At 62.4% G+C, this 54,819-nt stretch carries 58 protein-coding genes and 3 pseudogenes (2 of these 61 only partly in view); 23 read left to right on the top strand and 38 right to left on the bottom strand.

Translation table 11 applies throughout. From position 1 onward, the window contains the following. Both ACVMDN_RS24260 and ACVMDN_RS24265 read right to left on the bottom strand, forming a co-directional pair. On the bottom strand, positions 1-431 hold the 5' portion of the coding sequence (locus tag ACVMDN_RS24260) for an ABC transporter permease (protein ID WP_018272804.1). Its footprint begins 385 nt before the window's first position; 431 of the gene's 816 nt are visible here — the first part of the coding sequence; its start codon is at positions 429-431; its stop codon lies off the left edge, out of view. Between the two features lie 38 nt (positions 432-469). Continuing rightward, a complete protein-coding gene (locus ACVMDN_RS24265; protein ID WP_069275426.1) occupies positions 470-1,477 on the bottom strand; it encodes an ABC transporter substrate-binding protein in 1,008 nt (335 codons plus the stop codon). A gap of 192 nt (positions 1,478-1,669) precedes the next feature. On the opposite strand from ACVMDN_RS24265, the gene ACVMDN_RS24270 reads away from it, so the two are divergent. Next, positions 1,670-2,821 carry a zinc-dependent alcohol dehydrogenase gene (locus ACVMDN_RS24270; protein ID WP_456814760.1) on the top strand — a complete coding sequence of 384 codons (1,152 nt, stop codon included), beginning with the start codon at positions 1,670-1,672 and terminating at the stop codon, positions 2,819-2,821. A 36-nt stretch (positions 2,822-2,857) separates the two neighbouring features. Here the strand turns inward: ACVMDN_RS24270 and ACVMDN_RS24275 are convergent, their stop codons facing one another. The 8 genes from ACVMDN_RS24275 to ACVMDN_RS24310 form a co-directional block, all read right to left on the bottom strand. Further along, positions 2,858-3,562, bottom strand: a complete 705-nt coding sequence (locus ACVMDN_RS24275; RefSeq protein ID WP_253589739.1) for an ABC transporter ATP-binding protein — start codon at positions 3,560-3,562, stop codon at positions 2,858-2,860. A gap of 3 nt (positions 3,563-3,565) precedes the next feature. Continuing rightward, positions 3,566-4,336, bottom strand: a complete 771-nt coding sequence (locus ACVMDN_RS24280) for an ABC transporter ATP-binding protein (RefSeq protein ID WP_092082954.1) — start codon at positions 4,334-4,336, stop codon at positions 3,566-3,568. Continuing rightward, positions 4,333-5,319, bottom strand: a complete 987-nt coding sequence (locus ACVMDN_RS24285; protein ID WP_076834050.1) for a branched-chain amino acid ABC transporter permease — start codon at positions 5,317-5,319, stop codon at positions 4,333-4,335. Before ACVMDN_RS24285 ends, ACVMDN_RS24280 begins: the two co-directional genes overlap by 4 nt. Before the next feature lie 9 nt (positions 5,320-5,328). Beyond that, positions 5,329-6,213 carry a branched-chain amino acid ABC transporter permease gene (locus tag ACVMDN_RS24290; RefSeq protein WP_456814761.1) on the bottom strand — a complete coding sequence of 295 codons (885 nt, stop codon included), beginning with the start codon at positions 6,211-6,213 and terminating at the stop codon, positions 5,329-5,331. A gap of 52 nt (positions 6,214-6,265) precedes the next feature. Further along, on the bottom strand, positions 6,266-7,519 hold the full coding sequence (locus tag ACVMDN_RS24295; protein ID WP_456814762.1) for an ABC transporter substrate-binding protein: 1,254 nt from the start codon (positions 7,517-7,519) through the stop codon (positions 6,266-6,268). A gap of 67 nt (positions 7,520-7,586) precedes the next feature. After that, positions 7,587-9,977 (bottom strand): xanthine dehydrogenase family protein molybdopterin-binding subunit, encoded by a 2,391-nt coding sequence (locus tag ACVMDN_RS24300; RefSeq protein WP_456814763.1) that lies wholly within the window; start codon positions 9,975-9,977, stop codon positions 7,587-7,589. Further along, positions 9,974-10,459 (bottom strand): (2Fe-2S)-binding protein, encoded by a 486-nt coding sequence (locus ACVMDN_RS24305; protein ID WP_076834058.1) that lies wholly within the window; start codon positions 10,457-10,459, stop codon positions 9,974-9,976. Before ACVMDN_RS24305 ends, ACVMDN_RS24300 begins: the two co-directional genes overlap by 4 nt. Continuing rightward, the gene (locus ACVMDN_RS24310; RefSeq protein WP_141342848.1) at positions 10,456-11,337 is read right to left on the bottom strand and encodes an FAD binding domain-containing protein; all 882 of its coding nucleotides are present in this window, start codon (positions 11,335-11,337) and stop codon (positions 10,456-10,458) included. Before ACVMDN_RS24310 ends, ACVMDN_RS24305 begins: the two co-directional genes overlap by 4 nt. 169 nt (positions 11,338-11,506) lie before the next feature. Here ACVMDN_RS24310 and ACVMDN_RS24315 point away from each other — a divergent pair, with 169 nt between their 5' ends. Next, positions 11,507-12,604 carry an LLM class flavin-dependent oxidoreductase gene (locus ACVMDN_RS24315; protein WP_456814764.1) on the top strand — a complete coding sequence of 366 codons (1,098 nt, stop codon included), beginning with the start codon at positions 11,507-11,509 and terminating at the stop codon, positions 12,602-12,604. Positions 12,605-12,616: 12 nt separating this feature from the next. Next, positions 12,617-13,492, top strand: coding sequence for a polysaccharide deacetylase family protein (locus tag ACVMDN_RS24320; RefSeq protein ID WP_456814765.1), 876 nt, complete (start codon positions 12,617-12,619; stop codon positions 13,490-13,492). Positions 13,493-13,498: 6 nt separating this feature from the next. Here the strand turns inward: ACVMDN_RS24320 and ACVMDN_RS24325 are convergent, their stop codons facing one another. The 4 genes and pseudogenes from ACVMDN_RS24325 to ACVMDN_RS24340 all read right to left on the bottom strand — a co-directional run. Further along, on the bottom strand, positions 13,499-14,185 hold the full coding sequence (locus tag ACVMDN_RS24325; RefSeq protein WP_253589734.1) for a TetR/AcrR family transcriptional regulator: 687 nt from the start codon (positions 14,183-14,185) through the stop codon (positions 13,499-13,501). Further along, positions 14,182-14,736: a flavin reductase family protein gene (locus ACVMDN_RS24330; RefSeq protein ID WP_076834073.1), complete on the bottom strand. Its 555-nt coding sequence runs from the start codon at positions 14,734-14,736 to the stop codon at positions 14,182-14,184. The genes ACVMDN_RS24325 and ACVMDN_RS24330 overlap by 4 nt, the downstream gene beginning before the upstream one ends. Positions 14,737-14,746: 10 nt before the next feature. After that, positions 14,747-15,922, bottom strand: coding sequence for an acyl-CoA dehydrogenase family protein (locus ACVMDN_RS24335; protein ID WP_168856105.1), 1,176 nt, complete (start codon positions 15,920-15,922; stop codon positions 14,747-14,749). Between the two features lie 407 nt (positions 15,923-16,329). After that, positions 16,330-16,425: pseudogene (locus ACVMDN_RS24340) on the bottom strand (GNAT family N-acetyltransferase); the annotation flags it as partial. A gap of 649 nt (positions 16,426-17,074) precedes the next feature. On the opposite strand from ACVMDN_RS24340, the gene ACVMDN_RS24345 reads away from it, so the two are divergent. Further along, complete coding sequence (locus tag ACVMDN_RS24345) at positions 17,075-17,467, top strand: hypothetical protein (RefSeq protein ID WP_456814766.1); 393 nt, start codon at positions 17,075-17,077, stop codon at positions 17,465-17,467. A gap of 103 nt (positions 17,468-17,570) precedes the next feature. Here the strand turns inward: ACVMDN_RS24345 and ACVMDN_RS24350 are convergent, their stop codons facing one another. Beyond that, positions 17,571-17,873 (bottom strand): hypothetical protein, encoded by a 303-nt coding sequence (locus ACVMDN_RS24350; RefSeq protein ID WP_075968249.1) that lies wholly within the window; start codon positions 17,871-17,873, stop codon positions 17,571-17,573. A gap of 213 nt (positions 17,874-18,086) precedes the next feature. Here ACVMDN_RS24350 and ACVMDN_RS24355 point away from each other — a divergent pair, with 213 nt between their 5' ends. Next, the gene (locus tag ACVMDN_RS24355) at positions 18,087-18,347 is read left to right on the top strand and encodes a hypothetical protein (RefSeq protein WP_050383887.1); all 261 of its coding nucleotides are present in this window, start codon (positions 18,087-18,089) and stop codon (positions 18,345-18,347) included. 29 nt (positions 18,348-18,376) lie between these two features. Here the strand turns inward: ACVMDN_RS24355 and ACVMDN_RS24360 are convergent, their stop codons facing one another. Beyond that, the gene (locus ACVMDN_RS24360; RefSeq protein ID WP_016847366.1) at positions 18,377-18,730 is read right to left on the bottom strand and encodes a phasin; all 354 of its coding nucleotides are present in this window, start codon (positions 18,728-18,730) and stop codon (positions 18,377-18,379) included. 217 nt (positions 18,731-18,947) lie between these two features. Between ACVMDN_RS24360 and ACVMDN_RS24365 the strand changes: the two genes are divergently transcribed. Continuing rightward, on the top strand, positions 18,948-19,133 hold the full coding sequence (locus ACVMDN_RS24365; RefSeq protein WP_018272817.1) for a hypothetical protein: 186 nt from the start codon (positions 18,948-18,950) through the stop codon (positions 19,131-19,133). A gap of 13 nt (positions 19,134-19,146) precedes the next feature. Here ACVMDN_RS24365 and ACVMDN_RS24370 read toward each other — a convergent pair whose 3' ends face one another. The 3 genes and pseudogenes from ACVMDN_RS24370 to ACVMDN_RS24380 all read right to left on the bottom strand — a co-directional run bounded on the left by ACVMDN_RS24370 (position 19,147) and on the right by ACVMDN_RS24380 (position 21,812). Then, entirely contained in the window at positions 19,147-19,350 is a 204-nt protein-coding gene (locus ACVMDN_RS24370) for a hypothetical protein (RefSeq protein WP_253589731.1), read from the bottom strand. Positions 19,351-19,493: 143 nt separating this feature from the next. Beyond that, positions 19,494-20,628: pseudogene (locus ACVMDN_RS24375) on the bottom strand (alpha-hydroxy acid oxidase). 164 nt (positions 20,629-20,792) lie between these two features. Further along, positions 20,793-21,812 carry a GlxA family transcriptional regulator gene (locus ACVMDN_RS24380; protein ID WP_456814767.1) on the bottom strand — a complete coding sequence of 340 codons (1,020 nt, stop codon included), beginning with the start codon at positions 21,810-21,812 and terminating at the stop codon, positions 20,793-20,795. A 42-nt stretch (positions 21,813-21,854) separates the two neighbouring features. Between ACVMDN_RS24380 and ACVMDN_RS24385 the strand changes: the two genes are divergently transcribed. Genes ACVMDN_RS24385 through ACVMDN_RS24400 form a run of 4 tightly spaced genes read left to right on the top strand, consistent with a single transcriptional unit; the run spans position 21,855 to position 24,979 of the window. Then, the gene (locus ACVMDN_RS24385) at positions 21,855-22,589 is read left to right on the top strand and encodes a hypothetical protein (RefSeq protein ID WP_253639326.1); all 735 of its coding nucleotides are present in this window, start codon (positions 21,855-21,857) and stop codon (positions 22,587-22,589) included. Further along, entirely contained in the window at positions 22,589-23,881 is a 1,293-nt protein-coding gene (locus ACVMDN_RS24390; protein ID WP_168856029.1) for an MFS transporter, read from the top strand. The genes ACVMDN_RS24385 and ACVMDN_RS24390 overlap by 1 nt, the downstream gene beginning before the upstream one ends. A 40-nt stretch (positions 23,882-23,921) precedes the next feature. After that, positions 23,922-24,662, top strand: a complete 741-nt coding sequence (locus ACVMDN_RS24395; RefSeq protein WP_233475399.1) for a YqcI/YcgG family protein — start codon at positions 23,922-23,924, stop codon at positions 24,660-24,662. Next, on the top strand, positions 24,659-24,979 hold the full coding sequence (locus ACVMDN_RS24400; protein WP_456814768.1) for a cupin domain-containing protein: 321 nt from the start codon (positions 24,659-24,661) through the stop codon (positions 24,977-24,979). Before ACVMDN_RS24395 ends, ACVMDN_RS24400 begins: the two co-directional genes overlap by 4 nt. 26 nt (positions 24,980-25,005) lie before the next feature. On the opposite strand, the gene ACVMDN_RS24405 is transcribed toward ACVMDN_RS24400, so the two are convergent. After that, a complete protein-coding gene (locus tag ACVMDN_RS24405; protein WP_016847357.1) occupies positions 25,006-25,188 on the bottom strand; it encodes a hypothetical protein in 183 nt (60 codons plus the stop codon). 52 nt (positions 25,189-25,240) lie between these two features. Here ACVMDN_RS24405 and ACVMDN_RS24410 point away from each other — a divergent pair, with 52 nt between their 5' ends. Next, complete coding sequence (locus ACVMDN_RS24410) at positions 25,241-25,399, top strand: hypothetical protein (RefSeq protein ID WP_225645895.1); 159 nt, start codon at positions 25,241-25,243, stop codon at positions 25,397-25,399. A 247-nt stretch (positions 25,400-25,646) separates the two neighbouring features. Here the strand turns inward: ACVMDN_RS24410 and ACVMDN_RS24415 are convergent, their stop codons facing one another. The 4 genes and pseudogenes from ACVMDN_RS24415 to ACVMDN_RS24430 form a co-directional block, all read right to left on the bottom strand. After that, positions 25,647-26,909, bottom strand: a complete 1,263-nt coding sequence (locus ACVMDN_RS24415) for a CaiB/BaiF CoA transferase family protein (protein ID WP_076834095.1) — start codon at positions 26,907-26,909, stop codon at positions 25,647-25,649. 293 nt (positions 26,910-27,202) lie between these two features. Further along, the gene (locus tag ACVMDN_RS24420) at positions 27,203-27,625 is read right to left on the bottom strand and encodes a GFA family protein (protein WP_026193083.1); all 423 of its coding nucleotides are present in this window, start codon (positions 27,623-27,625) and stop codon (positions 27,203-27,205) included. 353 nt (positions 27,626-27,978) lie between these two features. Further along, a pseudogene (locus ACVMDN_RS24425) lies at positions 27,979-28,541 on the bottom strand (hypothetical protein). Positions 28,542-28,921: 380 nt separating this feature from the next. Next, positions 28,922-29,158: a GcrA family cell cycle regulator gene (locus tag ACVMDN_RS24430; RefSeq protein WP_456816366.1), complete on the bottom strand. Its 237-nt coding sequence runs from the start codon at positions 29,156-29,158 to the stop codon at positions 28,922-28,924. Positions 29,159-29,287: 129 nt separating this feature from the next. On the opposite strand from ACVMDN_RS24430, the gene ACVMDN_RS24435 reads away from it, so the two are divergent. From ACVMDN_RS24435 to ACVMDN_RS24445, 3 genes are all read left to right on the top strand, one after another. Continuing rightward, positions 29,288-29,926, top strand: coding sequence for a LexA family transcriptional regulator (locus ACVMDN_RS24435; RefSeq protein WP_016847350.1), 639 nt, complete (start codon positions 29,288-29,290; stop codon positions 29,924-29,926). 162 nt (positions 29,927-30,088) lie between these two features. Further along, entirely contained in the window at positions 30,089-30,364 is a 276-nt protein-coding gene (locus ACVMDN_RS24440; protein ID WP_076834102.1) for a hypothetical protein, read from the top strand. Positions 30,365-30,528: 164 nt separating this feature from the next. Beyond that, a complete protein-coding gene (locus ACVMDN_RS24445) occupies positions 30,529-31,680 on the top strand; it encodes an OpgC domain-containing protein (RefSeq protein ID WP_456814770.1) in 1,152 nt (383 codons plus the stop codon). A gap of 85 nt (positions 31,681-31,765) precedes the next feature. On the opposite strand, the gene ACVMDN_RS24450 is transcribed toward ACVMDN_RS24445, so the two are convergent. From ACVMDN_RS24450 to ACVMDN_RS24495, 10 genes are all read right to left on the bottom strand, one after another. Then, entirely contained in the window at positions 31,766-32,620 is an 855-nt protein-coding gene (locus tag ACVMDN_RS24450) for an HpcH/HpaI aldolase/citrate lyase family protein (protein ID WP_141339799.1), read from the bottom strand. Positions 32,621-32,623: 3 nt separating this feature from the next. Further along, positions 32,624-33,079, bottom strand: a complete 456-nt coding sequence (locus ACVMDN_RS24455; protein ID WP_016847346.1) for a MaoC family dehydratase — start codon at positions 33,077-33,079, stop codon at positions 32,624-32,626. Continuing rightward, entirely contained in the window at positions 33,079-33,855 is a 777-nt protein-coding gene (locus ACVMDN_RS24460) for an enoyl-CoA hydratase/isomerase family protein (protein WP_018272841.1), read from the bottom strand. The genes ACVMDN_RS24455 and ACVMDN_RS24460 overlap by 1 nt, the downstream gene beginning before the upstream one ends. A gap of 16 nt (positions 33,856-33,871) precedes the next feature. After that, the gene (locus tag ACVMDN_RS24465; protein ID WP_159109495.1) at positions 33,872-35,071 is read right to left on the bottom strand and encodes a CaiB/BaiF CoA transferase family protein; all 1,200 of its coding nucleotides are present in this window, start codon (positions 35,069-35,071) and stop codon (positions 33,872-33,874) included. A 110-nt stretch (positions 35,072-35,181) separates the two neighbouring features. Beyond that, the gene (locus ACVMDN_RS24470; protein ID WP_075968245.1) at positions 35,182-35,898 is read right to left on the bottom strand and encodes an ABC transporter ATP-binding protein; all 717 of its coding nucleotides are present in this window, start codon (positions 35,896-35,898) and stop codon (positions 35,182-35,184) included. Further along, positions 35,895-36,653: an ABC transporter ATP-binding protein gene (locus ACVMDN_RS24475; RefSeq protein WP_253639322.1), complete on the bottom strand. Its 759-nt coding sequence runs from the start codon at positions 36,651-36,653 to the stop codon at positions 35,895-35,897. Before ACVMDN_RS24475 ends, ACVMDN_RS24470 begins: the two co-directional genes overlap by 4 nt. A 2-nt stretch (positions 36,654-36,655) precedes the next feature. Continuing rightward, positions 36,656-37,435 (bottom strand): SDR family NAD(P)-dependent oxidoreductase, encoded by a 780-nt coding sequence (locus ACVMDN_RS24480; protein WP_076834115.1) that lies wholly within the window; start codon positions 37,433-37,435, stop codon positions 36,656-36,658. Further along, complete coding sequence (locus ACVMDN_RS24485; protein ID WP_168856040.1) at positions 37,432-38,460, bottom strand: branched-chain amino acid ABC transporter permease; 1,029 nt, start codon at positions 38,458-38,460, stop codon at positions 37,432-37,434. Before ACVMDN_RS24485 ends, ACVMDN_RS24480 begins: the two co-directional genes overlap by 4 nt. Continuing rightward, positions 38,457-39,359 (bottom strand): branched-chain amino acid ABC transporter permease, encoded by a 903-nt coding sequence (locus ACVMDN_RS24490; protein WP_076834117.1) that lies wholly within the window; start codon positions 39,357-39,359, stop codon positions 38,457-38,459. Before ACVMDN_RS24490 ends, ACVMDN_RS24485 begins: the two co-directional genes overlap by 4 nt. A 98-nt stretch (positions 39,360-39,457) precedes the next feature. Beyond that, on the bottom strand, positions 39,458-40,717 hold the full coding sequence (locus ACVMDN_RS24495) for an ABC transporter substrate-binding protein (RefSeq protein WP_456815270.1): 1,260 nt from the start codon (positions 40,715-40,717) through the stop codon (positions 39,458-39,460). Between the two features lie 171 nt (positions 40,718-40,888). On the opposite strand from ACVMDN_RS24495, the gene ACVMDN_RS24500 reads away from it, so the two are divergent. From ACVMDN_RS24500 to ACVMDN_RS24520, 5 genes are all read left to right on the top strand, one after another. Beyond that, positions 40,889-42,385 (top strand): AMP-binding protein, encoded by a 1,497-nt coding sequence (locus ACVMDN_RS24500; RefSeq protein ID WP_253639320.1) that lies wholly within the window; start codon positions 40,889-40,891, stop codon positions 42,383-42,385. Beyond that, positions 42,382-43,026 (top strand): TetR/AcrR family transcriptional regulator, encoded by a 645-nt coding sequence (locus ACVMDN_RS24505; protein ID WP_456814772.1) that lies wholly within the window; start codon positions 42,382-42,384, stop codon positions 43,024-43,026. Before ACVMDN_RS24500 ends, ACVMDN_RS24505 begins: the two co-directional genes overlap by 4 nt. Continuing rightward, the gene (locus ACVMDN_RS24510) at positions 43,023-43,796 is read left to right on the top strand and encodes an SDR family NAD(P)-dependent oxidoreductase (protein WP_076834122.1); all 774 of its coding nucleotides are present in this window, start codon (positions 43,023-43,025) and stop codon (positions 43,794-43,796) included. The genes ACVMDN_RS24505 and ACVMDN_RS24510 overlap by 4 nt, the downstream gene beginning before the upstream one ends. A gap of 9 nt (positions 43,797-43,805) precedes the next feature. Next, a complete protein-coding gene (locus ACVMDN_RS24515) occupies positions 43,806-45,728 on the top strand; it encodes an NAD(P)-binding domain-containing protein (protein WP_456814773.1) in 1,923 nt (640 codons plus the stop codon). Positions 45,729-46,234: 506 nt separating this feature from the next. After that, entirely contained in the window at positions 46,235-46,864 is a 630-nt protein-coding gene (locus ACVMDN_RS24520; protein ID WP_456815271.1) for a DsbA family protein, read from the top strand. Positions 46,865-46,903: 39 nt separating this feature from the next. Here ACVMDN_RS24520 and ACVMDN_RS24525 read toward each other — a convergent pair whose 3' ends face one another. Both ACVMDN_RS24525 and ACVMDN_RS24530 read right to left on the bottom strand, forming a co-directional pair. Next, entirely contained in the window at positions 46,904-47,914 is a 1,011-nt protein-coding gene (locus tag ACVMDN_RS24525) for a glutathione S-transferase N-terminal domain-containing protein (RefSeq protein ID WP_253639316.1), read from the bottom strand. Next, positions 47,911-49,407, bottom strand: a complete 1,497-nt coding sequence (locus tag ACVMDN_RS24530) for a M81 family metallopeptidase (RefSeq protein WP_456814774.1) — start codon at positions 49,405-49,407, stop codon at positions 47,911-47,913. Before ACVMDN_RS24530 ends, ACVMDN_RS24525 begins: the two co-directional genes overlap by 4 nt. 186 nt (positions 49,408-49,593) lie before the next feature. Here ACVMDN_RS24530 and ACVMDN_RS24535 point away from each other — a divergent pair, with 186 nt between their 5' ends. Together ACVMDN_RS24535 and ACVMDN_RS24540 are read left to right on the top strand one after the other, a co-directional pair. After that, entirely contained in the window at positions 49,594-50,388 is a 795-nt protein-coding gene (locus tag ACVMDN_RS24535; RefSeq protein WP_141339807.1) for a class II aldolase/adducin family protein, read from the top strand. Positions 50,389-51,337: 949 nt separating this feature from the next. Next, positions 51,338-51,742 carry a response regulator gene (locus ACVMDN_RS24540; RefSeq protein ID WP_076834133.1) on the top strand — a complete coding sequence of 135 codons (405 nt, stop codon included), beginning with the start codon at positions 51,338-51,340 and terminating at the stop codon, positions 51,740-51,742. A 74-nt stretch (positions 51,743-51,816) separates the two neighbouring features. Here the strand turns inward: ACVMDN_RS24540 and ACVMDN_RS24545 are convergent, their stop codons facing one another. Continuing rightward, the gene (locus ACVMDN_RS24545; protein WP_016847327.1) at positions 51,817-52,017 is read right to left on the bottom strand and encodes a hypothetical protein; all 201 of its coding nucleotides are present in this window, start codon (positions 52,015-52,017) and stop codon (positions 51,817-51,819) included. Positions 52,018-52,169: 152 nt separating this feature from the next. Here ACVMDN_RS24545 and ACVMDN_RS24550 point away from each other — a divergent pair, with 152 nt between their 5' ends. After that, positions 52,170-52,364: a hypothetical protein gene (locus ACVMDN_RS24550; protein ID WP_016847326.1), complete on the top strand. Its 195-nt coding sequence runs from the start codon at positions 52,170-52,172 to the stop codon at positions 52,362-52,364. Positions 52,365-52,660: 296 nt separating this feature from the next. Continuing rightward, on the top strand, positions 52,661-53,089 hold the full coding sequence (locus ACVMDN_RS24555) for a DoxX family protein (protein ID WP_083715216.1): 429 nt from the start codon (positions 52,661-52,663) through the stop codon (positions 53,087-53,089). Between the two features lie 1,625 nt (positions 53,090-54,714). Here ACVMDN_RS24555 and ACVMDN_RS24560 read toward each other — a convergent pair. After that, positions 54,715-54,819, bottom strand: partial view of an adenylate/guanylate cyclase domain-containing protein gene (locus tag ACVMDN_RS24560; RefSeq protein ID WP_246786778.1) — the 3' end only. Its footprint extends 1,302 nt past the window's final position; 105 of the gene's 1,407 nt are visible here — the last part of the coding sequence; its start codon lies beyond the right edge, outside the window; it ends in the stop codon at positions 54,715-54,717.

Below are 54,819 nucleotides of genomic sequence, written 5' to 3' on the forward strand. Positions count from 1 at the left end.
AGGAACAGCCCGTAGATCGAATAGGCGAAGACGAACTTCTCGCCGAAGATCCGGTTCGACAGATCGCCGATCAGCCCCTGCCGCCCCGCCAGCAGGATGATCATGAAGCCGACCACCACGCCGGGAAACGCCAGCGGAAAGGTCAGCATCGCGATCAGCACGGCCCGGCCTGGAAAGCGGTGCCGCTGCAGAAACATTCCGGCGATCGTCGCCACGATCAGCGTGACGACGGTCGTTGCCGCCGCCAGCAACACGGTATTGATCAGCGTCGCGCGATAACGAGCTTCGGTCAGGATGGCGAGATATCCGGCGAGCCCATGCGGCCCTTCGGCGCCTGCGACAACCAGCCGTGCCATCGGCAGCAGGAAGAATGCCGTGGTCACGACCGCGAGCGGCAGCAGGCAGAGCCAAACGAAGGATTTTTGCGACATCGGAAGAATGGTGCCCCGGCGAAGGGCACCATATTGCCTCAGCGAACCTCGGCGAGATAGCGGTCGACGAAGGCTTTTTGCACGTTTTCCATCTCGCCCCAGTCGACGCTCTTGGCGCGAGCATAGTCGCTGTCGGGGAGGAATTTGCCCTTCACGGAAGCCGGCAGCTCGATCGGGCGGGCCGGACGCAGATAGGCATTGGTCCAGATCGCCTGCCCCTTATCGGACAAGAGATAGTCCATCACCTTCTTGGCCTTCTCCTTGTCGGGTGCGTTCTTCACGAGACCAACGACATAGGGAAACACCACCGATCCCTCGCAGGGAATCACAAACTCGAAGTTGCCCTTCTCCGAATATTTCGCGCGATAGGCATTGAAGTCGTAGTCGAACAGGATCGGCATCTCACCGGAGACGACGCGGGCATACGACGTCTGCTTGGGTACGATCGGATCGTTCTTGCGCAGCTCCTTGAAGAAGCTGATCGCCGGATCGAAGTTGCCTGGCGAGCCGCCGAGCGCCAGATTGACGGCGACCGCGCCGACATAGCCGACCGCCGCCGACGACGGGTCGAGATAGCCGACCATCCCCTTGTAGTCGGGCTTCAGGAGATCCTTCCAGCAGGCAGGCACCGGCTTGCCGCCAAGCGCATCCTTGTTCACGAACAGGCCGAGCGTGCCGGAGTGGATCGTGGTCCAGTAGCCATCCGCGTCCTTGAGGCCAGCCGGGACCTGATCCCAATGCGCCGGCTTGTAGGGCTCGAGCGCATCCTGGGCCTTGGCCTTCATGCCGAAAGTCACCCCGAAATAGCCGATATCGCCGACCGGATTGCTCTTCTCGGCCAGGATCTGGGCCAGCGCCTGGCCGGAATTCTTGTTGTCATGCGGGATATCGTAGTTGAGATCCGCCTTGATCGCCTTCAGCATCGAGGCCCAATCCGCCCATTCCGGCGGACAATTGTAGCAGATCACGTCGGCCGCCCTGGCGGATTGCCACGGCGCGATCAGCATCAGCGCCAGCAACGCAAGGACAAGGCGGACGGTCTTCATGGGAGGCTCCGGTCTGGGAGAGGATGCAATGAGGATTTCAACATCAAGCGGAGGACCAAGTATAGGCCGCGTATGAATGTTTTGCGACGCGCTTGCTGCCGTGCAGCAAATGCAACGGCTCCGATGCCGACCATCGGGTGCTCGCGGCAGCCACTGGTTTCGCGCTAGGCTGACGGCCGAAAGAGGAAGCCCATGTACCAGCCGCCCGGCGTCAACACATCGCCTGATCTGCCCGTTCCCGGCCTGATGCAGGCCTGGGTCCTGGGTGACCCCGGCCAGCTCCTGCTTTGCGAAAAGCCGACGCCGGTCCCCGCGCGTGCCGAGGTGCTGGTGCGCATCGATGCGGTTGCGATCTGCGCCACCGATCTCGAAATCATCCATGCCGGGTCGCCGGCAAGCATTGAGGGCGGCCTGCCCTTCAACAAGAACTTCACGCCGGGCCACGAATACATGGGCACGGTCGCCGCACTCGGGCCGGACGTTGACGAATTTAGGATCGGCGAGCGGGTCAGCGTCGAAATCCACGCCGGCTGCGGCCAATGCAAACGCTGCCGCCAGGGCATGTACACGTCCTGTCTCAACTATGGAAAGCCGGAGAAGGGCCACCGCGCCAACGGCTTTACGACCGACGGCGGATTCGCGGAGTACGCAGTCAACCACATCAATACGCTGGCGCGCGTACCGGATAGCATGAGCGATGCGGAGGCGACGCTCGTGGTGACCGCAGGCACGTCGATGTACGGCTTGACGGAATTGGGAGGATTGGTGGCCGGCGAGAGCGTCGTGGTGATCGGCCCGGGGCCGATCGGACTTCTCGCAGTTGCCGTGGCCAAGGCGCTTGGCGCAAGCCCGGTGATTCTGACCGGCACGCGCAACAAGCGGCTGGCGATCGGCGGGGAATTGGGGGCCGACCGCGTCATCAACATCAACGACGAAGACGCCGTTGAGGTCGTGAAGCAACTAACAGGGGGAATCGGCGCGGACTATGTCGTCGAATGTGCCGGCACCGAAGCGACACTCAACCAGGCCATTCACATGACCAATCGTGGCGGCAAGATTTGTCTGGCCGCCTTCCCACACGAGGCTGCGACGCTGGACATCGCGCATCTCGTGCGAAACAACATCTACGCTTACGGGATCCGCGGCGAGGGCCGCAGCGCCACGCGCCGCGCCATGGAATTGATGGCAGCGAAGCGGTTCGACGCGACAAGGATCCACACGCATACGTTTCCGCTGGAAGACCTGCCGACGGCGCTCAGATATGCACGGGATCGCGTGGATGACGCGATCAAGGTCGTCGTCACCATTCGCAAGACCGACGCGATCGCGCGCGCTGCGGAGTAAGGTCCGTTCGCGCCGGCGGGAGACCGGAAAGCCCGCTCACACCGAACAATATCGCTCCTTGATCTCGTCGTCGGCCAGCAGGGCCTGCGCCGAGGCCTGGTGCACCACTGCCCCCTGATCAAGGACGTAGGCACGATCGGCGATGCCAAGCGCGAGCTCGACATTCTGCTCAACCAGCAGCACCGTCGTTCCCTGTGCCTTCATGTTGCGGAATAGCTCGAACATTTCGTCGACCAGGACCGGCATGATGCCCTCCGAAGGCTCATCCAGCATGATCAGGTCGGGCTTTGCGATCATCGCCCGCGCGATCGCCAGCATTTGCTGCTCGCCGCCGGACATCGTGACCGCCTCCTGGTCCATGCGCTCGGCCAGCCGTGGGAATATCATCGCGATCTCGTCGATCAGCTCGGCTTCCCGCTTCTTCGCCGGCGACGCTACCAGCCCGAGCCGCAAATTTTCCCGGACCGACAATCCCTGCACAATCCGCCGCTCTTCGGGAACATAGGCAAGTCCCAGCGCGAAGCGCACATGCGCCGGCCGGCTCAGCAGCTCCTTGCCCTTGAAGGTGACCGAGCCGCGCGTTCGTCCCATCAACCCCATGATCGATTTCAGCGTCGTCGTCTTGCCGGCTCCATTGCGACCGATAAGGCAGACGATCTCGCCTTTGGTCACCTCGAGAGTGATGTCCTGCAGCGCGTGACTTGCGCCGTACCAGGCATTGAGCTTGCTGATCTGCAGCATTCGTCAATGCTCCCGCTGGCCGAGATAGACGCGCTTCACCGCCTCGTTCTGCCGGACTTCCTGCGGCGTTCCTTCGGCGAGAAGTTCTCCGTGATGCAGCACGAGGATGCGATCGCTGATCCCGAGCACAAGCTTCATCTTGTGCTCGACGAGGATGACCGTACGCTCCTTTGCGAGCTTAACGATCAGATCCATCATGGTCCGGGTCTCCTCCGGACTCATGCCGGCCGTCGGCTCGTCCAGCAACAGCAACCGGGGTTGGCTGGCAAGCGCCATGCCGATTTCCAGCGCCCGCTGCTCGCCATGGGCCAGCGTCTTGGCGGCACGTTCGCGAGATTCCCACAATCCGACCAGGGCAAGCAGCTCGTCTGCCCGCTCGACCAGCTCGGTCAGGCGTGCGCGGGGACGCCAGATATCGTATCTCGACACTAGCGCCTGCAGACCGACGCGGATGTTTTCACGCGTCGTGAGCTGCGGAAACACGCTGGTGATCTGAAAGGACTTTGCGATCCCCATATGCGCAAAACGATGCTGCGGCAGGCCGGTGACATCCTTCCCCTCGAATTCAACGCTGCCTTTGGTGGGCGCAAACGCGCCGCACAGCAAATTGAAATAGGTGCTCTTACCGGCCCCGTTCGGACCAATAATGGAGGTGATCGCCCCTCTGGAAAACTCCGCTGAGATATTGTTCAGCGCAACAAACTTCCCGAACGTCTTGCCGACGCCCCTGGTACGCAGAATGATTTCCTCGGTTTGGCGTTCCGCGGCGCTCATCGCCTGCCTCGCGCGATCAGCGTGCCCCAGATGCCGGCGGGGAAGAACAACACGCAGGCAATGAAGATGGCGCCAACGATCAGTTGCCAATGAACCGTCCACACGGAGACCACGTTCTCCAGGACCAGGAAGACGGCGGCACCGATCATCGGCCCGAAGAATGTCCCCATACCGCCCAGGAGAGCAATCATCACGACCAGGCCCGAGGTCTCGTAGTGCAGGATCTCGATCGGAACGATCGACAGATGCAGCGCCTGCAAGGCTCCCGCGAGACCGCAGAAGCCGCCAGACAAAACGAAGGTCAGCAATCGGGTCTTGGTGACGTCATAGCCTGACGCGCGGGCGCGCATCTCATTCTCCCGCACGGCCTCAATGACGGCGCCAAATGGCGAGGCGAGAATGCGCGACATCACGAAAAACGCGGCAATCACAAAAGCCGCGATGACATAGTAACGGATCATCGGATTGATGAAGTCGAGCCGCAAGCCGAACAGATCGATGGTGCGGACATTGATGCCGCGGAGGCCGTTTTCGCCACCGGTCAGGTCAACCGCCTGATAGAACAGGTAGTAGACACATTGCGACAGCGCCATCGTTACCATCGCGAAGTAGATGCCGCGGGTCCTGATCGCGAGCACGCCAATCAACGATGCCATCAACAGGCCGCCGGCGATCCCGGCCGCGATGGCCGCATACCATGGCCAGCCAAAATGCACGATGGCGATGCCACAGAGGTAGGCACCGGTCCCGAACAGCGCGGCATGACCAAACGACAGCAGACCGAGATAACCAAACACGAGGTTGAAGCCGACGGCGTACAATCCATAGATCAGGATGTTCACCGCGAGAGCCGTAAACGGCATCAACAACGGGAAAATCAGGATCACCGCGGCCACGATGCTGGCGCGATGCCGCGTTGCGAATTCGTACCAACTGCCCGTTGTGGCACGAGACTGTTTGACGGATTCGGTGGCTCCGGTCATCCCTGGCTCTCAGCTCATCAATCCGGCGCGGCCGAAGAAGCCTTGAGGACGGACGATCAGGACGATCGCCATCAGGGCGAAGATCGAAACCTTGGCCATCTCGGGTGCAAACAGCGACGTCATGCTGACCACCACACCGACGAGGAGGCCCGCCAGTACGGCGCCACCGATCGAACCCATGCCTCCTACGACCGTAACCACGAAAGCCTCGGCGAGAATCGTGCCGCCCATCTCGGGAATGACGCCTTGAAGCGGGGCAGCCAGCAGCCCGGCAAAGCCCGCAATCGCGGTGCCTATCCCGAACACGATCAACCAGACCCTGGAAACGTCGACCCCGAGGACGCGGACGATTTGCGGATCGCGCGCGCCGGCGCGGATAATGAGTCCGAAGCTGGTCTTCTCCAGAAACAGCCAGAGCGCCAACAAGACAACGGCCGTCGCGCCGATCACGAACAGGCGGTAAAGTGGAAAATATCCGACACCGATGTCGACAGCCCCCTGCAGAAGCTCAGGCGTGTCGAAGGGATAACCGGTCTTGCCGAAGGCAATGCGCACGCATTCGACCATGACGTAGCTCAGCCCGAAGGTCAGCAGCAGCGGATAATCGATGCCGCGGCCGTAAAGCGGCCGGATCAGCACGCGCTCGACGGCAAGGCCGAACAGCCCGATCAGAAGCGGTACCGCCAGCAAGCAGAGCCAGAAATTGCCGCCGATCGAAATCAGGTGCAGCCCGACATAGGCGCCGACCATGTAGAACGCGCCATGAGCGAAGTTGACGACGGTCAACATCCCGAAGATCAGCGAGAGGCCGATCGCAAACAGCACGTAGATCGCGCCGAGCGCCAGCCCAGCGAATAGTTGCAGTGCAATCAGATCAAAGCTCAGGCCCGCCATTTGTCCCCCCCTCAGCACGCGCACCGCTCCGCGGTGCGCGCCGGCGCATGGCTCAGCTCTTGTGGCCAAGCGTGTCGCAGCTACGCAGGTTCTTCTCGTTAGGCTCTTCGGTCGATAGAACCTCGAACACATCTGACTCGTTCTTCATGTCCTTGGACTTCGACTTGATCACGAGCACCGATTGCACCGATTGGTGATCGCATTTGCGATAGTATTGCGGCCCCTTGTAGTAGTCGTATTTCAGAGCCTCCAGTGCCGCGACGACCTTGTCGGTCTCCACGCTGCCCGCGCCCCTGACCGCCTCGAGCACCGTCCGAACACCGCCATAGCCTAGCGCACCGTAGTCGGTAGGCAACTTGCCGTCATACATCTTGCGGAACGCGTCGTTGAATGCCTTGGTCGAGGCGAACTTGTCCTCGATGCCCCAGAAGAACGAGCAGCCCCCGACGACGCCTTCGAATGCCTGGGGGCCCGCCGCAACGCGACTGGCATGCGACAGCAGCGGCGCGATGATCTGGATCGATTTCTTGATGCCGAAGTCGGTCGCCTGCTTCAGCGCGATCTGCTGATCGCGGCCGAAATTGCTGATGCATAGAATATCGGGCTTCAGCGCCTGAAGACGTGGCAGCAGGGTCGAGAAATCAGTCGTCCCTAACGGATGACGGATGTCACCGAGGTTCTCGATGTTGAACTGCTTGCCGACCTCGAGAAAGCCGCGAACCATCTCGTGACCATAAGCATAGTCCGCCGTGAGAAACGCCACCTTCTTGCCGAATTTGGTGAAGGCGTAGCGCCCGACCGCCCCTGACGTCATGTGCGGGTTCAGCGCTTCGTGGAACGTGTATTTGCTGAAATCTGCCGCCTCGTTGATGGCGTCGGACTGGCTGATCGAATTGAAGATGACGCCGCGTTCCTTGGTGACGTTGTTGATCGCGAGCTGAACCGCCGCGGACAGACTGCCGACGACGAAATTCACCTTCTCCTTCTCGACCAATTCCAGGGTCCGCGTCGCCGCCTCCCCCGGATTCAGCTTGTCGTCACGCACAACGAGCTCGGCCTTGCGGCCGTTGAGACCGCCGGCATCATTGAACTGGGCGACAGCAAGCTGACCCGCCCGCACCTGGTCCTGGGCCTCGGCGCCGTATGGACCGGTCAATGGAACCGGAAAGCCGATCTTGATGGGCGCTTCCTGGGCCTGAAGCAGATTGATGCGAAAAGGCGAGACGGCGAGAACGGCGCCGGCGCTTGCCGTCGTCAGCAGACGACGCCGTGATATCGATCCAGCTTTGGTGACCTTCTTCGTCATGACTATTCCTCCCCAAGAATTGTCTGCGTTTTGCTTATCGTATTATCGTTGCCCGGAACGTCTCCACTCAGATCCGTCCCAGGGCGGTCAGGATAACCTGAGGCGTGAGCGGAATCTCGGTAATTGTTGCGCCAAACGGCCGGAGCGCGTCATTGACCGCGTTGGCCACCGCAGCTGCCGCGCCGGCCGTCCCCGCCTCACCTGCCCCTTTCGCTCCCAGCTCCGATTCCTGCGTCGGAGACACCACGTGGCCGACCTCGATATCGGGCATCTCGCCGGACATCGGGACCAGATAGTCCGCCATATTGGCATTGGTCAGCTGACCGCGTTCGTCGTAGATGCACTTCTCGAACAGCGCCGCGCCGAGGCCCTGCACGACCCCGCCCCGGATCTGCTCGTCGACCAGTTGCGGATTGATGATGGTGCCGCAGTCCTCGACAACCCAATGCTTCAGCAGCTTGACGAACCCGGTCTCGGTATCGACCTCGAGCCATGAGGCCTGAACGCCGTTGGTGAACGCAAAGGGATATTGGCGCGGAACGAAATGCCGGGTCGCCATCAATTCGGGCTGGATGCCGGGCGGCAGGGTGTCCGGTCGAAAATAGACGATCCGCGCAAGCTCGTGCAGTTCGATGCGCGGCGCGCCGTCGGCGGCGTTGACGATCGTGTTGTTGACGATATCGAGCCCGTCCGGCGTCGATTGCAGGATGGCCGCGGCGACGTTCAGGATGTTCTCTCGCAGGCCCTTGGCTGCCTGCAATGCAGCTTCGCCGCCGATGCCGGCACCGCGCGAGGCCCAGGTGCCACCGCCATAGGGCGTGTGGTCGGTGTCGCCCAGGATGACGCGAACGCGTTCCATCGAAACGCCAAGCACGCTGCCGACGATCTGGGCCGTCAGCGATTCCGACCCTTGCCCCTGTTCCGTGATGCTGGTCTGGCAGATCACCGACCCTTGCGCGTCGAGCCGGACCGCAACGCCATCCTGCGATGAGATTTTCGCGCCGCCCACGCCATAGAAGGCAGCGCTGGGATTGGTCACCTCGATGAAGCTCGCGATTCCGATGCCTCGATGGACGTTTCTGGCGCGCAAGGCCGCTTGCTCAGCCCGCAACGCGTCGTAATCCATCATCTGAAGCAGCTTGGTCAACGAGGCGTGATGCGAAAGCTGCTCGAACTTCATGCCCGAGGGCGATGCACACGGATAGGCATCGTCGGCGATCAGATTGCGCCGCCGGATTTCGACGGGGTCCATGCCGATCTTCGCTGCCGCCAGATCGACCAGGCCTTCGGTGACCGAACAGGCGATCGGGTGTCCGACCGCCCGGTACTGGCACATTACGTTCTTGTTCTGGAAAACGACGCGCGCCCGCGCCCGATAGTTCGCCGTGGCATAGGGCCCACCGACCAGGTTGACCACCTGATTGGCCTCGATGGCGCTGGTGCGCGGATACATCGAATACGGGCCGATCCCCGTCAGGTCGTCGATCTCGAAGGCTGTGATGGTGCCGTCCGGCCTGACGCCGATCCGACCCCTGCATCGATGATCGCGGGCGTGGATGTCCGTGTTGAAACTCTCGACGCGGTCCGCCACGAACTTGACTGGCCGACGCAACAGCTTGGACAGCGCGTAGGTCGCCATTTCGTCGGCGTAGATATGGACCTTGATGCCGAACGAGCCGCCGACATCCTTGCAGACCACCCGGACCTGCGCTTCCCCTAACCCAAGATGCAGCGCCGCGATGTTCTGCACCATATGGGGCGCTTGCGTGCCCTGATAGATCGTGAGCCGTGCCTCGGCCGCATTCCAATCGGCAACGACGGCGCGCGGTTCAAGTGTCACGCCGGTGTGGCGCCCGAATACGAAGTCGGCCTCGACGAGTTCGGACCCCGACAATGCATGATCGACGTCGCCGGCGTCGAGCGTCCGCTCAAAGGCAAGATTGTCGCCGAGCGCAGCATGAATGACGGGAGCTGCCGGATCGAGCGCAGCACGCATGTCCGTGACCGCCTCGAGCTCCTCGTAGTCGACTGAAATGTGCTCCATGGCATCTTCAGCTGCAGCACGGCTGGTCGCCACAATCGCTGCAACGGCCTCGCCCTGCCAGCACACGCGGTCGACCGCGATCGCGTGCTGCGGCGCTGACTTCAGTCCCTTCAGGTGCGAGAGCACCCCGACCCACGGCGTGATGACCGCTTCAAGTTCACGACCCGTGACGATGGAAACGACACCGGGCATGCGCCTTGCCGCCTCGGCGTCGATCGCTGCGATTTTGGCGTGGGCATGTGGCGACCGTAGAAAAACCACATGCGCCATCCGCGGCAATTCGAGATCACTGACATATTGGCCCCGCCCCTGCAGCAACCTGTCGAGGTTCGGCCGCGGTACGGTCTTGCCGATGTAGGAATTCGGGCGATCAAGCACCGAAAGCGTGTCTGCTGGCGCCCGCGTCACCGTCATACGCCCCGCTCCGCGCGCGTCTTGGCTGTCGCCTCCACCGCATCCACGATGGCCTGATAGCCCGTGCAGCGGCAATAGTTGCCGGAAAGATGCTCGCGGATTGCTCGACGATCAGGCACGGACACGTGCTTCAGCAGGTCCTGCGCCGTGATCAGCATCCCAGGCGTGCAATAGCCACACTGCAATGCATTGCGTTCGCGAAATGCCGCCTGAAGATCGGCTATCTCACCGCTGTCAGACAGCCCCTCGATTGTCTCGACCGACGCGCCCTGCGCCTGGACCGTCAGCATCAGACAGGAGCGAACGATCTCGCCATCGAGTCGGACCGTGCAGGCACCGCAAACGCCGTGCTCGCACCCAACGTGAGTTCCGGTAAGCTTGAGATTCTCGCGGAGGAAATCAGCAAGATTGAGCCGCGGCAAGACGAAGGCGTCGATGGGTTCGCCATTGACCAGAAGCGAGACCGGTACCGGAGCGTTCACTTGCCGACTCCCGTTTCCAGTTCTGGCCGTGCCAGCAATGCTGCCACGCAGCGCCGGAGCAAGACCGTCGCGAGGTGTCGACGCATGGCCGCGGTCGCCTGCTGGTCCTCCTGTGGATCGAGTTCATCGGCCAGTGCGGCCGTCGCCTCTGCGAGCAAGGCGGGAGTTACCGTGGCATCGATCAGTTTGCCGGCGGCCGCCGCGAGCAATGGCCGGTCGCCAACAGCAAAGAAGCCGAGGCGAAGAGCTGAGAACCTGCCGGCCGCAACTACGGCACGGGCGGCGAGACCAACGACAGCGTAGTCGCCATGCCGCCGGGCATATTCCTGAAAGAAAAATGTCGAGCCTTGGCCTGCGACCGGCACCTCGACCGCGACAAGCAACTCGTCGGGCAACAGTGCCGTTTCGTAAATTCCCCTGAAAAACTCCGTCGCAGCAATCCGGCGCTCGCCGGCCGAGCCCCGAACAACGATCGTGGCGTCAAGCGCCACAACACAGGCCGGCAGCTCCGACGCAGGATCGGCGTGAGCGAGGCTGCCGCCGATCGTTCCGCGATTGCGAATTGCGGGATGGGCAACGTGGGCAACGGCATCGCGCAACAGCCGCGCGTGCAGTGCAACCTCCGGCGATCTGAGCAGATCGACGTGCCGGGTCAGCGCGCCAATGACCAGCACGTCTCCCCTCACGGTGATGCCGCGCAACTCGGCGAGGCAGCCGATATCGACCAGAATGTCCGGAGACAGGAGCCGCAGGTTCATCGCCGGCATCAGGCTCTGACCACCCGACAGAACCTTCGCCTTGTCGCCGTGCATGGCGAGCAACTCCAGCGCGTTCACGACGCTGGTCGCGCGGGCGTAGGCGAAAGCCGCAGCTTTCATGTGGGCATGGCCTCCCGGGCCCAATTTTGGTTTGCCCGATTAGAGGGCCGCCCTCTTCAAAGGTCAAGCTTGTTTATCGAGTGATTATTTGTGCGGCAGGACTTGTCTTCGCCTCGGGAAGGCCGCAGGTTCCTTGCCAACTAAAGTTCAAATCGCGGGGAGGCGGATCATGAAGCTCGGTTTTTTTACGATGCCGATCCATCCTCTCGACAAGGATTGGCGGCAATCGCTCCGGGAGGATCGCGAGGCCTTTCTGCTCGCGGACGAGCTCGGGTTCACCGAGGCGTATGTCGGCGAACACGTCACCGACAAGGCCGAGAACATCACCTCCAGCATCGCCTTCATTGCCTGGCTCGCAGCCGCAACCAAACAGATCAAGCTTGGAACCGGCACCATCAACATGCCAAACACGCATCCGGCAGCCATCGCAGCGTCCGTCGCCATGCTCGATCACATGCTTGATGGCCGTTTCATCCTTGGCATCAGCCCTGGTGGATTGCTGTCCGACGCGGAGGTTTTCGGCAATCTCGATGCCGACCGCAATGCCATGTTCCTTGAGGCCATCAACCAGGTTCTTGATATCTGGGCTGGTAAACCGCCCTATGATCTGCAGGGCAAATATTGGAACGTCTCGGTCAAACGGACTCTGATCGAGGACATCGGCCAGGGAATCGTCGCTCGCCCCTTGCAGGTCCCTCACCCGCCAATCGTGGTGACCGCGGTTGCGCCACTCTCAAAGGGCGTCACGGAGGCGGCGGCGCGCGGCTGGGATCCGATCTCGGCCAACTTCCTGATGCCGGCCTGGGTGAAGAGTCACTGGCCGAAATATGTCGAGGGTTGTGACCGCGTGAACCGGGCAGCCGAGCCTGCCAATTGGCGTGTCGCCAAGAGCGTGTTCGTGGCAAAGGATGCAGCAACCGCGAAGGCCTATGCCACGTCATCAGACAGTCCGTACGCGTACTATTATCACCAGTTGTTCGCGAAGCTGAAGCGCAGTGGCCGGCTTGAGTTGTTCAAGACGCGACGGGATCAAGCCGACGCCGAGGTCACACTGGAATCGATCTGCGACAAATTGATCATCTACGGCACGCCCGAAAGCGTGGCTGACCAGTTGCTGGCGTTCCAGGAAGAGATTGGCACCTTCGGAACCCTGCTTTACGCCGGCAAGGACTGGAAAGATCGCGAGCTTGGCCGCCAATCGATGATCCTGATGGCCGAGAAGGTCCTGCCGCGGATCAATGCCACCGCTGCCGGATCATCGACGTGAAGGAGGTTCGATATGGCCTTTACTGATCGCATTCCGTACCAGGCGCAGGTCGACCGACCGAAACTGACATTACCTGACGGCAAGAAGCTTGCCGTGTGGGTTATCCTCAATGTCGAGGAATGGCGCATCGACAATGCGATGCCACGCACCGTGCTGAGCCCCCCGATGGGCCAGCCCCTGCTGCCCGACGTGCCGAACTGGTCGTGGCATGAATACGGCATGCGCGCCGGCTTCTGGCGGCAGTTCAAAGCTTTGACCGATCGAAAGATACCGGTGACGCTGGCTGCGAACGCCAATGTTTGCAACAGCTATCCGCGTGTGGCGTCGGCGGCGCGCGAGGCGGGCTTCGAGTTCATGGGACATGGGTTTGTTCAGGGCCCGATGCACAAGGTCGAAAATCAGGCGGACGCAATCAAGCGCGCTGTCGACACGATTGCTGGATTTACCGGCAAGCCGCCGCGATCATGGGAAAGCCCGGGCCTGACCGAAACAGAAGAAACGCTCGATCTCCTGCGCCTCAATGGGATCGAATACGTGGCCGATTGGGTGATTGACGATCTCCCCCAGGACATCGCCACGCCGCACGGCACCGTGACGACGATTCCCTATTCGGTCGAGACCAACGACATCGTCATTCACGCGCTGCAACACTTTCCGTCGGAGCAGTTCCTGACGCGCTGCACTGACCAGTTCGATCGGCTGTACCTCGAGGGCGCAGAGAACGCGCGGATCATGGCCATCTCGGTGCATCCCTACATCACGGGCGTGCCGCATCGCATCAAGTACCTGGAGGCCCTGCTCGATTACGTCATCGGCCATGACGGCGTCGCCCTCATGACGGCAAGCGAGATCGGGGATTGGTATCGGGGTCAGATGGCGACAATGTAGCGCGGCTCAGCCGACGACCTTGACCGGCGCCCGTCGACGATCGGTCGCGCTCTCCGCCATCCTCTCAAATCCCGCGAGGAAGATATCCAGCGCGTCACTGATCATCTGCGCCTTGTCCTCGAGGACAGGCGCTTCGTAGATGTACTTGCGTACGCCATAATAGAAGATGCCACCGTGAAACACCCAGGCCAGCTCGAGTTCTGCGGCGCTGGGCCTGCCTTGCGTCGCGAGGCCGGCGTCGTGGCGGCATTCCCGGAGAATGCGTGTCAGGATCTTGTCCTTGACCATGCCAACATACCACCGATTGATATCGAGGCCCTTCAGGCCGGAGTAGAGATAGATCCGGAGCCATCTTCGGTTGAAAATCGCGTCGGTATAGATTTCGTAAAATTCCTGGAGCCGCACGCGGAGCGGACGTGACCTATCCGAAAGCACCTTCTCCCAGCCGATTTCAAGCGGTTCGAGATATACCTTGCGGTAGACCTCCTTGATGAGATCGTCCTTGCTCGGAAAGTAGCGGTAAAGCAGCGGCTGCGTTACGCCGAGCTTGTGAGCAAGGGCGCGCGTGCCGCCGCCAAATCCCTCCTCCGCAAATAGCTCGGTTGCCTTGGTAACGAATTCACTGCGACGATCGACGGCTGATAGTCGCCTCTGCTTGGCACGAACGCGCTTGACGGGCGTCTTTCGATTCATGATGTCTTGTCACCACCCTCAGCCAAAAACCCGCCAAAACCTCCGCGCGCGAACACCAGCGGATTGTTCCGGTTATAGGCGTAGGCTTCCACCGCGCCCAGGAAAATGACGTGATCCCCGCCATAGTAGCGGTTGGCGGCACGGCACTGGAAATTCGCGACCACATCGGCAAGCACGGGAGCATTCCCGAGGCCCGGCGTCCAGCTCACACCCGCGAACTTGTCACCCGACGATCTGGCAAACTGCACCGCCAGCGCCTGTTGCGACGCGTCCAGAACGTTGACCGTAAAATGGCTGGCATTCTGGAAGATCGGCAGTCCCTGCGAAAACATGCCCAGGCTCCACAACACAAGTGGCGGATTGAGCGACACCGATGCAAAGGAATTACAAGTAATTCCATAGGGCCTTCCTTCAGCCGCCATCGCGGTGACTATCGTCACACCTGTTGCGAACGTACCGAGCGCATTGCGGAAATCACGGGGATCGATCGCCGAACTATCGCTTGCGAGCTCACTGGCGGGATCCAGCGGATGTTTGGGCGAGTCGGACATCCGGCTTACCTCAAAGCGTCAGGTTTTCAGACGGCAGCCCCAGAGCCACCCGCCCGTAATTGGTGCCCGCCGCGTCGAAATTGAACGCGAGATGCGAATTCACCGCGTGCGCGTCGCGGAATTGGCGCTGCAACGCTCCCGAGGTAAACAGGCTGCGTGCGCCGCCCGCCGCAAATAGAAGAGACACCGCCTCGGTGCACAAATTGACCGCGAACGCACCGTCGCGCCGAAGCTTCGTCTTCGCTGCAATGCCCGGGATATCGCCACGCCGGACCTCCGCAAGTGCCTCAACGCAGTTCGTGCGCATGATTAGCCGCGCGGCATCGATCTTCGCCGACGCCTCGGCGATCTTGATCTGTGTGCTTTGCAGGTCCCCGATCTTGGCCCGGTTATATGTCGAAGCGCGGTGTCGCGCGATCTCGACATAGTCATCAAGGCAAGCCTGCGCATTTCCCAAACCAACCCCGGACAACACATAGGGAAACAACGAAAAGACTGGAAGCATGTAGAGCGCATTCGGATTGACGATACTGCCCGGCGTCGCACCTCCCGCAAGATCGCTGACGGCAACGGTCATATGCTCGGGAACGAATGCGTCGGTGACCCGCACGTCGTTCGATCCCGTTCCGCGCAAGCCAGCCGCATTCCAGGTGTCGTCGATGCTGTAGTCCCGCCTGTTCAACAGGAATAGCCGATACTCGACACCGTCGGCCTCATCATCCGAGGCGACCACGCTCGCGAGCATGTTCCATCCGCAGGATTCCACCCCGGACGAAAACGGCCAATGACCACTCAGAACATATCCGCCACTTGCCTTCCTCGCACGACCTGCCGGGAAGACAAAGGAAGACGCGATCAGCGCATCCGGATCCTCTCCCCACACCGCGCTCTGCGCTTCGGGCGCGAACATAGCCAGCATCCAGTGGTGACTTGCAAGGTTGGCAAAATTCCAGGAGACCGAGGCGTCTCCCTGCCCGAGCGCATCGGCGCAGTCGACCAGGGCAACATAGTCGAGCTCGCTGCCTCCGACGCGCTTGGGCTGCAGGATCCGGAAAAGGCCGCTGTCAAGCAAATCCCGCTCGGTCTCCGGCGGCAATCTGCGCAGCTCTTCGGTCCGCGATGCCCGTTCGCGCAATGCCGGAACAAGCGCTTTGGCTCGTGCGACCATGACCGAATAACGATCCATATCCGGGCCTGGCTGTACCTTCGTGTCGAGCCCGCGGCCAACCTCAACCATGGTCTCTTCCTTCGTTCGATCTCCAAGACATTTGCGCGCGCGATCGAGCCGACAACTCAGTTTATCGATCGATCACCAGAGATCAAGGCGCGCAAGCCTGCATTCCGCGAATTCAGCGCTCAGGATCCACGACTGCCGCCGGGCGCCCATTTAAGGAAACGCTTCCAGCGATGCTTTGTTCGCACTGCAGAGGCCCATTCTAGCATCCCCACGCCCAAAATTCGATGCCGGCTACGACCGCGGCTTGCCGAAGGATGTTACCCATGGCCAGAAACGCAAAAAACCCCGATCGCCGAAGCCACCGGCGCTCAACGTCATCGAATTGTTCGCGACAACCCGAACCCACGTCGCAGGATCTAGACAAGCTCCTTCCTCCAATACAGCGTGTGCTGCCATGCCCAGGGCGAGACAGGTTCGAAGAGCCGATATCCTCGCCGGATAAAATCATTGGCCAAGAAGATGTACTCGCTCGGAGCCGTGTCGCAATCCGGATCAGGATCAGGCAACACCGCACGAAAATGCGACCGTGGGAACGTCCGTCTGCTCGCGTTTGGGATGCGGGCGCTCTGAATGAACTGGATAATCTCGGCGCTCATGCAAGCTCCCACAACGCGATGGCAACCAGATCCCGCGAGCGCGAGCGATATCAGATAGGCGGTCATGCAAACCTCGTTGATCGGCCGTCAGCGCGCGATGCGGCCATGGCATGAATGTGCGGCAGATCGCGCAGTGGGCGGCGATCTTTGGGGCGCGAACCTTAGCCCTGACGAGTGGGGCCGCGGGCGGCGCCGGCTTTCGCCGCGCCGCAGGACCGGCGCGTTCGCGCGCACCAGCCAATTCGTTCTCTTTTCAAGGGGTCCGGACGGCGGCGCGTTTGCGACACTCAGGCGACGGGCTGGGAGGATGTGGCGTCGTGACGGTGCGGTCGCCATCCGATTGGTGAAACGGCAAAGGAAAAGCCCGCCGCGGATTGCTCCGCGCGGGCTCAACAATTTCTGATTTTCGGATTATGACCCTGAGTTGCCCGACGTGTCAAACCTATTTCGGGCTGAATGCGATCGGTAAAATGCGATGCGTCGGCTTCGATGGTGAGAAACCGCCTTGAGCGAAAGCTTGGGCATTGATGCGGAATCGCAATGCGAGCCGGCGCCAATTGCCTATGCTTGCTGCGATGATGTCAGTGTGCCGCTGAGCTGCCCGAACCGTCAAGCGGACAGCTCACAATATTTGGATCGACATCAATACAGTTTTTGGCCTGCGTCGGTCGAACTGATCCGCGCCGCATTTGATTGCAAGGAGGAAGCGTCGATGTATTTCGTTGCTGCCGTGCTCGCGGTCCTGTCCGGCCTGTTCTACGCCGCGGGCCATCATCAGATCGGCTCTCTCGGTGCCACCATGTGCCAGTATGGCGGCATGTTCTGCGACAGCCCGGTGCTGGTTCTCGTTGGTGCAGGATTTGCAACAGCGTGGGGCATGCTGGTCAGCATTCGCTGATAATCCCGCGATCTTTCCGACGATGATTTTGTGCCGCTGATTTGTCCAACGAGTCAAATTCCTCCGCCCCTGCGTCGGGATGTGATCCGGCGAACGCCCGCATCTATTGCGGCGTGCCCGGATTTGCCGGATGAGCGGGCTTTGGGCCGGGTGGATCAGGCTCGATCGGTGCCTTGGGCTCGGTCGGTATGACCTTTGCGCCAGCCGCGCGCGCCGCCTCGCCGGTCGTTGAGTAGTTGGCCGAAGCGGCCGGCTGCACATTCGGTTTGTTCCACGGACCATGATCCACGATCAGCATGCCGAGCACACCGAGGATCGCAACCACGGCCGCGACCAACAGCGGCGTGCCACCATGCCGATTTCGATGCTTGACCGAACCGCCATCTGCAATGCCATGCGCCTGCATTGTCATCATCGTCTCCTCCACGGAAACAAGCCGCGACCCGCGCGTAAGTTTCCGGTTCCCCGATGTGAAAGCGAGACATGTCGGTGGAACCAATCCACCGCTGCGGAATTTCTCCGATATGTGGCCGCCATCGCCGTGCAAAACGTGCGGATAGCAAAGGCGTTGGTCACCTGACGTCGGTCACCTGGCCTTCAATAAATCGCGGCACGGCACATGAGCTCCGAAACACCCGAGTTCCCGCTTCAACCCACACTCGGTGAACGAGCGATCGACACCGCGACGGACGTCTCGCGTACGATCACGGAGGTGTCGGATGGACTCCGAGCCGCCGCCGATCGCCTCAGCGATGCCATCGCGACCTCGCGCCGACCGGGCGGAGCCCTGGCCACCGTGAGTGCGGTCACGCGCGAAGCGCCGCTCGCAAGCCTGTTCGTCGCGTTTCTGCTCGGCGTCGCCGTCGCGCGCCGGCGCTAAACCGTCGATGGGGCCGCGAACGCCGTGTCCTAGAACTTGCCCTTCGTCGCGTCCTTGGTCGCCGACATCACGCTACCGCTGATCTGGCGCATGTGTTCGCCGGCATTGGTGAACTGGCTGCGCAGGAATTCCGACTGGATCCGCATCGCCTCCTGCAGATCCGTTGCGTGCACGAGCTTGCGCGCATGCTCGAACGCCGCCTTCATGTTCTGCTCGGTGAACGACAGCGCCTGTTTGGAGATCTCGGTACCGGCGCCCGGCATCGACGTCATCGACTTGCTCGCGGCATCAAAGAACAGGCTGAAGGCCTGTTCGGCCTGGTCGATGGTCTTTTCCGCGAGATCGCGCAACTCGGCGGGAACTTCAAGCTTAGGCTCAATCATGATCGCGCCCCCTGAAATAAGCGTCCGGTGAGGTTAGCATAGATTGTGACGGCGTCAGCGCCGGATCGCGAGCAATGAAGACCCACCCGCTCCGGCCAATTGAGGAAAAATTACCTAGCCGCGACCGACAGCCGATTCCAATTATGTCAGCACTGTGGCATAGTGATTCGGCTTCTTCGTCGGTCGCGTTCGCGTCTCTGGGGAATAAGGGGATCCGATGCTGCGCGCCGTTCGTCCGACACCGACCTGCACCCGGTTCAAGACCAGCATAGAGATGCCGTGCATGAAGTGCGGCACGCAAATGCGGCTTGCCTTGATCGAGCCGCGCGACCAAGTCTACGACGTGCTGACCTATCAGTGCACGCCTTGCAATTCCGGTGAAAGCTTCCTGAATGCGCGCTAGGCTGCGCGCATGTTCAATCGCTCAGCACGGCGGCTCCCGCCTCCGTCAGCCCGGGCTCGTCGTCATGCAGTTCGACGAGACCGAGCTCAGCGAGGATGTGCAGATCCTCGTCGCTGACCGGTGACAATTTGAGCCTGCCGGCCTGAATATCCCGCAAGGTCCAGCGCAAGCCGATCGCGCGCTCGAGTGAAAATTCCGCGAATGGATTATCTGCCATCCGCCTCGACTAGTGCGGCATTTGGATCAGACTTTGTCTTGCCGCGGCGGCTTCATGGACACCACAGATTGATCGCGGCTGGCGCGATCGAGGCGCACAAATGCCTCGACCGCGCCAACGCTTCATGCATTGCCCGCAGCGGCTCAGTAGCGGTAGGGATCGATATCGAGAAGCGGGAATGCGCTGAACACGCTCGGCAGATTGGTCGGCATCGCCGGATGCAGGTAGGATTTGTCCAGTTCGGCAAAGCTGGTGACGCCGAGCAGACCGAGGCAGCGGATCACCTCGTCCTCCAGCAGTTCAAGCATCCGGACAATGCCGGCCTCACCGGCCGCGGCGAGCGCCCAGCACTGCAACCGGCCGATGCCGACAAGATCAGCGCCCGAAATGATAGCCTTCACAATATCGGTGCCGCGGCAGAACGAGCCGTCGACCATGATCTTGGCACGGCCCGCGACCGCCTGAACGATCTCGGGCAGGACATGCATGGACCCACGGCCATGGTCGAGCTGTCGGCCGCCATGATTTGAGACGTAAATCCAGTCGACCCCGTGGTCGAGGGCGATCTTGGCGTCTTCGGCGGTGGCGATCCCCTTGAGGATAAGTGGAATCTTGAACTTGTCCTTGATCAGCTTCACCGTCCGCCATTCCAGCCCCTTCTGGAAATCGCCGCCGGTGGCGCGGATGCGGCTCTCGCGGACATAGCGCTTGGCTATATCGCGCTCGCGCCGGCTGTAATGGGCAGTGTCCACCGTGAGGCAGAACGCGGCATAACCGTTGTCGATGCTGCGGCTGACCACATCCTCGACAAAGGCATCGTCGCCACGCACATAGAGCTGGAAGATGCGAAGCGCATCCGGTGCCGCCCTGGCGGTGTCCTCCAGCCCGGGCTCGGAAACCGAACTCAGCATGTGCGCCGCGCCGAACGTTCCCGCTCCACGCGCGACGGCCGCGCCCGCATCCGGATCGAAGATCTCGAGCGCGCCGACCGGGGCGATCATCACGGGAAGCCGGAGCTTGCGTCCGAATACCGCGGTAGAAGGATCGACGTTGATGACGTTGCGCAGGACGCGCGGCCGGAACGCGATCTCGTCGAGCGCCATTCTGTTGCGGCGCATCGTGGTCTCGGTCTCCGAGGCGCCGACGATGTAGTCCCAGGCGTTCTGATTCAGCTTGGCGCGGGCCTTTCGCGCGAATTCGTGCAGGTTCTGGAATTCCTCGCCGCTGGCCGCCGAGTTCGACATTGCGCGCCTGTCGAATGGGGGTCCCGTCATTCATGGTGTTTCTTCTCCCGATTTGGCCGGCACATTAGCCGCAGACAAACCGGAAAAGCTACCACCTTGCGCCACGAATCGGCCAGCGAAGGCCAGCTATTCGCTCGTGAGATAGATCGGTTCTCGACGCGACGCGGTTCGTATCCAGACGACCTCGCCCGAGGCGAGCTAGCTGCCCGAAAACCGGTTTCGGTACTCGGTCGGCGATACGCCGAGGTGGCGCAGGAAGGCCCGCCGCATTCGCTCGTCATCGCCAAATCCCGCGCGCTTGGCGACCTCGACCACGCCGCCGATCTGGCGGCTTTCGAGCAGCAAGCGCGCCGTCTCCACCCGCAGCGCCTCGACGCCGCTTGCGGGTGTCATGCCGGTGCGGCTGACATAGGTCCGGGCAAAGGTGCGTGGCGACATCCCCGCCTTTTCCGCGAGAGTCTCGACCTTGAGGTCGCTCGTGATGTTCTCGATGATCCAGGCGTGCAGCGCGCTGAAGCGTCCCTCGACGTCCGATGCCTGGGCGGCAAGGACGGTCGAGAACTGGCTCTGACCGCCCGGCCGCTTCAGAAACACCACAAGTCTGCGCGCGACATCGAGCGCGATGGTGTGGCCGAAATCCTCCTCGATCATGGCGAGCGCCAGATCGATGCCGGCGCTAACCCCGGCCGATGACCAGACCCGTCCGTCCTTGACGAAGATCGCGTTGGGCTCAACCCGGATATTGGGAAAGCCATCCTGCAGACGAGGACAATAACGCCAGTGCGTTGCCGCCCGCTTGCCGTCCAAAATCCCGGTCCAGGCCAACGCAAATGCGCCAAGGCAAACCGACGCGATACGGCGCGCCTTGGGCAGCGCCTCCGCGATCCAGTTCATCAACTTCGCGTCGTTGCGAATCTTCCAGATGCCGGGCCCGCCGGGGATCACCAGCGTGTCGACCTCGCCGGGCGCAATACTGTCAATCGGCGCCGTGTCGATCATCATGCCGACATCGGTCGGGACCAACCCGCCGGAGGTCGACAGGTAGGACAGCGAGTAGTCCGGTCCCGGCAGCTCGATTGCTTCCAGTTCTGCAAACACCTGCGCCGGTCCCGAGATGTCGAGCAAGGTCACACCCGGAAAGGCAACGATCGCGATCCGCCGCGTCGCTTTCTTGTCGCGCGGCTCAGGCCGGAGCGCTTTGGCAGTTTTCGAGGGCATATTGTCCTTTAAGCCATTCGAGGCTGCCCTGTATAGCTCGCAATGGAATTCTGGAGTTCTGCCATGTCGCGAAATCTGGGCAGCGGATACGAGGCGATCAAATCGCCTTGGACGGATTACGCGATCTACAGTCTACCCGATGCCTCCCGGGTCGAAGCCTGCGACCGTCAGCCGCTGATGGACGCCATGAACGGCATCATTGCCGTCAACTGGCAGGCCACCGAGCCGCACTGGACAACAACCTCCTCGCCCTTCGACAAGAAGTATAGCCTGATCCTTGTCTACGATCGGTCTGGCCTCATTGCCTTCTCGGTCTACCGCATCCTGCAGATGTCGGCCGGACTCGGAATCTATCGCAGCGGCACGGAAGTGCTCCCGGCGCACCAGGGCCGCGGCTTCTACGGCTTCTTCACAGCGGAAGTCCTGAAATGCTCCGGCGCCGCCGCGAGAGCCGAGGGCAACGTGCTCTACGGCTGGCGAACCCGCAACCCGATCGTCTGGGCAGCGAACGCTAAGATTTGCGAAAAAGTGACTCCATCTTTGCTCGACGATACGCAGGATCTCGCCCTGCAGGCGGCCTGTATCGAGATGTGCACCTCGCTCTATCCGGGCAAGCCGCTCGAACTGCCCGACATGATCATGCGTGGCGCTTACGGCCACATTAAGCACCATCGGCAGGCCTATCATGGCACCGCGTCGCTGGTCGATGCCGCGATGTCGCGGAAGATTCCGAATTCAGCGGATGCCCTTTTCTCGGTGGGTTACGCGAGGGTGTGATGTCGATGCTCGGACAACAAGCTGTTTATGCCCCGACGTCGCGCTTCACCGATCGCGCCTATCTCGCGTGGACGGCGGTGGCCATCGCCTACGCCATCGCCTTCCTGCAGCGCGTATCGCCGCAGTCGGTCAGCCTCAGCTTCATGCACGACTTCAACACCGACGCGGCCGGCGTTGCGATGCTCGCCTCAAGCTACTTCTGGGGCTACACCTTGATGCAGATTCCGGCAGGCCTTCTGGTCGACCGTTACGGCGTCAAGCGCGTCGTTCTCGTCAGCATGATCGCCTCCTCGCTCGGCAGCGCCGCGTTCGCGCTAGCACCGAACCTGCTCGACGTTTTTGTTGCGCGCCTGATCGTCGCCTGCGGCGATGCGCTGGTCTTCACCGCACTCCTGAAGCTCGTGGCACAGAGCTTCGCGGATGAGCGGTTCGGCATGATGTCGGGCATCTCGCAGGTCTCGGGCTATGTCGGGGGCGTGATCGCGACCACGCCGCTCGCAGCCGCGGTCTCAGGGTTCGGCTGGCGGGCCTGCTTCCTGTTCATCGCCTGCATTGGCCTCGCCAACCTGGCTTTCGCCAAGCTCGCGCTCAAGCCCGATCCGGCCTCGCACAGCAACAAGACGCTGAAGGGCGTGGTGATCGCCGCGCGGCAATCGCTGGCCCATGTCGCGAACTGGGGTTGCGCAATGACGTTTGCGTCGCATTTCGCGGTGGTGACGACGCTGTCGGGCGTCTGGGGCATTCCGATGGTCGCGCACTTCTTCCATATCTCCCCGACAGCCGCCGGCACGCCCCTGCTCGCCTTCATGATCGGCAATGCGCTCGGCTCGATCTTCCTGGGTCACGCCGCCGATCGCGCCGCGGCGGCGCTCGATCGCGCGCTGATCGGCATTTGCGTGCTGCGCATGCTGCTGATCGCGATGTTGCTGCCGCCGATCGCCCAGACATTTGGACTCGCCTACGTCACCGTCGCGTTCACTGCCTTGGGGCTCGTCGCCGGGGGCACCGTCCCGCTGGTACTGAAATGCGTCAAGAAGCTCTACACCGCCGATCTGATCGGTGTGGGCGCATCCGTGAACACCACAGCCGCCGGAATTTTCGCCGGCATCTCGCAGCCCATCATCGGCTTCGCGATGCTCGCCGCCAGCAACGCCTCGGGGACCGACGCCGTACACAACACGGCCGCGATCGGCGACGGCGGCTACAGCGCCTTGATTGTCATTCTGCTTCTTATGTCGCTGCCGGGCATTGCCGGGCCGCTCTTGATGAGAAGCAAGTTGATAGCTCGTTAGTGTCGTTATGAGTGTAGGGGGTGTTATGGAGCGCTTGTTCTTGAGAAAAGGCGAAGTCGCGGCAAACTTTCCGGTCAGCAGCTGGCAGAGCGTGATGTTCTCCGAGTTTGAAGCGCAGATGAGCAGCGAGGCAAGGCCGTTCCCTTGCGTGTTCGGCGTGACCGGACATCGCCAGGATCAGCTCCGCTACCTTTTCCTCGATCCGTATGATGTGGCGGTGCTGGGCGAGCAACTCGGGCAGTATGTCTCGCAGGCGCGCTCGTTCGGTCCCAACACTTCGTTGATCGTGTTCACGCGGCCCCGCCCGGTACAGACACTCGATGCCTATTATCGCAAGATGTGGCTGACGCTCGACCAGCTCGCGCGGCTGGACAAGAACCCGTGGCCATCAGAGATTCCGGAACAGATCGACCATCCGATGTGGGAGTTCTCGTTTGCGGGCGAGCCGATCTTCGTGGTCTGCACGACGCCCGCGCATGTGATGCGGCAGAGCCGCCGGTCCAGCGCCTTCATGCTCACGTTCCAGCCGCGCTGGGTGTTCGACAAGATCCTCGGGACGGAGAAGGCCGCGAACGCCGCGTTCGCGGAGGTGCGCAAGCGCCTGATCCCGTACGACAGCGCAAGCCCCTCTCCGCTCCTTGGCCGCTACGGCGCAACCGACGGCCGCGAGTATCTGCAGTACTTCCTGCACGACGACAACCATGCGAGCTCGGGCTGCCCCTTCGCCAAGCTCGCGCAGAACAAGGCTCAACCGATCGCGAACAAGGAGCAGGCAGCGTGACCCAGATCATCGCAGGCACGAAGACTGAATTTGCCATCGACCCGGAGATCCTGAACCTGCTCCCGGCCCAGGGCTCGGTCGAGCTGCAGCATGATGCGGCCGGCAAGGTGCATCAGTTCCATACCCATCCGGTCGACGAGATCCTGATGATCATCAGCGGCCGGCTGAACTTCATCTGGGATGGCGGCGAGCGCGTGGTCGGCGCCGGCGACACCATCCTGCTGCCAGCCGGCACCCGGCACCAATCCGAAGCGCTCGAGGGCGGCGCAATCTACGTGATCGCGACGCAAGCGCCCGCCAAGCCAATGAACAGCTGACGCACAGGAAAGATTTTACGAGCACCTCAGGACAGTGAGGGATCGCGCGGCGGCTCAACCGCCAAACGTTCGACCAGCTCGATGACCTCGGAACGCTGGTCGGGCGCAAGTCGAAGGAAAGCCTTCAACAGTCGCAGGCTTTCCAGTGTTTCGCTCGATGGAGCTCCGAGCTTCTTCTGCAGCTCCGCAACGTATGTGGGATTTTTCATCTCGCACCTTAAGTGAGGATTACGAATGGCATACCCAGGTAAACGTGAAGGCTTGGCCCAGAAGGTCGACACCGCAGCACAAGAGGCCGAACGCCTCGGCCTGACCACGGCAACCCTCATCCTCCGGATGGCACGCCTCGAGATTGATCGGGCGGAGCCCGAGGAAGTTGAAAGTATGCCAAGGAACAACTTGCGCAGCAAGCCGAACTGAGTTCCCGAAACGGACCAGCTTCAGGGCCGCCGGCGACGCGCCGGGCCCGCGACGCCTGAAAGACATCTCGCCAGGCGAGAGGCTTTTCTCTCGCCTGCGGTCAGGTTGTTTTGCGAATAGTTTATCTTTTGTGCAGGCTGAGCACGCTGGAGCGTTTTCAAGCGAAGCGGATACCGGTTCGCTTCAAGGAAGCGCGTCAAACTGGAATCTAGAGCCCCGTTCCGATTCCATCGGAACGGAAAAGGCTCTAGCCGGTGTTGCCTGCCTTGCCGAACGCGCCGGCCTCAGCCAGCGCGGCGATGCGCCGGTCGTCGTAGCCAAGCGTCTTGCTCAACACGTCCTTGGTATGCTGACCGAGCAGCGGAGCCGCAACAGGATCAACGGTCGGCGTCAGGCTCATATTGACCGGAGACTCGATGTTCGGAACCGAGCCGGCGGTTGGATGCGCAATCCTGCTCAGGCGATGCCGGTCGCGCACCTCGGGCGCGTTGAACCCCTCCTCGACCGTCCGCAGATAGCCAACCGGAATGTTCGCCTTCTTCATCTTCGCCATCCAGTTCTCGAGCGTGTCGCCCGCAAACACGCTGGCAATGATCGCGCGCAGCTTCTCCTTGTTGGCCGTGCGCGCCTTGCGGTGAGCAAACTCGGGATCGGTGACGAGATCCGGGCGTTCCAGCACGTCGGTGACAAGCCGGCGATACAGCCGGTCATTGGCGCAGGCCATGTAGAGCGGACCATCGGAGGCCCGGTAGACGCCGACGGTCGGCGAACCGTTCGGAGAGTTGCCGAAACGGCCGGGATTGTTGCCATTGATGAGATAGGCCATGCCGTAGAAGCCGGTCATTGACACCGCGGTGTCGATCAAGGCGACCTCGACCTGCTGACCGCGACCGAGCCGATCGCGCGCAATCAGCGCCAGCAAAATGGCGTTGCAGGCCGACATGCCCGTCGCCATGTCGACGATCGGCGGCCCGGTGCGCACCGGCTCGCCATCCGGAAAGCCGTTGAGCGACATGAAGCCGCTTTCGGCCTGCGTGATCGGGTCGAAGCCCGGGCGCAGCGCGAAATCGCCTTTGCGGCCGTAGGCGGAGATCGAGCAATAAATCAGCCGCGGGTTGGTCGGCGCCACCGACGCATAATCGAGACCGAATTTCTTCATCACGCCGCCGGAGAAATTCTCGACCACGACGTCGGCCTTGGCAATCAACGCGCGCGCCACCTCGAGCGCGGCCGGATTGTTGAAATCGAGCGCAATGCCGCGCTTGTTGCGGTTGAGGCTCAGATACGCCGCGCTCTCCCCGCCGATTTCGGCGTGCTCATAGGCGCGCGTGTCATCACCGCCGTCCGGATTCTCGATCTTGATGACTTCGGCCCCGAAGTCGGCCAGCGTTTGCGTGCAGGCCGGGCCGGCCACGACGCGGGTGAAGTCGACGACCAGCAGGCCGTCGAGCGCCGTCGGAACTCCCTCCCCGCGCGGCGTGCGCCCCGGCAATTCTGGTCTGGTCATGATCTGACGCTTCCTCTGTTATTTTGTCAGGCGAAATACGACGGTCCCTGCCAAGACCGGCACTGCTCGCCTTTTAGCGGAAGCTCGTCAGCAAAACCAAACCCGGATTTTGCAGGGCGGGACCTTCGTCCGACATGGCTGTCGATGGCCAAAGACGACCCGGCGGCCGCCGACATGGTCGGGCGCCTCGCATGCGAAGCAAGCCTGCCGGATACCGATTTGTGGGGGCGGAGCCCATACGCAAGCGGGTGGCGGCACGCCGCCGCCACCCGCTTTCGTGATGGGGAGCCTTCGAGCTATTCGGCGATCATTTCGCCGGAGCCGCCGAACTCAGCCGGAAAATCCTTCAACTTCGGCAGGCCGTCGCGTATCTGCAGCACTGCCTCGGAATAGTTGACGTGAACCCCTGGGCTGAATTTCAGCGTCGGGATCGTTGCGGTGAACACGTCGACGAGCCCGAGCGTCGGGTGGTTGGTCATCAGGTGACCGCCGCACTTTGTGCAGTATTTGCGCTGGCTCATCGCGGTCTTCTCGAACGTCGCGATGTGGTCGGCGCCCTTGGTGACCTCGACCGCCTCGGGCTTCCAGAGGCTGAACGCATTCACCGGACCACCGGACCAGGAGCGGCATGAACGGCAGTGGCAATAGCCCATTGCCTCAGGCTCTCCGCTCACCTTGAGTTCGACGGCGCCACAAAAGCAGTTTCCAGTGTGATTCATCGGTCGGTTCTCCCTTGGGTTATTTTGATTGGGCTCAGCGTCGGCATCGATCCACGTTGCTCGTGGTGTTCGTGATGCAGAGAAGATGTAGACAGTGCGTAGCCGCGGCGACTCCCTTGCGTGGACGTACCAGACCCTTCTCGCGCGAGAGGCTCGAATGCAGTCCGGTCGTCGACGCGACCGAAGTTACATGAGAGTCCGCGCCGCTGTCGACCATCTTCACAGCCTTGGCCGGGCCAATCCCGACCGCACACAAGGAAGGAGTTCAGTGTGAGGCAAGGCACAGTCATGCGATGAGGGCTACCGTGCCGGATTCCTGCGCGGCAAACCGGCACGTCAGCAATCACGTCAGATCAGCGTTGATGGTCCTTCACCGGAACCCTGCTTGCCGTCGCAAGCCCGTACATCAGCGCCAGCCGATCCAAGCATTCCTTGAGACGCCGCGCAAAATAGTCCTGCCAGCGCTGCGCCGCTGTCCAACCTGCTCCATGGTCATGCCGAGAACCAGGACATCGTGCAGTGGCGCCGAACCGTCGGCGCCGAGTTCATGCTCGGCGCGATTGAGGCGCAGCGTCGTCTGGCGCCGCCCCTCGGTGATCGGCTTGCGTCGCAGGCCGCGATCGACGAATTCGCGCGTCGTATCCACCGCGCGCGGCCCGCGCTCGGCCTTTTGCCAGTCGTTTTGGAACGCCCGGCCACTCCGATATTGCGTATCGTCGATCTGGCGGTGCGCGTGCAACCGGCCGAGCGGATCGTTGCGGATCGAGCGAAAAGCAACGATCTTCTCGCCTGGCTCGAGCGCAAGGGGATCGTCGACGTCGACGGTCGCCACCTCGGCATTAAACGGCAGATCCTGGGCACGTCGATCGTGCGCTCCGGCGGGATCGTACGGCTTCCGGCGCTTGGCTCGCGGCATTGGTAACCTCCAAAATGTCTGATGATGGGCTGGCGGAGGCTTCCGCGCGATCGCAGTTGCGGACCAATGTCCGTCGGTCAGGTGATGAATTGCCTCAACCGGCCCCGATGGCTTGAAGCTAGTCGGCGCTCAATACCGGCCTCGTGGCCTCAGGATCGCGACTCAGGTGAAAATGCGGTGTGCAGTAGCTCAAGCCCGACCGGCACGGATGACCGCAGAAGGTAATGGTCTCGCCGTCGCTATCCCGCCATAGGGATAGCGGCAGTCTCCGGGCTTGAGGTCGAGCAGCGAAAGATGCCGCGGCGCGACCGCCGCGCAACGAAGCTGCGGCATCTCCACCGTTTCAGTGAAGATCTTTGGCTCGCGAAGCAGATCCGGCGTCAGTTCGGCGCGCCCTTCACGCAGCCGCCTGATCCTTCGGAGCCCGGCAGGGACGGCTCGGGCCTTTCGAGGCCCGCCAACCCCATGCGCTGCGCTCGGCTGAGCGCCGCGTTGCGCGTATAGGCCGTATTGAAGGTAGCGTTGGTCGTGTCAGCGATTTTCGAATAGGACAAGCCGCGGGCGCGGAGATCCTGCAGGGCTGCCGAATGCTCCGGCAGCCGGTTCATCATTTCCATTCCAAATTCCCATTTCTGTCATTCCGCCGGCGCCTCGCATACCTTCCGATATTCCGAAGAAAAAAAGTCAAGCTTGTTTCTGATAATCGTAACGGATATAGTCTCTCCGGGTTTGGGAAAGGATGAAACATGCTGGACGCGGCGCTGATCGAACGAGCACTGGAAAAGACTGGGAAGAGCAAAGGCGGGCTTGCCCGCGCGATGGGGGTTCGGGCCGGGGCGGTCTCCGAAATCCTGTCGGGAATAAGGTTGATCAAGGCATCCGAGATTGCCCCGATCATGGAGTATTTGGAGCTGAATTCGGTGCCGATCGTGGGCCGGGTCGGCGCCGGCGCCTCGATCCAGCCGGAGCTGGAGCAGGTCCCGCCGGAGGGTCTCGGCGAAATCGAACTTCCGTTCCCGATGACGGAGGAGACCGTTGCTTTCGAGGTCTCAGGCGATTCGATGCTGCCGAAATACGAGAACGGCGACGTCATCGTGGTGTATCGCGAGCAGCGCTATCCGCTGTCGAGCTTCTACGGAGAGGAAGCTGCGGTCCGGCTGAAGAGCGGTGAGCGGTATCTGAAGACGATCGAACGCGGCAGTTCGTCGGGCACCGTTAACCTCAAGAGCTTTAATGCCAAGCCGATCAACGGCGTAAAGCTTGAATGGATCGGCGAAATCTGTGTCACCCTGCCCCGCGGCCAGATCGAAAGGCTGCGCGGCAAGTCGGCGGCGAAGGGTCGCAAATCTGCCCGGACGCAGGGCGGGCGATCGTCCGAGAAGTAACCGCGCTGCTTCAGGGACCGGCCGGACCGATTCGGACGCCTTCGGGACGAATCGGTCCGGCCATGCGTGCCTGAATTTCGGTTTTCAACAATTCACCCTTGACTTACTTCCGATTATCGGAAATAATGCGTAGTAACAGTCAGAACATCGAACGATCAGGCAATGCAGTATTTCGTCGTGATGATCGACTATGGCCGCCGTGGCCGCGAGGCGATCGTCGATCCCGGAATGACACGACGCGACGTCGTCTCACGAATCGCCTCGGGCGAATATACGAACATCAGCTTCATTCACGAGATTGCCGAGCGTTCGGTCGAGGATGTCACGGACGACCTGCTGGCCGAGGCCGCCCTGCCGGAGCTCCCCGTGACCGGCGCGAACCTGCAAGCCAATACGCTGGATCACACCCGCGACCTGCGCAAACACGAGCCGGTCTGACACCGCTCACGGGATGATTGCGAAAACGTGATCTTTCTTGAGCCGGCCACTTGGCCGAAACCCGAAACGGACTAGATAGGGTTCACGCAAAGTCTATTCGGACCAGGCGCGGGTTCCCTCTAGATTAGCGATTCGTTTCTCGGGCCGGCAAATTTCAGCTTCAGATGACTTCGACAACAAACGCCGAGATCGCGAAAGCCGATGGCGATCTCAGGATCGCGCTGCTGCTTGGCATCGCAAACTGGTTTCTGTTTCTGGACCATATTCCGCACAACGTCGTCGGCGCGCTGACCATGCGCAACTTCGGCTTCAGCGGCGCAACCGACCTTTTTGTATTCGTCGGCGGCTACGCAGTGACGCTCATCTACGCCAGGATGACGCTGGAACGCGGATTCCTGGTGGCCGCGACCCGCATCTTCAAGCGCGTATGGCAGCTCTATGCTGCCTATATCGTTCTGTTCGTGATCTATGTCGAGTTGATCAGCTATGTCGCTACCCGGACCGCGGCGCCGGAGATCATCAGCGAGTTCAACATCACGGGCTTCATCGATCACCCGATCCGGACCTTGATCTACGGCCTGTTCCTGCAGGCCAAGCCGCTCAATCTCGATGTGCTGCAACTCACCATTGCCTTGATGGCGTTCCAGCCCATCATCGTGTTCGGGCTGTTGTACGTGCCGAACGCGACGGTCGTCGCGTCCGTGACCCTCTATGCAGCCGGCCGGCTGCTCAACTGGAACCTGTCGTCATATCCGTATGGCGACTGGTACCTCAATCCGTTCTGCTGGCAATTGTTGTTCGTGATGGGCGGCTGGCTCGCGCTGATCGGCGCGCGATATGCGCCCGCGATCCGCGCGATGCAGGCGGCTCCCGCGCTGCGCGCCATGGCGTTGCTGTATCTGCTGTTCGCCCTGACAATTGTCTCGATCAGCGATATCCCGGCACTCGCGCAAATGATGCCGAGTGGGCTGAGCGATGTGCTGCTGCCAAACGACCGGGAGGAGATCGCGCCGCATCGCATCCTGCACTTCCTGGTCCTGACATTCCTGTTCAGCTGGCTGGTGCCGCGCGATTGGGAAAACCTGCGATCTCCCGCCTTGCAGCCGATCATCAAGTGCGGCGAGGAATGGCTGGCCGTGTTCTGTGCAGGCGTCTTCCTCTCATTCGCTGCGCACCTGATCCTGATTACGGGCCCATACTCACTGGCAAGGCAGGTCGCGGTCAGCATCGCCGGTATCGCGGCGATGACGGCCGTCGCCTACTACGTCTCGTGGTCAAAGCAGCAGGACGGCAAGTCGGCCGTCGCTCATTCCTGATTCCTGCGGTTAGTCGATCGCCAGCGACCGCCGCAGCCGCACCTCGCTATCGCGCAACATCGCGGTGTCTGGCCCGCCTGCCCGACTATTTCCTGCGCGACGCCAGGATCTTCTCGGCGGCGCGCAGATGCGGCTTGTCCAGCATCTTGCCGTCCATCCTGGCGACCCCCGATGGATTATTGGCGAACGCGGCGATCACCCGCTCCGACCATGCGATTTCCTCATCTGTCGGCATGAAGGCCGCATTGACGACGTCGACATGCTTGGGGTGGATCACGGCCTTGGCGAGGAAGCCATCCTGGCGCGCGGCGACCGCCTCGGCCTTCAAAGCATCGAGATCGTTGATGTCGGTCGCGATGGTGTCGATCGCGACGACGCCGGCGGCGGCCGCGCCGATCAGGCAGAGATCGCGCGCCAGGATGAAGGGCGAGTGATAGCGGCCGTCACTGCGGTTGCGCGTTGCCCCGAGCGAGGCCGCGAGATCCTCCGCGCCCCACATCATGCCCCACAGCCGCGGGCTCATGTTCTCGAAATCGAGGATTTTCAGCACCGCCCGCGCCGTCTCGGTCGCGACCGTCACGATCCGGGTGGTGCCCTGCGCGATGTCAGAGGCGGCCTCGAATGCGTCGAGATAGAGCGCGAGCCGGTTGACGTCGGCGGCACCGGCGCATTTCGGCAGCACGATGCCATCGGGTTTACCGGGCATCACGGCGGCAAGATCGCCGAGCGTCAGATCGGTGTCGAGCGCGTTGACGCGGACATAAAGCTTCTGCTCCGGATTGCGGGCATCGAGCATCTGGCGCGTGATGCCCCGCGCAACCACCTTCTGGTCCGGCGCGATGGAATCCTCGAGGTCGAGGATCAGCGCATCGGCTGCGGTCTTCTTCGCGCTTTCATATTTCCGGGTGCTGTCGCCGGGAACGAACAGGAACGATCGCATCGCTTACGCCTTCGGCTTGCAGTGCATCAGGCCGGTGCGGCGGCAGCTCGCCACCACCTCGCCGCGCTGGTTGGTCATGGTGTGCTCGAACTCGACGATGCCCTGGGTCGGCCGCGACTTGCTGGCGCGCTTGCCGATGATCCTGGTGTGCGCCTTCAGCGTATCGCCATGGAACACCGGCTTCGGGAACTTGACGTCGGTCATGCCGAGATTGCCGACGGTCGTTCCCAGCGTCGTATCGTACACGCTCATGCCGATCATGATGCCGAGCGTATAGAGGCTGTTGAACAGCCGCTGGCCGAACTCGGTCTTCTCGGAGAAATGCGCGTCGATATGCAATGGCTGCGGGTTCATGGTCAGGAGGCTGAACATGGTGTTGTCCATCTCGGTCACGGTGCGGCTGAACTCGTGATGGAATTCCTGTCCGATCTCGAACTCCTCGAAATACAATCCAGCCATTACCGTCCCTTGTAGTTGGGCGCCCGCTTCTCGACGAACGCATTCAGCCCTTCCTGGCAATCTTCCGTCGATGCGACCACAACGAAACTTTCCGCCGTGTTCTCCACCGAGCGGCGGAAATCGGCATCGACCGCACGCATGAAGGCGTCGCGGCCGATCTTCATCACGATCGGCGATTTCGCCGCGAGCTTGCGTGCGATCTCGCGGGCGCGCGCGAGCGCAGTGCCCTTCGGCACCACCTCGCTGAGCAGGCCCATGCGAAAGGCGGTCGCGGCATCGAAGGGCTCGCCAAGGAACAGCGGGCCGAACGCCTGGTGCTTTCCGACCAGCCGCGGCAACTGCACGAAATGGATCGCCGGGATCAGGCCGACATCGATCTCGGGATAGCCGAAGGTCGAGCCGTCGCCCGCGACGATCATGTCGCAGGAGATCGCGATCGTCATGCCGCCGGCGCGCACCGCGCCATCGATCGCCGCAATCGTCGGCTTGCCCATGCGGTACTGCGTATCGTTCAGCGCGAAATACAGCCGCTCGAGGAAGGTCTTGGTCTCGATCGCGGGCTTGCCCCTGACGATGTCGAGATCGAGGCCGGCGCAAAACACCTTGTGAGCGCTGCTGATGATGACGGCACGCACCGCGTCGTCATCGCGCGCTTTCGCCAGCGCCGCCAGCAGCGCGTCGATCAGGGGAATGCTGAGTGCGTTGACCGGCGCGCGATCCAGCACGATCTCCGCAATCTGGTCGGTGACCGAGTAACGAACGAGGTCGGTGCTCATGATGTATTGCCTCCCGTTAGCTCTTGGCCTGCCGCACCGCGCCCGATAGCAGCAGGCCGTCGATCTCGGCGGAACCGAAGCCGGCCTCCGTCAGCACGGCGCGGCTATCCTGCCCGACGTCAGGCGCGGGGCAAAGGTGATCCTCGGACAGGCCCGCGATCCCCGGCGTGCGTGGCGTGTAGACCGCGCCGACGCCCGGTGTGTCCTGGCGCACCGACGCCCTGGTCGCCTCGACATGGACGTTGCGCAGCCATTCGCCGGGATCGAGGATCCGCTCGGCGATGATATCGGCCGCATGCAGACGGGTCAGCCAGGCATCCGTCGCCTGGGTCAGGAACACCTCGCGCAATTGCGGGATCAGCGCGTCGGCCGCATCGGCGCGGCGGGCAAAGTCGGCAAAACGCGGATCGCCGGCGAGATCCTCACGGCCGATCGCACCGCACAGCCGCTTGTATTGCGGCTCGTTCACCAGGGTGACCATCATCCAGCCGTCCCGGGTCTGGTAGGTGCCGGCCGGAACGTTCAGCGCGCGCGGCGCGCCGCCCTCGAGGATGAACTCCGCCACCTTGTGGCCGAGCAGCGCCGACGTCGACTGGCAGAGATTGACGTCGATCCAGCGGCCAGTGCCGACGGTCGCGCGCGCGAACAGCGTCGTGGCGATGGCCTGGAACGCATAGACGCCGGTGACGACGTCGGAAATCGTGGTCCCGACCCGATGCGGCACGCCATCGGCGCCGACATTGACCGAGACCAGCCCCGAGAACGCCTGCGCCACCGAATCCGAGCCGGGCCGCTTGGCGTACGGGCCGCTCTGCCCGAAGCCGCTGACCGACAGATAGACCAGGGCGGGATTGTCGCGCGACAGGCCCTCGTAGCCGAGCCCGAGCCGCTCCGCGACGCCGGGACGAAATCCTTCGATGAGCACGTCGGCCTCGCGCGACAGCCGCTGCGCGATCGCGATCCCGTCCTTGTGCTTCATGTCGAGGCACAGGCTGCGCTTGCCGCGGTTGTAGACCGCCGACAGTGTTGTGTGATTGCCGTAGGTCGTACCGAGATAGCGCGACCAGTCGCCCTCCGGCGGTTCGACCTTGATGACGTCGGCGCCGTAGACACCGAGCAGCATCGCGCAATAGGGCGAGGCAATCCCCTGCCCGAAATCGAGTACCTTCAGCCCGCGATACGGCGCTTCATGCGTCGGCGTCAGCTTGCCCGCCATTTGTCCTCCCATCGCTGTCGAAGTGCCCTGTCCTTTGGCTATGATCCCCGCGCAAACGCTGCGCGCTTGTCGCGAGGGAAAACCGCTGCGCGCTTTTCGCGGATCATGCCCTACAGCGCCAGATAGCGCTGCCGGATGTTGTCGTTGGCCTTCAGCTCCTCGATGGAGGATGTGTAGACGATCTGTCCCTTATCGATAACCGTCGCGTGGCTCGCAAGGCCAAGGCAAAAATGCATGTTCTGCTCGGCGATCAATACTGTGGCACCGGTGCCGCGGAGCTGCCGCAGCAGTTCGCCGATGCGCTGCACGATGATCGGCGCCAGCCCCTCGCTCGGCTCATCCAGCAGCAGCAGCACGGGATTGCCCATCAGCGTGCGGGCGATCGCCAGCATCTGCTGCTCGCCGCCGGACAGCCTTCCGGCGATCCGGTGCCGCAACGGCTCGAGCAGCGGGAACACGTCATAGACGCGGCGGATCGACCACTCGTCCTCGCCATCCGGCCCCTTCTTCTGGCCGATGACGAGATTGTCCTCGACCGTGTGCTCGGGAAAGATCTGGCGGTCTTCCGGCACGAAGCCGAGCCCGGCCCGCGCGATGTGATGCGGCCGCATTCCCGAGACCACCTGGCCGCGCAGGGTCACCCTGCCGCGGTGCGCCGGCGCCAGCCCCATGATGGCCTTCATGGTGGTCGACTTGCCGGCGCCGTTGCGGCCGAGCAGCGCCATTGTCTCGCCCTGCCGCACCGACAGGCCGACGCCGAACAGGATCTGGCTGGTGCCGTAATAGACGTCGAGGTCCTCGACCTGCACCACCGGCTGCGCGCTCATGCCACCGCTCCCGCGTGGTCGTCGCTGCCGAGATAGGCCTCGATCACGGCATCGTTCCTGCGGATCGCGTCCGGCGTCCCGGTCGCCAGGATCCGGCCGTAGCACAGCACGACGATTTGGGGCGCGATCTTGAACACGATGTCCATGTCGTGCTCGATGAACACGACGGTGATCTTCTGCTTCTCCCAGAGCTCGCGCACCTTGTCGATCATGCGCCAGCGCTCCTCGGTACCCATGCCCGCGGTCGGCTCGTCAAGCAGCAGCACCTTGGGCTCGAGCACCAGCGCGAGCGCGATATCGAGCAGCTTCTGGTCGCCATGCGACAGCGTCGCCGCGGTCCGGTTGCGCTTCCCGGCGAGGCCGAGCAGCTCCATCGTATGCTCGGCGCGGTCGCGCGTCTCGGCCAGCGGAAACCGGCGATGCATCACGCCGGCGCGGCGCTGATCGGCACAGACTGCAGCGAGCATCGTCTCCTCCACCGTCAGCGACGGGAAGATGCTCGCGACCTGGAAGGCGCGGCCGATGCCATGGCGCACGATCTCCGGCGGGGCCTTGCCCGCCATGTCGACACCGTTGAGCAAGATCTGCCCGGCATCAGGCTGCAGCGCGCCCGTGATCAGGTTGAAGAATGTGCTCTTGCCGGCGCCGTTGGGGCCGATCACGGCAATGAGCGAACCGTCAGCGAAGTCGAGCGAGACGTTGTCGGTCGCCTTGACGCCGCCAAAGGATTTCGAGAGCCCGCGAATTTCCAGCATGACTAACCGCTCGCCTCCCGCAGACCGCCATAGGTGCTCCACGATGTGCCGGCAAGCCAGCCGCAATCGACCGGCACGTTGGCGCCGGTCATCGCGGAGGCCGCGTCGGAGGCCAGAAATGCGACGACGCGGCCGATCTCCGAGGGGTCGACGAGGCGGCGAAGTGCTGCATTGGCAGCCAGCGCCGAGACATCCCGCTCGCCGCGATCGATGGCATTCTTCAGCGCCGGCGTCAGCGTATAGCCGGGGGATACGGCATTGACGCGGATGCCGGACGGCCCCCATTCGGCCGCGAGGCATTCGGTGATGGCAATCACCGCCGCCTTGGCGGGCGCATAGGCATGCAACGGCATCGAGCGCATGCCGGCAATCGAGGCGATGTTGACGATGCTGCCGCGCTTGCGCGCGATCATCTGCCGCGCAAAGGCAACGCAGGCGACATAGGTGCCGCGCTGGTCGACACGCACGACGTCGTCCCAGGAGGTCATCGGCAGCTCGTGCGGCCGGGCCGGCACCTGGATGATGCCGGCGCTGTTGACCAGCACCGCGACCGGGCCGCAGTCGCGCTCGATCGCGGCCGCACAGGCCTCGATGCTGCGCTCGTCCGCCACGTCGGCCGCAAACGCCTTGCCACCAACTTCCGCCGCAACCGTCTGCGCCTTGGCGAGATCGCGGTCGAGAACGGCGACGAGATCGCCGGCTGCTGCGAGCTCACGCACGCACGCCGCGCCGATGCCGCTGGCGCCGCCGGTAACGACGCTGATCCGCGTCTGTGCACTCATGGCGCGCGCTCCCCGGCCTCTCCGCGACGCTGCGCGAACCATTCGACGACAAAGTCCATCAAGCCCTTTCGCAGGCCAATGGCAAAGAACAGGATCACGATACCGAGCACGATGCCGTGATACTCGGTCAGGCGGGTAACGGTATCGTTGAGGATCAGCAGCAGCACCGTGCCGACCATCGGTCCGAGGAAGGTTGTCACGCCGCCGAGCATGTTGATGAAGATGCCCTCGCCCGAGATCGTCCAATAGGCGAACTCGGGATAGGCGCCGGAGACGAACAGCGCCATGATGATGCCGCCGGTCGCGGCGAACAGCGCGGCGAGCACAAAGATCGTCAGCTTGGCGCGCCAGACATCGATGCCGATGAAGCTCGCCCGCGTGGCGTTGTCGCGGATCATGCGCAGCGTGTAGCCGAACGGCGATTGCGCGATCTGGCGCATGAGCAGCAGGCCGATCACCAGCAGGGCACAGCTCGTGATGTAGAGATGCAGATGATTCGACAGATCGATGCCGAGAAACGGCGGCCTCGGGATCCCGCCGCGCAGGCCCTGGTCGCCGCCGGTCAGCGATTGCCACGACAGGATGGTTGAGTGAATCAGCATCTGAAATGCCAGCGTGACGAAGGCGAAGTAGATTTCCTTCAACCGCACGCAGATCGCGCCGATGACGACGGCGACGACCAGGGTCATCGCCAGCGTGGCGACGAAGGCCACCGGGATCGGCACGCCGGTCTTCTGCATCATCAGCCCGAAACCATAGGCACCGAGGCCGAAGAACATGCCGTGGCCGAACGAGATCAAACCGGTGTAGCCGACCAGAAGGTTGAGCGACGTCGCGAACAATCCATAGGCCGCACAGCGGATCACGAAGTCGAGCAGCTGCTTGCTGCCGAAGATGAACGGCAGCAGCGCGAGCAGGACAAAGGCCGCGAGCGCGATCAGCACATCGCGGTAACGCTGCGGCCTGGCGTCGATCCGGGCAACATCGAGGGGCTGCGTGCCCTGCCCGGCCTGCAATTCGGTCATGCGACCTCCTTGCCGAACAACCCGCTCGGACGCGAGACCAGCACGACCACCATGAACAGATACATCAAGCCCTCGGTGAACAGCGGGAAGCCGAGCGATCCGAAGGAGCGGATCAGGCCGATCAAAAGCGCGCCGATCAGCGCGCCGAGGATCGAGCCCATGCCGCCGATCACGGTTACGATGAAGGACTCGATCAGTACCGAGAAGCCCATGCCCGGCGTCAGCGAGCGCACTGGCGCGGCAAGCGCTCCCGCCAGTCCCGCCAGCATGCCGCCGAGCGCGAATACGCCACCATAGATCAGCCCGGTATTGATCCCGAGCGCCGAAACCATTCCGGGATTATGCGCAGCCGCACGGATCACCTTGCCGATCCTGGAGCGCGCCAGCCCCAGGCCGAGAACAACGGCCGCGGCGAGCGCCACCCCGATCAAGAGCAGATAATATGGCGGCACCACGCCGCCGGCGATGAACAGCGGCGGCACCTGGAACGCAGCCGGCATGCCCATCGACTTGAACTCAGGCCCCCAGATCATGCGGACCACATCGTCGAAGATCAGCACGAAGGCGTAGCAGACCAGGAGCTGCATCAAGACGTCGCGGCCGTAAACCCGGCTCATGAACACGCGCTCGAAGATCAGGCCGAGGATCGCGGTGCCGACGGCGCCGCTCAGCATCGCCAGCGCGAAGCTGCCGGTGAGCTGATAGGCCGTCATCGCGAAATAGGCGCCGAACATATAGAAGGCGCCGTGGCTGAAATTGACCACCTTGAGCACGCCGAAGATCAGCGTCAGCCCAACGGCGACAAGGAACAGCAGCATGCCGATGATCAGGCCGCTGGTGGTTTGCGTCACCAGGCAGGCAGGGCTGGCGAGGCAACTGGCGAGCGCGTCGAGGTCCACGGAAAATCATCCATCACGGCGGGCCGCAACGTCGGCGCGCGACAAACATCAGATGCGAGGCGAAGGCAGCAGATTGCCGCCTCCGCCGCACATGCGGATCAGGTGTAGCCCTTGCTCTTCTTCCACTCGGCTTCGAGCTCGAAGATGGTCTTCCAGTCTCCGGCCTTCACATCGGGCACGTAGGGCTCCTGCGGGATCGTGGTGCCCCAGCCGATGGCGTAACCGACCAGCGTGTGGTCGTCGGCGCGCATGGTCACGGTGCCCTCGGCGCCGAACGGGCACTTGATGGTGAGGCCGGTGAGCGCCTCCGCGACCTTCTTGCCGTCGGTCGAGTTCGCCTTCTTGACGGCCTCGTTGAGGAACATGACCGCCGTGGCGTTCTGCCACGACCAGTTGGTCGGGTACTCGTTGTACTTGGCCTTGTAGGCATCGCCCCAGGCCGCATTTTCGGACGTCGGCGGGAATGTCTTGATGTAGCGGTCGCCGGAGTGGATGCCCTTGGGCAGGTTCTTCACCACCGTGAGTGCGGTGTAGTCGGCCATGTTGACCGCGAACACCTCCATCTGGGTGAACATCGCGTAGATGTTGGCCTGGTCGATGTAGGAGGTGAGATCGCCGCCCCACAGGCACGAATAAAGCGCCTGCGGCTTGGCCTGCAGGATCTTCGTCACCACCTCGGTGTAATCGGGCTGGAACAGCTTTGGCCAGGACTCGCTGATGATCTCGACGTCGGGCGCGAACTTCTTCAGGTAGAGCACGAACTCGCCGGTGGTGTCGCGGCCATAGGCATAGTCGGGCGAACAGGTCGCCCATTTCTTCAGGCCCTTGGCCTTGGCGATCCCTGCAGCGTAGCTGGCGCCGACGATCGAATCATGAATGCCCTGCCGCACACAACGGAAGGCGTTCGGGATGTGCTGCTTGGGATCGGCGGTCAGCGATGACGCTTCCGAGCAGGTGTGGATGCACAGCACGCCGAGATCGCGCGCCACTTCGTGAACCGCGAACGATCCGGAGGACGCTTCGCCGTCGAGCAGCATCTCGCAGCCGTCGGTGTTGACGAGCTCGCGCGCGACACGCGCCGCTTCCTGCGGCTGTCCCTTGGAGTCGCGGATCACCATCTCGATCTGCCGCCCGGCAAGGCCGCCGGCGGCATTGACCTTCTCGACCTCCAGCAGCACTGCGTTGCGCGAGGACGTTCCGAGTTGCGCGACGCGGCCCGACAGAATGGTCGGCATGCCGATCTTGATCGTCTTGGCCTGTGCGCGCGCCACCCATGGCGCGGCAAAGCTCACCGCACCGGCGCCCATCAGCGCAAGCGTCGAGCGCCGGGTGATGCCCGGTTTCCGGGTCCTCTTCATCATTCCCCTCCCTGTCGGGTTCGCGTTCCCAAAATCCCTGCCGGAGATCGTTTCGTCTCCATGGCCACGATGTTTTCAGAGCAAGGGGGGTGACGTCAAGCCAAAGATGAATTACGACTCATAATTCATCCAGGGAGAAAACGGCGCCGGAATCGGCCCCGCGGGCGGCAAATGATCAACCTTTCCAGCTTCATCGCATTTCATGCCCGGCGGACTCCGGACCGCTGTGCGCTGAAATATCGCGGCGAGGACGTCTCCTACGCCGACTTTGATCTGCGAATCCGGCAGGTCGGCGGCTGGCTCGCGGCGCGCGGGATCGCGCCCGGCGACGTCGTCGCCGTGCTGATGAAGAACAGCACGGCCTTTCTCGAGCTGGTGTTTGCGACCAGCCATATCGGCGCGGTGTTCCTGCCGATCAACTATCGCCTCTCGGCCGATGAGGTCGGCTACATCGTCGGCAATTCGGGCGCGCGCCTCTTGGTCGCCGACGAGGAGTTTGCCGCGATCGCCGCCGGCGGCGCGCCGGTCGTGCTGCTCGATGAAGTCGCGCAGTCCAGCGTCACCAACCTTGCGCCCGACATCGCGCCGGCGCCGATCCATGTGTGCGGGCCGCGCGATCTGATGCGGCTGATGTACACCTCGGGCACGACGGATCGTCCCAAGGGGGTGATGCTCAGTTACGAAAACATCTACTGGAAATCCGCCGACCAGACCCTGGTGCTCGGGCTCAACGCCGACACGCGGCTGCTCGTCGTCGGTCCGCTCTATCACGTCGGCGCGCTCGACCTGCCCGGCATCGCGGTGCTCTGGCATGGCGGCATGCTGTGCATTCACCGCACCTTCGAGCCTGAACCTGCGCTCGCCGCGATCGAGCGGGAGAAGCTGAACGCGGCGTGGTTCGCGCCGGTCATGACCACGGCCCTCCTCACTCATCCGAACCGCGAGCGCTACGACGTCTCCAGCCTGCAATGGGCGATCGGCGGCGGCGAGAAGACACCGGAAGTCCGCATCCGCGCCTTCTCTGACTATTTCAAGAACGCGCGCTACATCGATGCCTACGGCCTCACCGAAAGCTGCGGCGGCGATACCTTCATGGACGCGGGCCGCGAGATCGAGAAGATCGGTTCGACCGGCCGCGCCATCGCCCATGTCGAGATCGAGATCCGCGACGATGCCGGCAAGCGCCTGCCGGCCGGCCAGAACGGCGAGATCTGCCTGCGCGGCCCGAAGGTCACGCAGGGCTACTGGAAGGATCCCGGGAAGACCGCATCCGCGTTCTTCGGCGACTGGTTCCGTACCGGCGATGTCGGCTATCTCGACGACGACGGCTTCCTGTATCTGACCGATCGCAAGAAGGACATGATCATCTCCGGCGGCGAGAACATCGCCTCCTCCGAGGTCGAGCGCGTCATCTACGAAATGCCTGAAGTGCGCGAGGTCGCGGTGATCGGCCTGCCGGACCCGCGCTGGGGCGAGAAGCCGGTCGCGATCGTGGTGCTGGCCGACGACGCCAAGCTCGACCTGCCCGGTCTCACCGACCATTGCCGGACACGGCTCGCCGGTTTCAAAGTGCCGCGGCAGCTCGTCATCCGCGACAGCCTGCCGCGCAATCCATCCGGCAAGGTGCTCAAACGCGTGCTCCGTGCCGAACTCGAGGCCACCGCATGACGCAAGCGACATCCGCCAAAGTGACAAAACTCAACCGGGTCGAGCGCAACGCCTGGACCAAGCAGAAGATCTTCGACGCCGCGACCAAGGTCGTCGGCAAATACGGCTATGCCGAAGCCTCGGTCGCGCGCATCACGGAAGCTGCCGGCGTCGCGCAGGGCACCTTCTACAATCATTTCGAGAACCGCCAGGAGCTGCTCGACCAGCTGCTGCCGAAGATCGGCCTCGACATGGTCCGCTTCATCCATGCGCGCACCGGCACCGCAAGCGAGGCCCGGCAGGAGGTCGAGCGCTTCAGCGCCTTCTTCGATTTCATCCGCGAGGTGCCGGAATTCCTGCGCATCCTCAACGAGGCCGAATTCTTCGCGCCGATCGGCTACCAGAAGCATTTTGACAACATCTCGAGCGCCTATGTGCGAATCCTGCAACGCGCGCGGGCTGCGGGCGCGACCAACGCGTTCAGCGACGAGGAATTCGAGGCCATCGTCCAGGTGCTGATGGGCGCGCGCGGTTATCTCAGCCGCCGCTATTCCTATTCCGAGCGCGGCGTCACCGCGGTGCCCGACTATGTGATCACGGCCTATCAAAAGCTGGTCACCCGCGGCCTGTTCACCACCAGCGACAAGGGAAGCAAGTCATGAGCGCTGAGGGCACCATCCTCGTCACCGGCGGCAGCCGCGGCATCGGCGCGGCGACCGCGACACTGCTCGCCGATCAGGGGCATCGCGTCGTCATCGTCGACATCGCGCCCGAGCCGCTGGTTGGAACGGCCGCCGTCCTGTGGCCGGCGCCGTTCGACGTCGCGAGCGAGAGCGCCGTTGTCGCAGGCATTGCCGATATCGAGACCGCGCATGGTCCGATCACCGGCCTCGTCAACGCCGCCGGCGTCTTCGGCAAGATGCACACGATCGAACGGGTGCGGATGGAGCAATGGGATCGCGAGGTCAATATCGACCTGCGCGGCACCTTCCTGGTCGCGCGCAGCGTCGGCATCGCCATGGCGAAGCGTCGGCATGGCGCGATCGTCAACGTCGCCTCGGTGGCCGGCATGACGTCGGGCCCGATCCACGCCTATACCGCGGCGAAGGCCGGCGTCATCCAGATCACGCAGACGCTCGCCGCCGAATGGGGCCGTTCCGGCGTCCGCGTCAACGCAGTGTCGCCCGGCTTCACCCGCACGGCAGCGCTCGAGGCCGGCATCGCATCGGGCGCCCTCAACAAGGACCTGCTGGCGCGGCCGACCGCGCTGAACCGGCTGGTCGAGCCGATCGAAGTCGCGCAGGCGATCGCATGGCTGCTCTCGCCGCAGAGCAGCGGCATCACCGGCATCAACCTGCCGGTCGATGCCGGCTACATCGCAGGCACCACCTGGGCCGCCTATGGCGGCCTGCCGGAAGCCCCACGCAGCTAAGGACAACGCATGAATATCGAGCTTCCGCGCAAACACCTCGATCTGTCCTCCGCCATCGCCGAGGGCGACATCCGCGTGCTGCTGATGGTGCTGGTGCACATGACCGGCGACGAGAAGTGGCTCGAGCCGCCCTACAAGCCGAAGCGCGACGTCCGTCTGATCCCGGATCCCGACGCCGGTGTGCCTCAGGAGATCCAGGACGAGATTCGCGCGGCGGTCCTGAACCTGTTCGCGAACGGCACCCCGAAGCCCGTCATCACCGATCCCGGCAATGAGCTGATGCTGCGGATGATGCGCGCGACGCTCGGCGACAATGTCGCGCCGGAATATGCGCCGCTGATGCGGGAGGAGATGGGCTTCATCCCACGCGACGCGCGCTGGCGCGAGCGCCCTTCTGGCGAGAAGCTGGCGCAGCAGCATGTGCTGATCGTCGGCGCCGGGGTCTGCGCGATCGCGCTTGGCGTCGCGCTCGGCCGGCTCGGCATCCCCTATACGATTGTCGAGAGGCAGGACGAGATCGGCGGCACCTGGTACGTCAACCGCTATCCCGGCTGCGGCGTCGATACGCCGAACCACTCCTATTCCTTCTCGTTCGGCGCCCGCAATCCGTGGACCCGCTATTTCGCGCAGCGCCAGGAGCTGCTCGATTATCTGCTCAAGGTCGTGCGCGAATACGACATCCGCAAGCATGTCCGCCTCAATACCGAGCTCGTCGCCTCGCGCTGGGACGAAGGCAAGCGACGCTGGATCTCGACGCTGAAGACTGCCCGCGGCGAAGAAACCTTTGAATCCACCGCGCTGGTCAGCGCGATCGGCCAGCTCAATGATCCCCTGCCTGCCCGCTTTGAGGGAGACGAGGCCTTCACAGGCCTGAAGGTCCATTCGGCGCTGTGGTCCGACGACATCAAGCTCGACGACAGGCATGTCGCCGTGATCGGCACCGGCGCAACCGCGATGCAGCTGGTGCCGTCGATCGCCGACCGCGTCGCCTCGGTCACCGTCTACCAGCGCACCGCGCAATGGGCGCGGCCGGTGAAGGGCTATTCCGATCCGATCACCGAAGGTGCGCAGTGGCTGCTCGCGCATCTGCCGTTCTATGTGCAGTGGTATCGCTTCAACATGTTCTGGCGTTACGGCGACGGATTGCTGCCGTTCCTGCGCAAGGATCCGGCCTGGCCGCATCCGGACCGCGCCGTCAACAAGGGCAACGACCGGCATCGCCAGGAGCTCGCCGACTTCATCCTGTCCGAGCTGAAGAATCGCCCCGACCTGATCGAGAAATGCATGCCGACCTATCCGCCCTACGGCAAGCGCATCCTGCTCGACAACAACTGGTTCAAGACGCTGACCAAACCGAATGTCGAGCTGGTCACCGACAAGATCGACCATTTCGCCGCAGACGGAATCGTCACCGCCGATGGCACGTCGCGGCAGCACGACGTCATCGTGATCTCGACCGGCTTCAAGGTCTCCGAGATGGCGGCGCGGCTCAACATCACCGGGCGTCACGGCAAGAACCTCAAGCAGGCGTGGCGCGACGACAATCCGACCGCCTATCTCGGCCTCACCGTGCCTGATTTCCCCAATCTCTTTCTGATGCTCGGCCCCAATTCGGGGCCTGCGCATGGCGGCAGCGTCATCTTCCAGTCGGAGTGCCAGAGCCGCTACATCTCCGCGTGCCTTGTCGAGATGATCGAGAATGACATCGCCGCGATCGACGTGCATCCCGACGCGCATGACGCGTATATCCGCGACGTCGACGCCGAGCACGAGCAATTGATCTGGACGCATCCGGGCATGACGACCTACTACCGCAACAGCAGCGGCCGGGTGTTCTCGGCGATGCCGTGGCGGTTCGTCGACTACTGGAAGATGACGCACGATCCGGACTTCACCCAATATCGAAAGACCAAGTCGCGACAGGACTCCTGACCTGAATTCTCTCGCTCGTTAACTTGACAGATGGCTATAACTGCCGCAGCATTTCGCTGACTGCACCTGTTGGGGTGCTGGAGCGCTTGCTCCTCGCGTCGCAGGAATTGACGGACGATTATGGGATCGGCCGTCAGGCAGCTGAAGCGGACAGATGTCCGTCGGCCCACCCTTGGAGAGGAGCATGACGCCACCGGCGCAAGCCAGCGACCTTGCTCAGCGGCAAGGTCTCGGTGCACGTTGAGGCAAACAGCAGCTGCTAGCCGCGTGCGCCACCGACAATCTGAACATATCCGCAGGACAGGAGCGCAAAGGCCACGCGCTTTTAGGTCCCGAAACACGACTGGTCGATACCAGACATCCTTCGCTAAAACGAAGTAGCAGGGCCCCGCGATGCTTGACTGCACCGGGGCCCGTTCGTTTGCCCGCGATCTCCCCTTCGTCACGCCGCATTGCGCCACCGCACGGGATCGGGAACAATTGTCGCGACGAGATGGGGAATGATGATGGAAAAGCCGCGGGTCCGAATCTACACCGACTACAAGTCTCCCTATGCCTATGTCGCCAACAAGCGGCTGTTCGAACTCGAGGAGACATACGGCGTCGAGCTGGAATGGCTGCCCTATACGCTGCGCATTCCCGAATTCATGGGCACGGTCGAGGAGCGTACGCCGCACTTCTGGCGCAAGGTGCGCTACGCCTACATGGATGCGCGCCGGTTCGCCAACGCGCAGGGACTGACCATGAAGGGCCCGCGCCGGATCTACGACGCCTTCTACGCCAGCGCCGGGATGCTGTTCGCGCAGCGTCACGGGCTGTTCCGGCCTTATCACGATACGGTGTTCCGGAAGTTCTGGAACCACGAGCTGGAAATCGACGAGCTGCCCGAGATTGCCGGCGTGATCACCGCGGTCGGTGGCTCCGCCGACGCCTTCGAGGCCTATGTTCGCGGCCCTGCCCGCGCCGAACATGATCGCATCATCGACGAGGCCGAAGCCCTCGGCGTGTTCGGCGTGCCCAGCATGGTGTTCAACGGCGAGTTGTTATGGGGCGGCGACCGCATCGATATGCTGATCGAGCGGATCAAGCAGCCGGAGACGATTGCGATCGCGCTTGGCAGCCGGCACCGGACGTAGGCGCCGACCGTTTCGAATCTGCCTATCGTCGCTGATCGATCAGCCTCCGTTCAGGATCGCCCAGCACCTGGTGCGTTCCAGCACCGGTTTCAACGCCGCGCGCTCGCCGGCATCGAGCGCGGCAAACTTCTCGCGCAGCTGCTGCAGGCATTTGACCTGATATTTGAACGGCGCCAGTGCATAGGGCAGTCCCCAGACCTTGATTTCGAGCCGCTCGAGGCCTTTCGCGAATGCATCCGCGTTGGCCGCAAGGAACGGCAGATAAAGTTCGCCGGCGATCCGCAGCAGCGCCTCCGCGAACCCGCCAAGCGCCTGCTCACGAGGATACCAGTCACCCTCGACACCTGATGCATCATCGAGCCGCCGCACCCAATGATCGGTGAACGGCGCGCGCTCGCGCATGATCCGCATCGGGGTCGGGTCGGTCGCCATCTCGCTGAGCTGGCCGAACCAGGCAAAATCCGCCAGCGACGGCCGGCTGCCGAACAGATAGCTCCTCATGCCGACATGCGGCTCGAACGCGGCAAGCGTACGCCGGTAGCTCTCCTCCAGCAGCGGCCTGTTCTCATCCGTCGCGCCGAGAATGACCATGCGCGAAATCTGCCGCTGCCGGAACTCTTCGATCTCCTCGCGGCTGCCGGCCTCGGCCTGCGATGTTGACCACTCCTCGCCGGCCCAGCGCGAGACATAGGCCTGGTCTTCCGGATCCCACCAACGATAGAGAAACAACGGCTTCACCGCCCATTCGTCGGCGAGGTCCTCGAGCAGATCGCTGATGAAAGCGATGGCCTTGTCTTCGGGGATCACCGACCGTCCCTGATGCCGCGCTTCCAGATCATAGGCCAGCGTCGTGGTCTCGCCGCGGTAGCTGCCGTCGGGATATTGCAGCACCGGGATCAGCATCGGCTTCAGATGCGCGGTTGCCTCGCGCAAAGCCTTGGTCATGATCACCCAGTCGTGCGGGATCCGGCGGTAGCGCATCAGCGCGCGCAGCTTGATCGCATAGGGCGACGCAGTCGAGCCGATCAGGCGATAGCGGTTCTCCGTCATGACGATTGCTCCAAAAACGCCGGATTGCCGTACGGATAGAACTGCGCGAGATCGACGTTCTTGTACGGCAGCTTGTCGAGACGCGTGGTACCGAGGAACGGCTCATCGGGTTCGACCAGGAGGATCGTCTTGGCAAATCCATTGTCGTCGAAGCCGCGCCGGAAATGGACCCGCGACTTGATCGCCATCACGTCAAAGGCGCCGATGTCGGGCACCAGCGCCTTCAGCGAGAACGGCTCCATGACCTGCACCAGATAGGTGGACAGGATCAGCACATTGTTGCGGCCGAAGCGCACGCAGACCCAGAACTGGCCGTAGCCCTCGCCCGCCGCCGAAACCGTGCCCTGGATCCGAACCGGATCGCCTGCCGACTCGTCGGCGCGGCCGCCGATCTCCATGTCGAAGGCGTCGCCGGCCTTGGCGCCGGCGGCCTTCAGGCTTGCGGTCGCCCCGGCGTCGGCGATGGTCGCGATCACGGTGTTGGCGAGGTCCTGCACGATGATCTCACGCAGCAGCCAGGTCGCCGACCCCGACCGGTCGCTGTGATCGGCCAGCACCACCGGTGTGTTGCCAGCGGCGACGGCCTGCTTGGCCAGCGCGACGCCCTCGGCGATGCTGTGCAATTTGGTCGATTGCAGCAAGGCTTCGCGCAGCCGCCAGATCGTGCCGGCGAGATCGCGCGCGATTTGCTCGGCGAGCTTTGGATTGTCGTTGGTCAGAACCTGCACGGTCATGCCGACATCGGGAACGTCGGCGAACGGGAAGCCGAAGAAGATGTTGACATAGACGTCGACCTCGCGCGCCTCCCAGACCAGCGCGCGCTGCACGAGGTCCATCCAGGGCCGCGCCCCGGTCCATTGCAGCACCGTGGGCGAGATCACGGGAACCTTGATCGTCCTGTGCGCCGGCTTGTAATCGCCTCGGATCGCCCGCACCAGCATTCGCGCCGCGCGTTCGCCCTGCAGATGCGCGTCATAATGCGGGAAATATTTGACCGCGAATGCCATGTCCGCCTGCTCGAGGAACGCCTCATCCTCGTTGCCGTGAGGATCGAACGTCGCCGCAATGAAGGCGGAGCGGCCGACCACTTCGCGGACCTGCCGCGCCAGATCGGCTTCGGGACGCGGCACGCCGCGCACGGCCATCGCGCCATGCAAGCACAGATAGACGCCGTCGAACGGTCCCTCCTCCTTCAATCCGGCGATCATCTTGCCGGTGAAGGTGCGATAGGCTTCCTCGGTGATCCAGCCGGATCCGGTGTAAGTCTTCGGCCAGAGCGGGGATTCGATGCCGACCAGCTCGACCTCGGAGAACTCGCGCGCCACCTGCACGAAGCCGCCCATATAGTTCATGGGATCGAACTGCAGCAGCGCCTCGCCTTTGGCCGGCGAGCCCGGATAGATGAAGTCGTCGAGCGTGGTCTCGTTCGGCAGGAACGAGACGGTTTCGTGGGAGAAATGCAGGACGGCGATACGTATCTTGCGATCGCTCATTTTGGTGCGCCTCGGCTGTTTTTCGCATTGTGGCATTGAAGGCGCGGCGCGCCAATCCGCATTCGGTTTTTGCCCGCCAGACCTGCAAATAAGCAGGCGCAGCACAGCTTGACGCCGCGCGGATTCTGCTATGGTCGCCGCAACAATCGGGCCGCGGCCCCGCAGATATCTCAAGGAGAGAACGCCATGAATCCCCCCGTCAGCTCGCCCGCGATCAAGGTCGTGAAATCGGTTCGCGAGCAGGTGAGCGCCGAGGAGTGGCAGGCCCGCGTCGATCTTGCCGCCTGTTATCGGCTGACGGCGATGTACGGCATGACCGAGATGATCGCGAACCACATCTCCTGCCGCGTGCCCGGCACCACCGACCAGTTCCTGATCAACGCCTACGGCATGCTGTATGAGGAGATCGACGCCTCCAGCCTGATCAAGGTCGACGTCGAGGGCAACACGCTGCTCAACGCCACCGACTATGACGTCAACGTCGCCGGCTTCGTCATTCACAGCGCCATCCACATGGCCAAGCACGACATGGATTGCGTCGCGCACACCCATACCCCGGCCGGCATGGCGGTCTCGGCGATGGAATGCGGCCTGCTGCCGCTGGCGCAGACCTCGATGCGCTTCCTGCACATCGCCTATCACGACTTCGAGGGCATCGCCGACAATGTCGACGAGCGCGAACGCCTGGTCCGCGACCTCGGTGACAACGAGGCGATGATCCTGCGCAATCATGGTCTCTTGGTCGTCGGCCGTACCGTGCCCGCCGCCTTCAACGTGCTGTTCCGCCTCGAGCGCGCCTGCCAGACCCAGGTGATGGCGCTGTCCTGCAACACCAAGCTGATCTATCCGCCGCAAAATATCCTCGAAGACACCTATGAGCGGATGCTGCCGAAGCCCGGCCGCGCCGCCCGCAACGGCGAACTCGCCTGGCCCGCTCTGCTGCGCAAGCTCGACCGGACGGATCCATCGTATCGGGATTGAAAGCGAAAGCCGGCGCAGGCTTTCTCCATTCGTCGTCCCGGCGAAGGCCGGGACCCATAACCACAGGGTAGCGTTGTTGAAAAACAGGCCGTGGCCCCAGCGTCGCGCAACAATTCGCATTCGTGGTAATGGGTCCGGCCTTCGCCGGGACAACGCTGAAATTGTTGCACGATCTGTGAGTCACACATCCGCATTCTCGCGACACATCTGCCCGAGCTTTGCTCTTCGTTCCGCCCTCCCTGTTGAAGAGAGCGTAGGGAAAGTTGGGAGCCGATCGCACCCATGGGCCCCGAGCAATGGGTAGAACTTGACGTTTCAAGCGGGTGAAGAAGCGCCGAGTGATCCAGCAGCCGCTGTCCGACCTGGCGGTCGAGATTGCCCGCGAGGCGCTCAGGGCATCGAACAAGCAATACGTCTTCGCCTGCCCGCTCGGCGATCAGCACGATCTACGCGGACGGCGGCGACCTTGGCCGGTGATCTTGGCTTTGATGATGCGTGGATCGCACGTTGCCTCGATCATTCCTCGAGCAAGAAGGCCGAGGTCGCCGTGCCCACCGTCACCGGCAAGGTCTACAATCATTCGACGCGAATGAAGGAAAATCGACGGCGTCGCGGCCGAGTTGCGACGGATCATTGGCAGCCTCGCAAAGCAACCTGAGACCAATCTACGTCTCGTCGCCTGAATTACGTGCGGAATACTAGACGGGCGTCTTGGGAGCCCGCACGTGTGGGACCCTTTCTTTGTAAAGCGGTGCGAAGCCATTTGGCTTACGCAAGGCCTCCGGCAGATGAGATGTCCATCTGGATCGACACGGGAGAACACCGCCGGCCCCTCGAATGATGAAACGCAAGAACCGAGGGGAGTGACTTTATGCGTCCCGAAGGGAACCATCTTCCTGCCAGGGCGTCAATTTGGAACTCGCTCAACGCTGCGGCGGGAGGTGGCCCCTTGGACACTATCGATATCTTAATCGTCGATGACGAGCATTTGGTCCACAGCTTCATTAGCGGTCCTCTTAGCGAGGCGGGCTTTGCGCCATTTGGCGTTTCGTCCGGCGATGAGGCGTTGAGTTTGTTGCGAGACAGTGGAGATAAGTACCGAGCCCTCGTCACCGATGTAAATCTCGGCGCGAATACGATGGATGGCTGGCAGCTTGCTCGCCGTGTCCGAGAAATGCATCCCGATTTTCCGATCGTTTACATGACCGGCGCCAGCGCCGAGCAATGGACTGCGAACGGCGTGCCCAACAGCATCCTTTTGACGAAGCCATTTGCGCCTGCCCAATTGGTGACTGCCGTCTCTCAACTGTTGAATGTTGGCACGTCTCCGCTCTGTCCAAAGGACTTGCCATAGCCGCGCCACCGGGTTCGCGACACAGATGGCGGCATTCTAGGCTGCGTCATGTTTCGCCCGAGCCCATTTGCGGCTTAGTGCACCGTCTGCCGTCGATGCCGCGACACGTGCTCGATCAGTTCCGCGTTCAAACAATTTAGGATGCGCTCCAACTGCTCGTTGACCAGCAAGAGAGCCCTCAGAGCGCTGCGCACATCGCCGTCGCAGGCGGCAACGATCTCGTCTAGCTCCCGATCATATTCGTCCAGATAGTCGTTGGTCGTTGGGTGCGGCATACGAACAACATCCAAACAGAAAATACCGTCTCAGGATCGACGAGCACGCGGCTTGTCCTTGATATTCACAGGCGAGCGCCAAAGACCCGGTTGCATTTCGGCGAACGGCGATCTGCTCTGGACCAATACTTTCAACGGTTTTGGGAGATTACATGGTCGAGGTGTATTTCAATGTCAGACATGATCTGCTCGTCGTGAGAAAGGGTTTTCCGGTGCCGGCTGTCAGCGCTCAAGGTAAGTGGCGCAAGAGCAGAAGGAGGGTCGTCAGGGTCAGCGAGGAGATCAGACAGGCGGTCCAGAGCCACGGCTACTACATGCGTAAACTGCGCGATCTCAAGAAGAACTAGCACCGATCGGCACACAAAAGCCCGGCCGCCAATTAAGACGGCCGGGCGAAATGCAAATATGAACTCGATGAACACTGGGTATATGCTGCGGTGCGGGGCGAACTTCCATTCCGGATGAATACGGTGGCTCCGGTTTACCGGCATGCCGTCCGGGTTTTTACCGATAGACTGCATCGCGCGCAGCGCCTCCAATGGCTGCATTCCTTTATTAGTATTTGCGGTCGCGCCGTTCCGTCGGACGATCTCCTGCCAGTAGACCTTCGGACCATGCGCTTCCGCTTCATTGGGAGCATGCGATGATCGACCAAAGGACTGCGCCTTACGCTGCGTTCATTTTGCGGATTACGATTGCCGGGCTGTTCCTGGCGGCGCTCTACGGCAAGTTCATCTTGAAGCCGATCAGTCTTTGGTGGAACGGCCTATTGAAAGCCGGATATCCAGAATGGGTGCTCACATACACGTTGAGCGCGGAATTCGCGGCGAGCATCCTGTTGCTGCTCGGCGTCTATACCCGCTGGGTGAGCTTGTACACGCTGCCGATGATGCTCGGTGCCACGCACTTCTGGATGGTCCGTAAGAACTTCTGGTTCGTCGAAGGCGGATGGGAAATGCCCTTTGCCTGGGCGGTGATGCTACTCGCCCAAGCACTGCTCGGCGATGGCGCCTTCGCATTGAAGGTGCCGGCGCTGCCTTGGGAGCGACGATTGCAAAAGGTGCCTGCATGAACTTGAGCGACGTCATGTGAGGATCGACGAGCCGAGGAGCGGCCCTAGCTCAGGTAGCTAGGGCCGCCGGTAAGCCCAAGGCGCAGTACACCCCTGCGCTCGTCCTCACTAGAGCGGAACCCCTAAGGTTGCATAGAGCCCGGGACTGCTAAATCCCAAAGGAGTGCCTCATCTGTCTCACCATCATCATGGTGGCGTCGGTGTATCGGCCGTGGGTGAGATACTGGTCTACCTGCGATGCACCTAGCAGCGCGAGGGCTGCAATCGCAAAACCTTTGATCATCGTGGGCCCCATAGGGAGACCGCCAACCGGGCTGGTCAGGTTGAGCATTCCGGAATGCGTTGTCGCTCGTCGCGACCTAACCGCAATGACCTAGACTGACACCAATTGGTAGAAAACCGTTAATCGGCAACGCCAGTCTGGGTTGCCGGCAGTGATATCGCGCGAGAGGCTTGATACTGCCGATCCCGTTAAGGTTTTCGGTGCGCGAGCGGGCCGGCTTTCAGGGCATTCGACGGGCGGCCTCTCTTTTCTACATGAACAGGGCAATAGCCACGATTGCGATGGGCTTAGCCCGAGCGCCACGATGAGCGCGCTAAAGGTAGTCACTGCAACAACCCCTGCGTTTGGAGTTGGAACTCTACGCCCGGATGCTAGGGATCGCCGGTGCAATTTGTGCCACGGCAAAGCGCCGTGGGGTGGTAAATAGCTGGTTCTCGGAGCATATTAGCCTTTATGAGACCGTGGCTAAAAATGGCGCTGATAGTTCTCGGCTTGTGCGCAGGCTGGATGGTCATCGGTTTATTGACCGTAGACGATGACGACGAATTCCACCAAGTCATCACGGCGTACAAAGCGCGCTAACTGGGACTGGCACTCGGTTCACCCACGGAGATCCCCGGACCGGCAGAACTACGACGCGAACACGGCAACCAAACTCCTATGTGCTCTGCGGTTTGGAAGCGTTGATCGTCCGTTCCACCTCATCAGCGAGCGCCCGATGATGGGCGGCTAACTTGGCAAACAAGTCTTCTTAGTCTCGTTGGTCGCGAGGTTGCTGATGAGTTCGCACTCCTCGGCCTCGACCCGAAGCTTCTCCAAGTGCGCCTTCATGTCCTTCATTTGAGGTTCCCCGATGCCGGGAACCATTTGAAGAGGGCGCTAGCGGACGTCAATACCCTGCGCTAATCGAGATATGAAACTCTGTTCACCCCGGAGAACATCGGCAGTCCAAACGGGTAAGAACAGATGGTGTCCAATGGAAATTGATGGGGCCAGAACATCTGATGGCGCCTCTCAAACGAGTTCGTGGCCTAATCGGCAACGGGACCTAAGCTAAGGTACTTTGAGCCGTGCCCTCGAAAGGCGGTACGCGGGACGCCGGGCCTTTCGCGTATTTGGCCCGTCTTTTCGCGATTTTGCTGCGCCGGGTCGCCGGGTTATCGTTGCGACTTCCGTAGGATAGCGCGATGAGCGATTTGGAACTGGTATGGCGATCATGGCGGGCGCTTTCGCGGCTTGACCGGCGGCGATCTATCGAGATGCTTCGGTCGCATTGCGCCGAGGAGCGCGCAACGGTGCTGCGCCGGAATGGCAGCGCCGTCTATGGCGTCAAGGCGGCCTACTATTTGCTCGCGGCGAAAAGATCCCATTTCCCGGGCAGCCCCTTTAATTCGTATGAGCCTCGCTCGGAGAACTTCAGATCGGTGCCTGCTACGAGGTCGGTGAC

It is taken from the genome of Bradyrhizobium sp. USDA 4510 (assembly GCF_054059095.1).

Bases quoted from the DNA above. Each gene is read 5' to 3' on its own strand.
- ACVMDN_RS24320 (WP_456814765.1), top strand. From the start codon at position 12,617: ATGGCCTTTACTGATCGCATTCCGTACCAGGCGCAGGTCGACCGACCG.
- ACVMDN_RS24505 (WP_456814772.1), top strand. From the start codon at position 42,382: ATGACGCAAGCGACATCCGCCAAAGTGACAAAACTCAACCGGGTCGAG.
- ACVMDN_RS24465 (WP_159109495.1), bottom strand. From the start codon at position 35,071: ATGGCGGGCAAGCTGACGCCGACGCATGAAGCGCCGTATCGCGGGCTG.
- ACVMDN_RS24435 (WP_016847350.1), top strand. From the start codon at position 29,288: ATGCTGGACGCGGCGCTGATCGAACGAGCACTGGAAAAGACTGGGAAG.
- ACVMDN_RS24550 (WP_016847326.1), top strand. From the start codon at position 52,170: ATGGTCGAGGTGTATTTCAATGTCAGACATGATCTGCTCGTCGTGAGA.
- ACVMDN_RS24405 (WP_016847357.1), bottom strand. From the start codon at position 25,188: ATGAAAAATCCCACATACGTTGCGGAGCTGCAGAAGAAGCTCGGAGCT.
- ACVMDN_RS24420 (WP_026193083.1), bottom strand. From the start codon at position 27,625: ATGAATCACACTGGAAACTGCTTTTGTGGCGCCGTCGAACTCAAGGTG.
- ACVMDN_RS24445 (WP_456814770.1), top strand. From the start codon at position 30,529: ATGACTTCGACAACAAACGCCGAGATCGCGAAAGCCGATGGCGATCTC.
- ACVMDN_RS24310 (WP_141342848.1), bottom strand. From the start codon at position 11,337: ATGAAAGCTGCGGCTTTCGCCTACGCCCGCGCGACCAGCGTCGTGAAC.
- ACVMDN_RS24455 (WP_016847346.1), bottom strand. From the start codon at position 33,079: ATGGCTGGATTGTATTTCGAGGAGTTCGAGATCGGACAGGAATTCCAT.
- ACVMDN_RS24485 (WP_168856040.1), bottom strand. From the start codon at position 38,460: ATGACCGAATTGCAGGCCGGGCAGGGCACGCAGCCCCTCGATGTTGCC.
- ACVMDN_RS24530 (WP_456814774.1), bottom strand. From the start codon at position 49,407: ATGAGCGATCGCAAGATACGTATCGCCGTCCTGCATTTCTCCCACGAA.
- ACVMDN_RS24520 (WP_456815271.1), top strand. From the start codon at position 46,235: ATGGAAAAGCCGCGGGTCCGAATCTACACCGACTACAAGTCTCCCTAT.
- ACVMDN_RS24325 (WP_253589734.1), bottom strand. From the start codon at position 14,185: ATGAATCGAAAGACGCCCGTCAAGCGCGTTCGTGCCAAGCAGAGGCGA.
- ACVMDN_RS24385 (WP_253639326.1), top strand. From the start codon at position 21,855: ATGGAATTCTGGAGTTCTGCCATGTCGCGAAATCTGGGCAGCGGATAC.
- ACVMDN_RS24290 (WP_456814761.1), bottom strand. From the start codon at position 6,213: ATGGCGGGCCTGAGCTTTGATCTGATTGCACTGCAACTATTCGCTGGG.
- ACVMDN_RS24535 (WP_141339807.1), top strand. From the start codon at position 49,594: ATGAATCCCCCCGTCAGCTCGCCCGCGATCAAGGTCGTGAAATCGGTT.
- ACVMDN_RS24470 (WP_075968245.1), bottom strand. From the start codon at position 35,898: ATGAGCGCGCAGCCGGTGGTGCAGGTCGAGGACCTCGACGTCTATTAC.
- ACVMDN_RS24380 (WP_456814767.1), bottom strand. From the start codon at position 21,812: ATGCCCTCGAAAACTGCCAAAGCGCTCCGGCCTGAGCCGCGCGACAAG.
- ACVMDN_RS24350 (WP_075968249.1), bottom strand. From the start codon at position 17,873: ATGCAGGCGCATGGCATTGCAGATGGCGGTTCGGTCAAGCATCGAAAT.
- ACVMDN_RS24355 (WP_050383887.1), top strand. From the start codon at position 18,087: ATGAGCTCCGAAACACCCGAGTTCCCGCTTCAACCCACACTCGGTGAA.
- ACVMDN_RS24525 (WP_253639316.1), bottom strand. From the start codon at position 47,914: ATGACGGAGAACCGCTATCGCCTGATCGGCTCGACTGCGTCGCCCTAT.
- ACVMDN_RS24545 (WP_016847327.1), bottom strand. From the start codon at position 52,017: ATGCCGCACCCAACGACCAACGACTATCTGGACGAATATGATCGGGAG.
- ACVMDN_RS24500 (WP_253639320.1), top strand. From the start codon at position 40,889: ATGATCAACCTTTCCAGCTTCATCGCATTTCATGCCCGGCGGACTCCG.
- ACVMDN_RS24360 (WP_016847366.1), bottom strand. From the start codon at position 18,730: ATGATTGAGCCTAAGCTTGAAGTTCCCGCCGAGTTGCGCGATCTCGCG.
- ACVMDN_RS24280 (WP_092082954.1), bottom strand. From the start codon at position 4,336: ATGAGCGCCGCGGAACGCCAAACCGAGGAAATCATTCTGCGTACCAGG.
- ACVMDN_RS24270 (WP_456814760.1), top strand. From the start codon at position 1,670: ATGTACCAGCCGCCCGGCGTCAACACATCGCCTGATCTGCCCGTTCCC.
- ACVMDN_RS24335 (WP_168856105.1), bottom strand. From the start codon at position 15,922: ATGGATCGTTATTCGGTCATGGTCGCACGAGCCAAAGCGCTTGTTCCG.
- ACVMDN_RS24315 (WP_456814764.1), top strand. From the start codon at position 11,507: ATGAAGCTCGGTTTTTTTACGATGCCGATCCATCCTCTCGACAAGGAT.
- ACVMDN_RS24460 (WP_018272841.1), bottom strand. From the start codon at position 33,855: ATGAGCACCGACCTCGTTCGTTACTCGGTCACCGACCAGATTGCGGAG.
- ACVMDN_RS24510 (WP_076834122.1), top strand. From the start codon at position 43,023: ATGAGCGCTGAGGGCACCATCCTCGTCACCGGCGGCAGCCGCGGCATC.
- ACVMDN_RS24480 (WP_076834115.1), bottom strand. From the start codon at position 37,435: ATGAGTGCACAGACGCGGATCAGCGTCGTTACCGGCGGCGCCAGCGGC.
- ACVMDN_RS24475 (WP_253639322.1), bottom strand. From the start codon at position 36,653: ATGCTGGAAATTCGCGGGCTCTCGAAATCCTTTGGCGGCGTCAAGGCG.
- ACVMDN_RS24265 (WP_069275426.1), bottom strand. From the start codon at position 1,477: ATGAAGACCGTCCGCCTTGTCCTTGCGTTGCTGGCGCTGATGCTGATC.
- ACVMDN_RS24515 (WP_456814773.1), top strand. From the start codon at position 43,806: ATGAATATCGAGCTTCCGCGCAAACACCTCGATCTGTCCTCCGCCATC.
- ACVMDN_RS24440 (WP_076834102.1), top strand. From the start codon at position 30,089: ATGCAGTATTTCGTCGTGATGATCGACTATGGCCGCCGTGGCCGCGAG.
- ACVMDN_RS24300 (WP_456814763.1), bottom strand. From the start codon at position 9,977: ATGACGGTGACGCGGGCGCCAGCAGACACGCTTTCGGTGCTTGATCGC.
- ACVMDN_RS24370 (WP_253589731.1), bottom strand. From the start codon at position 19,350: ATGGCAGATAATCCATTCGCGGAATTTTCACTCGAGCGCGCGATCGGC.
- ACVMDN_RS24555 (WP_083715216.1), top strand. From the start codon at position 52,661: ATGATCGACCAAAGGACTGCGCCTTACGCTGCGTTCATTTTGCGGATT.
- ACVMDN_RS24495 (WP_456815270.1), bottom strand. From the start codon at position 40,717: ATGAAGAGGACCCGGAAACCGGGCATCACCCGGCGCTCGACGCTTGCG.
- ACVMDN_RS24365 (WP_018272817.1), top strand. From the start codon at position 18,948: ATGCTGCGCGCCGTTCGTCCGACACCGACCTGCACCCGGTTCAAGACC.
- ACVMDN_RS24450 (WP_141339799.1), bottom strand. From the start codon at position 32,620: ATGCGATCGTTCCTGTTCGTTCCCGGCGACAGCACCCGGAAATATGAA.
- ACVMDN_RS24390 (WP_168856029.1), top strand. From the start codon at position 22,589: ATGTCGATGCTCGGACAACAAGCTGTTTATGCCCCGACGTCGCGCTTC.
- ACVMDN_RS24285 (WP_076834050.1), bottom strand. From the start codon at position 5,319: ATGACCGGAGCCACCGAATCCGTCAAACAGTCTCGTGCCACAACGGGC.
- ACVMDN_RS24295 (WP_456814762.1), bottom strand. From the start codon at position 7,519: ATGACGAAGAAGGTCACCAAAGCTGGATCGATATCACGGCGTCGTCTG.
- ACVMDN_RS24275 (WP_253589739.1), bottom strand. From the start codon at position 3,562: ATGCTGCAGATCAGCAAGCTCAATGCCTGGTACGGCGCAAGTCACGCG.
- ACVMDN_RS24430 (WP_456816366.1), bottom strand. From the start codon at position 29,158: ATGGAAATGATGAACCGGCTGCCGGAGCATTCGGCAGCCCTGCAGGAT.
- ACVMDN_RS24330 (WP_076834073.1), bottom strand. From the start codon at position 14,736: ATGTCCGACTCGCCCAAACATCCGCTGGATCCCGCCAGTGAGCTCGCA.